57 protein-coding genes (2 of these 57 running past the window's edge) are annotated in these 57,671 nt (G+C 36.7%); 51 read left to right on the forward strand and 6 right to left on the reverse strand.

Going from position 1 to position 57,671, the window contains the following annotated elements; genetic code table 11:
- The 14 genes from srlA to KI338_RS07800 all read left to right on the forward strand — a co-directional run.
- Window positions 1–72, forward strand: the final stretch of a protein-coding gene (srlA, locus tag KI338_RS07735) for a PTS glucitol/sorbitol transporter subunit IIC (RefSeq protein WP_212920428.1). It extends 459 nt beyond the left edge of the window; the window shows 72 of its 531 coding nt (coding positions 460–531); the start codon falls outside the window, past its left edge; its stop codon occupies window positions 70–72.
- A gap of 29 nt (window positions 73–101) precedes the next feature.
- Window positions 102–1,139 carry a PTS glucitol/sorbitol transporter subunit IIB gene (gene srlE, locus KI338_RS07740; protein ID WP_212920429.1) on the forward strand — a complete coding sequence of 346 codons (1,038 nt, stop codon included), beginning with the start codon at window positions 102–104 and terminating at the stop codon, window positions 1,137–1,139.
- A 101-nt stretch (window positions 1,140–1,240) separates the two neighbouring features.
- On the forward strand, window positions 1,241–1,606 hold the full coding sequence (locus KI338_RS07745) for a PTS glucitol/sorbitol transporter subunit IIA (RefSeq protein ID WP_212920430.1): 366 nt from the start codon (window positions 1,241–1,243) through the stop codon (window positions 1,604–1,606).
- 26 nt (window positions 1,607–1,632) lie between these two features.
- A complete protein-coding gene (locus KI338_RS07750; protein ID WP_212920431.1) occupies window positions 1,633–2,922 on the forward strand; it encodes an NAD(P)H-dependent oxidoreductase in 1,290 nt (429 codons plus the stop codon).
- A gap of 134 nt (window positions 2,923–3,056) precedes the next feature.
- Window positions 3,057–4,043, forward strand: coding sequence for a thiamine pyrophosphate-dependent dehydrogenase E1 component subunit alpha (locus KI338_RS07755; RefSeq protein WP_373306333.1), 987 nt, complete (start codon window positions 3,057–3,059; stop codon window positions 4,041–4,043).
- Between the two features lie 12 nt (window positions 4,044–4,055).
- The gene (locus tag KI338_RS07760) at window positions 4,056–5,039 is read left to right on the forward strand and encodes an alpha-ketoacid dehydrogenase subunit beta (RefSeq protein ID WP_212920432.1); all 984 of its coding nucleotides are present in this window, start codon (window positions 4,056–4,058) and stop codon (window positions 5,037–5,039) included.
- A gap of 12 nt (window positions 5,040–5,051) precedes the next feature.
- The gene (locus tag KI338_RS07765; protein WP_212920433.1) at window positions 5,052–6,401 is read left to right on the forward strand and encodes a dihydrolipoamide acetyltransferase family protein; all 1,350 of its coding nucleotides are present in this window, start codon (window positions 5,052–5,054) and stop codon (window positions 6,399–6,401) included.
- Window positions 6,402–6,412: 11 nt separating this feature from the next.
- Window positions 6,413–7,789 carry a dihydrolipoyl dehydrogenase gene (gene lpdA, locus KI338_RS07770; RefSeq protein WP_212920434.1) on the forward strand — a complete coding sequence of 459 codons (1,377 nt, stop codon included), beginning with the start codon at window positions 6,413–6,415 and terminating at the stop codon, window positions 7,787–7,789.
- Window positions 7,790–8,155: 366 nt separating this feature from the next.
- The gene (locus tag KI338_RS07775) at window positions 8,156–8,638 is read left to right on the forward strand and encodes an MgtC/SapB family protein (protein ID WP_244853460.1); all 483 of its coding nucleotides are present in this window, start codon (window positions 8,156–8,158) and stop codon (window positions 8,636–8,638) included.
- Window positions 8,639–8,732: 94 nt separating this feature from the next.
- Window positions 8,733–9,743: an ABC transporter substrate-binding protein gene (locus tag KI338_RS07780; protein WP_212920436.1), complete on the forward strand. Its 1,011-nt coding sequence runs from the start codon at window positions 8,733–8,735 to the stop codon at window positions 9,741–9,743.
- A gap of 90 nt (window positions 9,744–9,833) precedes the next feature.
- Window positions 9,834–11,549 (forward strand): ABC transporter permease, encoded by a 1,716-nt coding sequence (locus tag KI338_RS07785; RefSeq protein ID WP_212920437.1) that lies wholly within the window; start codon window positions 9,834–9,836, stop codon window positions 11,547–11,549.
- Window positions 11,550–11,562: 13 nt separating this feature from the next.
- Window positions 11,563–12,612, forward strand: a complete 1,050-nt coding sequence (locus KI338_RS07790; RefSeq protein ID WP_212920438.1) for an ABC transporter ATP-binding protein — start codon at window positions 11,563–11,565, stop codon at window positions 12,610–12,612.
- 26 nt (window positions 12,613–12,638) lie between these two features.
- Entirely contained in the window at window positions 12,639–13,376 is a 738-nt protein-coding gene (locus tag KI338_RS07795) for an MBL fold metallo-hydrolase (RefSeq protein WP_244853462.1), read from the forward strand.
- Between the two features lie 21 nt (window positions 13,377–13,397).
- Window positions 13,398–14,252, forward strand: coding sequence for a Cof-type HAD-IIB family hydrolase (locus tag KI338_RS07800; protein WP_212920439.1), 855 nt, complete (start codon window positions 13,398–13,400; stop codon window positions 14,250–14,252).
- 160 nt (window positions 14,253–14,412) lie between these two features.
- Here KI338_RS07800 and KI338_RS07805 read toward each other — a convergent pair whose 3' ends face one another.
- Entirely contained in the window at window positions 14,413–16,167 is a 1,755-nt protein-coding gene (locus KI338_RS07805) for a methyl-accepting chemotaxis protein (protein WP_212920440.1), read from the reverse strand.
- A 358-nt stretch (window positions 16,168–16,525) separates the two neighbouring features.
- On the opposite strand from KI338_RS07805, the gene yhfZ reads away from it, so the two are divergent.
- The 9 genes from yhfZ (at window position 16,526) to KI338_RS07850 (ending at window position 25,406) form a co-directional block, all read left to right on the forward strand.
- Window positions 16,526–17,458 (forward strand): GntR family transcriptional regulator YhfZ, encoded by a 933-nt coding sequence (yhfZ, locus tag KI338_RS07810; protein ID WP_244853465.1) that lies wholly within the window; start codon window positions 16,526–16,528, stop codon window positions 17,456–17,458.
- An 80-nt stretch (window positions 17,459–17,538) separates the two neighbouring features.
- Window positions 17,539–18,414 carry a phosphotriesterase family protein gene (locus tag KI338_RS07815; RefSeq protein WP_212920607.1) on the forward strand — a complete coding sequence of 292 codons (876 nt, stop codon included), beginning with the start codon at window positions 17,539–17,541 and terminating at the stop codon, window positions 18,412–18,414.
- A 162-nt stretch (window positions 18,415–18,576) separates the two neighbouring features.
- Window positions 18,577–19,677 carry an aminotransferase class V-fold PLP-dependent enzyme gene (locus KI338_RS07820; RefSeq protein ID WP_212920441.1) on the forward strand — a complete coding sequence of 367 codons (1,101 nt, stop codon included), beginning with the start codon at window positions 18,577–18,579 and terminating at the stop codon, window positions 19,675–19,677.
- Window positions 19,678–19,699: 22 nt separating this feature from the next.
- Window positions 19,700–20,917: a phosphopentomutase gene (locus KI338_RS07825; protein WP_244853467.1), complete on the forward strand. Its 1,218-nt coding sequence runs from the start codon at window positions 19,700–19,702 to the stop codon at window positions 20,915–20,917.
- Between the two features lie 14 nt (window positions 20,918–20,931).
- Complete coding sequence (locus KI338_RS07830) at window positions 20,932–22,083, forward strand: YhfX family PLP-dependent enzyme (RefSeq protein WP_212920442.1); 1,152 nt, start codon at window positions 20,932–20,934, stop codon at window positions 22,081–22,083.
- Between the two features lie 145 nt (window positions 22,084–22,228).
- Window positions 22,229–23,293, forward strand: coding sequence for an amidase family protein (locus KI338_RS07835; protein WP_212920443.1), 1,065 nt, complete (start codon window positions 22,229–22,231; stop codon window positions 23,291–23,293).
- A 59-nt stretch (window positions 23,294–23,352) separates the two neighbouring features.
- A complete protein-coding gene (locus KI338_RS07840; protein ID WP_212920444.1) occupies window positions 23,353–23,718 on the forward strand; it encodes a PRD domain-containing protein in 366 nt (121 codons plus the stop codon).
- A 20-nt stretch (window positions 23,719–23,738) separates the two neighbouring features.
- Window positions 23,739–24,098: a DUF2620 domain-containing protein gene (locus KI338_RS07845; protein WP_212920445.1), complete on the forward strand. Its 360-nt coding sequence runs from the start codon at window positions 23,739–23,741 to the stop codon at window positions 24,096–24,098.
- A gap of 18 nt (window positions 24,099–24,116) precedes the next feature.
- The gene (locus tag KI338_RS07850) at window positions 24,117–25,406 is read left to right on the forward strand and encodes a YhfT family protein (RefSeq protein ID WP_212920446.1); all 1,290 of its coding nucleotides are present in this window, start codon (window positions 24,117–24,119) and stop codon (window positions 25,404–25,406) included.
- A 72-nt stretch (window positions 25,407–25,478) separates the two neighbouring features.
- Here KI338_RS07850 and KI338_RS07855 read toward each other — a convergent pair whose 3' ends face one another.
- Together KI338_RS07855 and KI338_RS07860 are read right to left on the reverse strand one after the other, a co-directional pair.
- Window positions 25,479–27,584 carry a methyl-accepting chemotaxis protein gene (locus tag KI338_RS07855; protein ID WP_212920447.1) on the reverse strand — a complete coding sequence of 702 codons (2,106 nt, stop codon included), beginning with the start codon at window positions 27,582–27,584 and terminating at the stop codon, window positions 25,479–25,481.
- 248 nt (window positions 27,585–27,832) lie between these two features.
- Window positions 27,833–28,201 (reverse strand): hypothetical protein, encoded by a 369-nt coding sequence (locus KI338_RS07860; RefSeq protein ID WP_212920448.1) that lies wholly within the window; start codon window positions 28,199–28,201, stop codon window positions 27,833–27,835.
- A 205-nt stretch (window positions 28,202–28,406) separates the two neighbouring features.
- Here KI338_RS07860 and KI338_RS07865 point away from each other — a divergent pair, with 205 nt between their 5' ends.
- The 4 genes from KI338_RS07865 (at window position 28,407) to KI338_RS07880 (ending at window position 30,949) form a co-directional block, all read left to right on the forward strand.
- Window positions 28,407–29,348 (forward strand): hypothetical protein, encoded by a 942-nt coding sequence (locus tag KI338_RS07865; protein WP_212920449.1) that lies wholly within the window; start codon window positions 28,407–28,409, stop codon window positions 29,346–29,348.
- Window positions 29,349–29,776: 428 nt separating this feature from the next.
- Window positions 29,777–30,040 (forward strand): spore germination protein, encoded by a 264-nt coding sequence (locus tag KI338_RS07870; RefSeq protein ID WP_373306334.1) that lies wholly within the window; start codon window positions 29,777–29,779, stop codon window positions 30,038–30,040.
- Window positions 30,041–30,212: 172 nt separating this feature from the next.
- A complete protein-coding gene (locus KI338_RS07875; RefSeq protein ID WP_212920450.1) occupies window positions 30,213–30,455 on the forward strand; it encodes a spore germination protein in 243 nt (80 codons plus the stop codon).
- A gap of 23 nt (window positions 30,456–30,478) precedes the next feature.
- Window positions 30,479–30,949 carry an Hsp20/alpha crystallin family protein gene (locus KI338_RS07880; protein WP_212920451.1) on the forward strand — a complete coding sequence of 157 codons (471 nt, stop codon included), beginning with the start codon at window positions 30,479–30,481 and terminating at the stop codon, window positions 30,947–30,949.
- A gap of 283 nt (window positions 30,950–31,232) precedes the next feature.
- Here KI338_RS07880 and KI338_RS07885 read toward each other — a convergent pair whose 3' ends face one another.
- Window positions 31,233–31,652 carry a hypothetical protein gene (locus KI338_RS07885; protein ID WP_212920452.1) on the reverse strand — a complete coding sequence of 140 codons (420 nt, stop codon included), beginning with the start codon at window positions 31,650–31,652 and terminating at the stop codon, window positions 31,233–31,235.
- A gap of 680 nt (window positions 31,653–32,332) precedes the next feature.
- Here KI338_RS07885 and KI338_RS07890 point away from each other — a divergent pair.
- The 16 genes from KI338_RS07890 (at window position 32,333) to KI338_RS07965 (ending at window position 47,150) form a co-directional block, all read left to right on the forward strand.
- Window positions 32,333–32,836 carry a PTS sugar transporter subunit IIA gene (locus KI338_RS07890; protein WP_212920453.1) on the forward strand — a complete coding sequence of 168 codons (504 nt, stop codon included), beginning with the start codon at window positions 32,333–32,335 and terminating at the stop codon, window positions 32,834–32,836.
- 42 nt (window positions 32,837–32,878) lie between these two features.
- Window positions 32,879–33,703, forward strand: a complete 825-nt coding sequence (locus KI338_RS07895) for a PRD domain-containing protein (protein ID WP_212920454.1) — start codon at window positions 32,879–32,881, stop codon at window positions 33,701–33,703.
- 13 nt (window positions 33,704–33,716) lie between these two features.
- Window positions 33,717–35,174: an N-acetylglucosamine-specific PTS transporter subunit IIBC gene (nagE, locus tag KI338_RS07900; RefSeq protein WP_212920455.1), complete on the forward strand. Its 1,458-nt coding sequence runs from the start codon at window positions 33,717–33,719 to the stop codon at window positions 35,172–35,174.
- 834 nt (window positions 35,175–36,008) lie between these two features.
- Window positions 36,009–36,233 (forward strand): DUF1659 domain-containing protein, encoded by a 225-nt coding sequence (locus KI338_RS07905; protein ID WP_212920456.1) that lies wholly within the window; start codon window positions 36,009–36,011, stop codon window positions 36,231–36,233.
- Between the two features lie 47 nt (window positions 36,234–36,280).
- Window positions 36,281–36,496, forward strand: a complete 216-nt coding sequence (locus tag KI338_RS07910; protein WP_212920457.1) for a DUF2922 domain-containing protein — start codon at window positions 36,281–36,283, stop codon at window positions 36,494–36,496.
- A gap of 196 nt (window positions 36,497–36,692) precedes the next feature.
- Window positions 36,693–37,463 carry a tyrosine-protein phosphatase gene (locus tag KI338_RS07915; protein ID WP_212920458.1) on the forward strand — a complete coding sequence of 257 codons (771 nt, stop codon included), beginning with the start codon at window positions 36,693–36,695 and terminating at the stop codon, window positions 37,461–37,463.
- Between the two features lie 319 nt (window positions 37,464–37,782).
- A complete protein-coding gene (locus tag KI338_RS07920; RefSeq protein ID WP_212920459.1) occupies window positions 37,783–38,961 on the forward strand; it encodes a glycosyltransferase family 4 protein in 1,179 nt (392 codons plus the stop codon).
- 23 nt (window positions 38,962–38,984) lie between these two features.
- Entirely contained in the window at window positions 38,985–39,995 is a 1,011-nt protein-coding gene (locus tag KI338_RS07925; RefSeq protein WP_212920460.1) for a polysaccharide deacetylase family protein, read from the forward strand.
- A 42-nt stretch (window positions 39,996–40,037) separates the two neighbouring features.
- On the forward strand, window positions 40,038–41,282 hold the full coding sequence (locus tag KI338_RS07930; protein WP_212920461.1) for an O-antigen ligase family protein: 1,245 nt from the start codon (window positions 40,038–40,040) through the stop codon (window positions 41,280–41,282).
- A gap of 51 nt (window positions 41,283–41,333) precedes the next feature.
- Window positions 41,334–42,071 (forward strand): YveK family protein, encoded by a 738-nt coding sequence (locus KI338_RS07935; protein WP_212920462.1) that lies wholly within the window; start codon window positions 41,334–41,336, stop codon window positions 42,069–42,071.
- Window positions 42,061–42,735 carry a CpsD/CapB family tyrosine-protein kinase gene (locus KI338_RS07940; RefSeq protein WP_244853469.1) on the forward strand — a complete coding sequence of 225 codons (675 nt, stop codon included), beginning with the start codon at window positions 42,061–42,063 and terminating at the stop codon, window positions 42,733–42,735. The genes KI338_RS07935 and KI338_RS07940 overlap by 11 nt, the downstream gene beginning before the upstream one ends.
- Window positions 42,736–42,753: 18 nt before the next feature.
- Window positions 42,754–43,599, forward strand: coding sequence for a GNAT family N-acetyltransferase (locus KI338_RS07945; protein ID WP_212920464.1), 846 nt, complete (start codon window positions 42,754–42,756; stop codon window positions 43,597–43,599).
- Between the two features lie 31 nt (window positions 43,600–43,630).
- Window positions 43,631–44,914 (forward strand): oligosaccharide flippase family protein, encoded by a 1,284-nt coding sequence (locus tag KI338_RS07950; protein ID WP_212920465.1) that lies wholly within the window; start codon window positions 43,631–43,633, stop codon window positions 44,912–44,914.
- The gene (locus tag KI338_RS07955; protein ID WP_212920466.1) at window positions 44,911–45,711 is read left to right on the forward strand and encodes a CDP-alcohol phosphatidyltransferase family protein; all 801 of its coding nucleotides are present in this window, start codon (window positions 44,911–44,913) and stop codon (window positions 45,709–45,711) included. The genes KI338_RS07950 and KI338_RS07955 overlap by 4 nt, the downstream gene beginning before the upstream one ends.
- Window positions 45,712–45,739: 28 nt before the next feature.
- Window positions 45,740–46,801 carry a UDP-glucose 4-epimerase GalE gene (gene galE, locus KI338_RS07960; RefSeq protein WP_212920467.1) on the forward strand — a complete coding sequence of 354 codons (1,062 nt, stop codon included), beginning with the start codon at window positions 45,740–45,742 and terminating at the stop codon, window positions 46,799–46,801.
- Window positions 46,791–47,150 (forward strand): helix-turn-helix domain-containing protein, encoded by a 360-nt coding sequence (locus tag KI338_RS07965; protein WP_212920468.1) that lies wholly within the window; start codon window positions 46,791–46,793, stop codon window positions 47,148–47,150. The genes galE and KI338_RS07965 overlap by 11 nt, the downstream gene beginning before the upstream one ends.
- A 252-nt stretch (window positions 47,151–47,402) precedes the next feature.
- Here the strand turns inward: KI338_RS07965 and KI338_RS07970 are convergent, their stop codons facing one another.
- Complete coding sequence (locus tag KI338_RS07970; RefSeq protein ID WP_212920469.1) at window positions 47,403–48,371, reverse strand: sugar phosphate isomerase/epimerase family protein; 969 nt, start codon at window positions 48,369–48,371, stop codon at window positions 47,403–47,405.
- Window positions 48,372–48,544: 173 nt separating this feature from the next.
- Between KI338_RS07970 and KI338_RS07975 the strand changes: the two genes are divergently transcribed.
- The 8 genes from KI338_RS07975 (at window position 48,545) to KI338_RS08010 (ending at window position 57,172) form a co-directional block, all read left to right on the forward strand.
- The gene (locus KI338_RS07975; RefSeq protein ID WP_212920470.1) at window positions 48,545–49,531 is read left to right on the forward strand and encodes a LacI family DNA-binding transcriptional regulator; all 987 of its coding nucleotides are present in this window, start codon (window positions 48,545–48,547) and stop codon (window positions 49,529–49,531) included.
- 34 nt (window positions 49,532–49,565) lie between these two features.
- Window positions 49,566–50,579 (forward strand): Gfo/Idh/MocA family protein, encoded by a 1,014-nt coding sequence (locus tag KI338_RS07980; protein WP_212920471.1) that lies wholly within the window; start codon window positions 49,566–49,568, stop codon window positions 50,577–50,579.
- 71 nt (window positions 50,580–50,650) lie between these two features.
- Window positions 50,651–51,637 (forward strand): Gfo/Idh/MocA family protein, encoded by a 987-nt coding sequence (locus KI338_RS07985; protein WP_212920472.1) that lies wholly within the window; start codon window positions 50,651–50,653, stop codon window positions 51,635–51,637.
- A 60-nt stretch (window positions 51,638–51,697) separates the two neighbouring features.
- A complete protein-coding gene (locus KI338_RS07990; RefSeq protein WP_212920473.1) occupies window positions 51,698–52,672 on the forward strand; it encodes an ABC transporter substrate-binding protein in 975 nt (324 codons plus the stop codon).
- Window positions 52,673–52,871: 199 nt separating this feature from the next.
- Window positions 52,872–54,389, forward strand: coding sequence for a sugar ABC transporter ATP-binding protein (locus KI338_RS07995; protein ID WP_212920474.1), 1,518 nt, complete (start codon window positions 52,872–52,874; stop codon window positions 54,387–54,389).
- Window positions 54,386–55,453: an ABC transporter permease gene (locus tag KI338_RS08000; RefSeq protein WP_212920475.1), complete on the forward strand. Its 1,068-nt coding sequence runs from the start codon at window positions 54,386–54,388 to the stop codon at window positions 55,451–55,453. The genes KI338_RS07995 and KI338_RS08000 overlap by 4 nt, the downstream gene beginning before the upstream one ends.
- A gap of 70 nt (window positions 55,454–55,523) precedes the next feature.
- Window positions 55,524–56,210 carry a hypothetical protein gene (locus KI338_RS08005; RefSeq protein WP_212920476.1) on the forward strand — a complete coding sequence of 229 codons (687 nt, stop codon included), beginning with the start codon at window positions 55,524–55,526 and terminating at the stop codon, window positions 56,208–56,210.
- Window positions 56,207–57,172, forward strand: a complete 966-nt coding sequence (locus tag KI338_RS08010; RefSeq protein ID WP_212920477.1) for a Gfo/Idh/MocA family protein — start codon at window positions 56,207–56,209, stop codon at window positions 57,170–57,172. The genes KI338_RS08005 and KI338_RS08010 overlap by 4 nt, the downstream gene beginning before the upstream one ends.
- 153 nt (window positions 57,173–57,325) lie before the next feature.
- Here KI338_RS08010 and KI338_RS08015 read toward each other — a convergent pair whose 3' ends face one another.
- On the reverse strand, window positions 57,326–57,671 hold the 3' end of the coding sequence (locus KI338_RS08015) for an SIS domain-containing protein (RefSeq protein ID WP_212920478.1). The gene runs 383 nt beyond the window's last position; only the last 346 of its 729 coding nucleotides appear in the window; its start codon lies beyond the right edge, outside the window; the stop codon is at window positions 57,326–57,328.

Consider the following 57,671-nt stretch of genomic DNA (forward strand, 5'->3'; position numbering starts at 1 on the left):
TTATTACGAGGTATTGTTACTGAATTCATTACAGATCGAATGATGAAAAGCAGAGTGAAAAATGCAGCTTAATAGTGGAATTTATCGAAGGAGGTTAAGCTATGAGTGAATTTAAATCTGTTAAGATTGTCAAAGGTTCCTCGGGTTGGGGAGGGCCGTTAATTATAACTCCAAGTGATAAACAAAAATATATTATCTCGGTTACAGGTGGTGGAATCCATAAGGTTGCGCAAGAGATTGCAGACCGCACAGGAGGTATAGCAATTGATGGATTTGAAAAGTCTGTCCCGAAAGAGGAAATTGCCGCAGCAGTAATTAACTGTGGTGGAACTGCTAGAAGTGGTGTGTATCCTCGAATGGGTGTAAAAACAATTAACACATTCAGTAATTCACCTTCAGGACCATTATTAAAGTTTATCAAAGAGGACAATTTTGTTTCTGGTGTAGATGTACAAAATATACAAGATGTAAGTGGAGAGGAAAACATTGCTGCAGCTGTGGATAAGGGTGATACTTCATTAATGGACAAACAGGTTGCACAACAAGTTAAAGCAGAAGCTAAAGCTAAAGTAGCTGCACAAAATGGTAGTGGCAAGAAAGCTAATCCAATTATGAAATTTATTGAGGTTCTAGGAAATAAGGTGGGGAATGTCGTCAGTATCTTTTTCCAATCTGGCCGAGATACAATTGAAACGATAATTAAAAATATTTTACCATTCATGGCTTTTGTAAGTGCATTAATGGGAATCATCACTTTTACTGGTATCGGTGATTTAATTGCTAATTTTGTAGCACCTATGGCTACTAGTTTAATAGGTATGTTAATTCTCTCCTTAGTTGCAGCAATTCCAGTAATTTCACCTTTACTAGCGCCCGGTGCAGTTATTGCACAGGTTGTAGGGGTATTAATAGGTGTAGAAATCGCGAATGGAAATATTCCTCCACAAATGGCATTGCCAGCTTTATTTGCCATTAACCCACAAGTAGGAACAGACTTTGTTCCAGTTGGTCTCACCTTAGGTGAGGCAGATCCGGAAACGATTGAAGTAGGCGTACCTGCTGTACTATTCTCTCGCTTAATAACCGGGCCTGCTGCAGTAATTATTGCGTATTTTGCTAGTTTCGGTTTATATAGTTAACTATTTAGACATCTTTATTGACGGCTAAAAGAAAGCGCTTTATAATTACAAATGTAACAACTTGTTACATTTGTAATTTTCTTTTATAGGAGTGTGGTAAAATGAGTGAGTTTTTACAGTTAAATGTTGTTGAAATAGGGGAAGAAGCACTGTTTATGTTTGAAGAGTCTATGATGATTTTATTTAATGACACTGTACCAGCTGACTTGAAAGGAATTTCTGTTATTCATGATAACAGAAATATTACGGAAGAGATCAAAGCTGGAGATGAGATGGTAATTGGAAATGAAAGCTTTAAGATACTATTTGTTGGAGATAAGGCGAACGAAACATTACAAGAGCTTGGACATGCAACCATTAATTTTAATGGTGAAACTAGTTCCGAATTACCTGGGACCATCTGTACGGAAAAAAAAGCAATCCCAGAGATAACGGGTAATTCTGTTATTTCTTTTCATAGAAGATAATTTTAAACAGCCAAGGGGTGGAGAATATGTTAAATATTAATAGAAAGCTAGCGAAACTGGAAAGTGAAGGATCCTACATTCGAGTTGGTCTAGTAGGTGCTGGACAAATGGGAAGAGGGATGATTTCCCAGATTGAAAGTATGAAAGGTATGCGTGTTGTTATTACAGCTGATTTAGCAATTGAAAATATAACGAATGCATATAAACATGCTGGTGTCGCTGTAACTGAAATTGTTTGCACAAATGATATAAAGGAAGCTTCTGCAGCAGTTCAAGCAAACAAAGTAGTGGCAACAACAGACATGAAATTAGTTACTTCATTACACGAAGTTGATGTTGTTGTTGATGCAACTGGCGTTCCAAATATTGGTGCTGAAATCGCTTGGGATACAATATTAAACAGAAAGCATATCGTTATGCTTAACGTTGAAGCGGATGTGACAGTTGGACCTTTGCTTAAGAAAATGGCTGATGCAAGTGGTGTCGTATATACTGGATCTGCTGGTGATGAGCCTGGTGCCATTATGGAGCTTTATGATTTTGCTGATGCTATGGGCTTTGAAATCGTAGCTCTTGGAAAGGGAAAAAATAATCCATTGAATTTAGAAGCTAACCCAACAACAGCGGAAGCAGAGGCTAAGGCGAAAGGCTCGTCCCCAAAAATGCTTGCGTCTTTCCAGGATGGAACAAAAACAATGGTGGAGATGAATGCTGTTGCGAATGCTACCGGTTTTTTACCTGATCAACCAGGTATGCATGGCTTTGAAGGAACCGTTCAAGATCTTCCGGGAATTTTTCTTGAAAAAGAAAAAGGAGGAAAATTAAACGGAAGAAGGATTGTAGACTTTGTTAACGGTGTGGCGCCAGGTGTTTTTGCAATTATTGCCTCAGATAAACAAGAAGTAAATGCTGAAATGAAATATTTAAAAATGGGTGACGGGCCGAACTATGTTTTATTCCGTCCTTATCATTTAACGAGCTTGGAAACACCTCTATCTATTGCGAAAGCTTATTTTGATAAAGAAGCTACTATTGCACCTTATTTCGGATTGCAGGGCGAAACAGTTACAGTTGCAAAGAAGGACTTAGAAGCTGGGGAACATTTAGATACGATTGGTGGATATACTGTTTACGGGAAATTGCTGAAAGCTACAGAAGCAAAACAGCAAAATGCACTTCCACTTGGACTTGTCGATTCTAATGTTATATTAAAACGACCAATTAAAAAGGGAGAAATCATCACCTATGCTGATATTGAACAAACAAAAGAATCTACTATTTGGAAATTACGATCGATTCAAGATAGGATGTTTTAATAGATAGTAGATTGTACTCAATACGTAACTAAAGAATAATTGATTGCTGTTTTGCGTTTCAGCAAAACATATTTTTATACACATTCTTTTACAAATGTAACAGATTCGAACGGATGAAAAGGGAGTTGGGGTGAATGGATATGCTAAAATTAAACGTTCCAAATTCAATTACAAATGATAAATTAATAGACCTTTATAAACAAATGTGGCAAATCCGTCTATTTGATGAAAAAGTAGATGAGTTTTTTGCAAAAGGAATGATTCATGGTACAACACACTTAGCGGTTGGCCAAGAGGCAAGTGCTGCAGGGGTTTGTGCGCTGCTTACTGTAGAGGATAAAATTACAAGCACACACCGAGGTCATGGACATTGTATCGCAAAAGGCGCAACACCAGATAAAATGATGGCTGAGTTATTCGGTAGAACAACAGGTTATTGTAAAGGAAAAGGTGGATCCATGCATATTGCAGACGTGGAAATGGGGAACCTTGGAGCTAACGGAATAGTGGCTGGAGGAATACCACTTGCAGTAGGGTCTGCCTTGACTGCGAAAATGAAGCGTCTTGATTATGTAACGGTTTGCTTTTTTGGTGATGGAGCAACAAATGAGGGAAGTTTTCATGAGGCAGTGAATCTTGCATCTATTTGGGATTTACCGGTTATATTTGTGTGTGAAAACAACCAGTATGGAATGTCAGGATCAGTTAAAGAGATGACAAGAGTTGAAAATATTGCCGACCGAGCACAAGCATACGGTATTCCTGGAGAAGTCGCAGATGGTAACGACATTATTGCCATGATGAACGTAACGGATAAAGCAATTAAACGCGCCCGAAGTGGAGAAGGTCCAACCTTAATCGAGGCAAAAACATATCGTTGGAAAGGACATTCCAAGAGTGATGCGAAGAAATACCGTACGCGTGACGAAGAACAAGAGTGGCGCAAGAAGGATCCAATTAAACGTTATAAAGAAGTATTAATAGAGGCTGGATTGTTAACAGAAGAAAAGGCAGAAGAAGTTCGTCTTGCTGTAAAAAAAGAAATTGAGGATGCTGTTAAATTTGCTGAAGCTAGTCCACAACCAACATTAAATGATCTTTTAACAGATGTGTATGCGTAGGAGGGGATAATAATGAGGGAGATTACTTATTTAGAAGCTGTACGTGAAGCAATGAGTATAGAAATGCGTAAAAATGAGGACGTATACATTTTAGGGGAAGATATTGGTGTATATGGTGGGGCATTTGGTGTAACCCGCGGAATGATTGAAGAATTTGGTCCGGAGCGCGTGCGCAACACTCCAATTAGTGAAGCTGGTATTGCAGGTGCCGCTGTAGGCTCAGCACTAACTGGAATGCGACCAATTTTGGAAATACAGTTCTCTGACTTTATTACAATCGCACTAGATCAAATGGTTAACCAAGCTGCGAAAATACGTTATATGTATGGTGGAAAAGGAAAAGTACCAATGGTGCTAAGAACACCCAGTGGATCTGGTACAGGAGCTGCCGCCCAGCATTCTCAAAGTCTAGAGGCTTGGGTTGCGCATATCCCTGGATTAAAAGTAGTTCAACCATCAACTGCCTATGATGCTAAAGGGCTGTTAAAGGCAGCAATGGATGATGACAACCCGGTAATTTTTTACGAGCATAAATTACTTTATAAAACGTCATCCGAAGTTCCAGAAGAGGAATACAGTATTCCTTTGGGAAAGGCAGATATTAAACGTGAGGGTTCGGATGTAACCATCGTAGCAACAGCAATAATGGTTCATAAGGCATTAGAAGCAGCTAAAGAGCTAGATAAAGAAGGAATTAGTGTAGAGGTAGTTGATCCACGTACTATCGTACCACTTGATAAAGAAACAATTGTCAATTCGGTTAAGAAAACAGGTAAGCTTATCGTCGTACATGAAGCCGTAAAACGTGGAGGAATTGGTGGGGAAATTGCGAGTGTTGTAGCGGAAAGTGAAGCATTTGATTATCTGGATGCTCCAATTAAACGCTTAGGGGGAGCTGAATCACCAGTGCCTTACAATCCAGAATTGGAAAGAGCACATATTCCACAAGTTCCAGACATTATTACAGCTGTTAAAGAAACACTAAACCGAGCGTAAGGAGGGATCAGCATGGCAAAAGAAGTTTTCATGCCGAAACTTAGTAGTACGATGGCAGTTGGTACATTACTGCAATGGTTTAAAGAAGAAGGTGATCCCGTAGAGGTTGGGGAACCGATTTTTGAGATTATGACGGATAAAATTAATATTGAAGTCGAGGCATATGAAGAAGGAATTTTACTTAAAAAGTATTTTCAGGAGGATGAAGAAATCCCTGTTAATACTGTTATTGCCTATATTGGTACAGAAGGGGAAGAGGTTCCCGCAGAGTCTCCTGGAATAAGTGGTGAGGATATTGAGTCTGATGACAGTGCTACGACAAACGCAAAACATGAAGAGGTAGCAGAAAATACTTCTGAAATTACTGATAACAGTGTAGACAATAATGAAAGGGTTCGTGCAACACCTGCAGCAAGAAGGGTCGCACGGGAAAATGATATTACATTAAATACTATTACCGGAACCGGACCAAATGGACGAATCCATGAACAGGATGTTCTTCAGGCAATCCAAGAAAATACAGTATTAGTCACTCCTTTGGCTGAGAAAATAGCAAAAGAAAATGCCATTGATTTAAGTATGGTATCCGGCAATGGTGTGCACGGTAAAATTGAAAAAGCGGATGTTCTAGAATTTATATCTTCCCAAGAGTTGCCAACAAATGGGGATGCGCCAGTTGAACGTGTGAAACTGAAGGGTCTACGAAAGGCTATTGCTGATAAGATGCTAGAAAGTGTACGTTCGATTCCACATGTAACATTGACAAGTGATGTAGACATGAAAAAAGTAATTGAGCTTCGTAAAGCACTTCTCCCAGTAATTGAAAAGCAAACGGGATACCGTATATCTTATACGGAAATTATTATGAAAACTGTTGCCCATGTACTTGGTAATCATCCAAAAGTAAATGCTGCTTTAATAGATAATGAGATTGTTTACAATCAAGATGTCAATATTGGATTAGCTGTTGCAGTTGAAAATGGGTTAATCGTACCTTCCGTAAAACAAGCAAATAAAAAGGGATTGGCTGAATTAACAAAAGTTAGTAAGGAACTAGGGGCTAAATCACGTGAAAACAGGCTGACGCCTGACGAAATGAGGGGGAGCACGTTTACAATTAGCAATTTAGGAATGTTTGCAATCGATGGCTTTACCCCAATTATTAACCCTCCTGAAACTGCAATTCTTGGGGTGGGCCGAATTGTTGAAAAACCAGTAGTTGTTGATGGACAAATAGAAGTACGCCCAATAATGGTTTTGAGTCTATCATTTGATCATCGCGTAATTGATGGAGCACCTGCAGCCGCATTTTTAACCGAGCTAAAATCGAGTCTAGAGGATCCATACAGTCTTTTGGTTTAGGAGGTTTTTAGATGAAGGAATTTGATGTAGCTATCATTGGTGGTGGTCCAGGTGGTTATGTTGCGGCTATTCGTGCTGCGAAGTCTGGTCTTTCGGTTGCTCTTATCGAAGGTCGAGATCTTGGTGGAACATGCCTTAACAGAGGCTGTATTCCATCAAAAACATTGCTAAAGCATGCTGAAATAATCAACAAAATAAAGGAAGCCAAAAACTACGGAATTACTGTTGGTGGTTTTACTTTTTCGATAGAAGAGATAGTAAAACGAAAAAATCAGGTTATTAGTCAACTTCAAAATGGAATTAAAGGACTGTTAAGGCAAAACAAGATTACATTTTTTCACGGTTATGGAACAGTAACTCGTGATAAAAAGATAATCATCGATTTGAAAAATAATAAAGAAGAAATTCATGCAAATACTATCATCTTAGCAAATGGTTCTCAGACTTTTGTTCCTGAAATTCCTGGTCTTGATACAATCCGCTATCATACAAGTGATACAATCTTTGACATTACGGAAGTACCAAAACGTCTCGTTATTATGGGGGGAGGCGTTATTGGATTAGAAATCGCTTGTGTGTTTAATAGTTTGGGGACTTCTGTAGAAATAGTAGAAATGGCTGAACGGGTTATTCCTTCTGAAGATCCTGATGCAACTACATTTTTGACAAAAGAATTGGTTGAAAAAGGGATTAACGTACACACCTCTACCAAAATTACTGGATTTAAACGAGGGGCAAGTACCATTGTGGAATTAGATAGGGGTGGAGAGAAAGTATCCTTAGAAACGGATAGTGTACTTGTGTCTGTTGGACGTACACCTAATTTAACCGGAATTGAAGATTTAGGCCTAGTACTAAATGATCGATTTGTAAAAGTAGATCAGAATTTACAAACCTCAATAGATGGTATATATGCAATTGGTGATTTAATCGGTGGATTCCAACTAGCACATGCTGCAAGTGCTGAAGGAATACATGTTATTAATCATATTTTAGGGGAGTCAAATAAAAAAGAAAGCGCAATACCACGTTGTATATACACGTTCCCGGAGATTGCTAGTGTTGGACTGACAGAAGACGAGGCCCGAGCGAAAGGCTATAAAGTTCAATCTAAAAAAATAGACTTTGCGGGTAATGGAAAAGCAATTGCTGGTGGCGAGAATAAGGGATTTATGAAATTAATTGCTGATGAGAAATATGGAGAGATTCTCGGTGTAGTTATGGTTGGGGCACATGTTACGGAAATGATTAGTCAAGCAACTTCCTTTATTCATTTAGAAGGAACAGTTGATGAGATTAATTCGATGATCTTCCCACACCCTACCATGTCGGAGTCATTATTTGAAAGTGCAGCTGCTTGGGTAGGAAAAGGAATTCATTATAATTAGAGGCTAGTTTCCTATATGTTTCTTATTCTAAGGATTTAAAGACTAGTAAAGTAGAATATGGCTGGAATAGTAAAAAGCGCTAGCCCACTTAGTTAGCGCTTTTGGGAAATTACTTTTTTGAGACTGATATAGAAATAGTAATTAAGGTAATGAATCGACAAAATTCAACAAAATTTAAAGAATATTACAAATAGCTATTGACAGGAAATTATTTCACCAATAATATAATTACAAAGGTAATTAATTGGAACATTTGTAAAACGACTATGTGTAATTGATTAATATGAAAGCGCTTCACATAAATTGTGGGAGGGACGAATCACATGGTAGGATGGTTGGAACAATAAGTATGGAGGTATGAATCCGATGGATTTCACAATCATTCTGGATTATTTTAATGATAATTTTCAGAACTTTATAAAAATATTGCTAAGTGCTCTTTTAGGATTTTTGGTAGGACTGGATAGAGAGTACAAGAATAAGCCTGCTGGCATTAAAACCTATATGTTTGTATCCGTTGCTTGCACCTTATTAACCATCGTCTCAATTGAAGGGGTTACAAAGTTTAGTAATTTACATGAAGGAGTTCGAATGGATCCACTTAGGCTCGCTGCCCAAATAGTTTCTGGATTAGGTTTTCTAGGGGCAGGAGTCATATTAAAGAATGGATTAAAGGTGCAAGGTCTTACCTCTGCAGCAATGATATTTTTAGTAGGAGGAATAGGGATTGGCATTGGATCTGGTTTTTATGGAATTGTAATCTTTTCAACTTTTATTTCAATGGTATTAGCCAGATTAGGGGATACGATTGAAAGGAAGAAAATCAAAAAAGAGAGGCTAGCAAGTTAATAATTTGTTAATAGGTTTCGCAGGTGCTTAATTTTTTAAAATGGAGCGCAATCAGAATTATAAATTTCAAAAAATTTGGGGAGAGAATAAGTAGATGAAAAGGATAACGATTAAACTTTTAGCGGTATTGTTAATAGGAGTTATGTTGGTAGGATGTAGTGATAAAAATGCTTCTGGAAAGAATAAAGATGTAACAGTTCATCTTTACACCTCTGAGTCACAAGATCAAGTTGGAGAGATGATGAAGGAATTTGAAAAAGAAAATCCTGGGATTAAAGTAGAGATTTTTCGGACAGGCACAGAACAAGTAATTGCAAAAATGGAGGCAGAGCGCCAATCTGGAGGATTAGTAGCTGACATGGTCTGGTTTGCAGATATAGATTATTTTAATTCGCTTTCAGAGGAAGACCTACTGGAAGAGTATAAATCTCCGAATGCAGAAGGATTGGATGAAAGCTTTATTTATAATAATGGAAAGTATTATGAGGTTCGCCAAATATTCAATGTTTTAGCTTATAATACTACCCAGGTTAAAAACGCTCCGACTTCTTGGAATGACTTATATAGCACAGATTATAAGGGTAAAGCGGCTATGGCTAGCCCAAACTACTCAGGTGCTGCATTTCTTACTTTGGCTTCTATAGTTCATAATGATGATTTAGGTTGGGATTATTTTAAGTCTTTAAAAGAGAATGACCTAAAATTTGAACAGGGTAATGGTGCTTTGGCAAGTAAGGTAGCTAGCGGTGAGTACCACGTAGTATCGGTAGTTGATTTTATGGCTAGAAATGCGAAAAATGAGGGCTCACCTGTTGAGGTAGTATGGCCTGAAGAAGGTGCGGTTATAATTCCAACTCCAGTTGGTATTATGAAAGATTCTGAAGTGAAGGATGCTGCGAAAAAGGTTTTAGATTTCCTACTATCAAAACAAGGACAAGAGATGTTTAAAGATCAAGGCTATATTCCAGTTAATCCTGAAGTAGGAGTTCCAGAAAATGCTCCTGATACTGATGAAATTAATATCATGCCTCTAGATTTTGACTTTCTTAAAGAAAACAGAGAAAGCCTAAAGACTGGTTTCTCAGATATATTTGGTGAGCAATAATCACCAAATAATAAAGAAGGAATCGTGGACGAAATAAATAAATTTCGTCCAGATTTCCTTAATCTATTGAGAGAGAGGATAGTATTATTCATGTCACGAATAAATCATTCACCAAAAAGATTAGCGACTACTTCCTTTTTTAATGTAACGAACATAGTATGGTGGATTATTGTCATATTAGTTGGATTTACAGTAATTTATCCATCATTAGTTTTAGTTGTAAAAAGCTTTGTGGCCAACGAGGAATTTTCCTTTGCTAATTATTATGCGATCTTTACCAATCCGGCAATTTTAAAAAGTATGATTAATAGTTTAATAGTCGTTATACCTTCAACTATAATTTCAACAATTATAGCGGTTGTCTTAGCATGGATCGTTGCAAGAACTAATCTACCAGGTAAAGGGATATGGCAAACCTTACTTGTCATACCTTATCTTATACCACCTTTTATTGGAGCGATAGCATGGACTTATTTACTTGGCCCTGTTGGCTTTTTCAATAAATGGCTAATGAACTTATTTAACACGACAGAACCGTTAATAGATATTTATAGTATTGGTGGAATGATTTTTGTAATGTCTATATATGGTTTTGCGATACCGTATATTATTATTCTTCCAACCATGAAAAAAATAAACGCATCGATAGAAGAATCTGCACGCATATCTGGTGCGAGTACTTTTAGAACCCTAAAGGATATTACAATCCCTATATTAGCACCGGCAATTTTAGGTGGAATGCTATTGTTATTTATGTATCAAATGGCCGAGTTTGGTGCACCTGCAGTACTTGGTGCTCCAGATCAGATTAACTTAATGACAACACAGATTTATTATACGATTCTATCATCCGATATGCCGAACCATCTTCAAGTTGCGGCAGCACAATCTATGTTATTAGTTTTGCTAGGGATAATCGGGTTAAACATTTATTCAAGATTCACAAAGTCTAGTAAATATGTCGTTGTAAGTGGTAAAAGTGGATCAGCAGAAGTTACTAAATTAGGGAAATATAAATGGATTGTTCAAGTATTTTTAAGTTTAGTTGTATTGGTAACCTTTGTTGCTCCAATGCTTGCAGTTTTAGTTACAAGTATTTCTAAAGTGTATGGCTTACCAGTAAGTTTATCTAATTTAACACTAAACAATTTTCTAAAGCTTTTCGAGCTTAGTTATATTCAGCGCTCCTTATTTAACAGTTTTGTCTTATCCGTAACTGCCGGGGCGGTAGTTGCTTTTTGTGGACTAATTATTGCTTACATGACAATTAGAGGTAAGGCACTTGGTTCCAGTTTGATTAATTCATTAGTTGCAATACCATATGCTGTACCAGGAACGATAGTGGCACTAGCAATGATTATGACTTTTTCAAAACCAGTACCTATTGTAGGCTGGCAGTTGTATGGAACCTTTATGATTTTGTTAATTGCATATTTAGCTAGATTTATGAATTTAGGGGTTACAACATTGTCAGGAGCGATTGGTCAAATTGATCCTGCTTTAGAAGAGGCAAGTAGAATTTCTGGAGCTTCCAAAGCTAGGTCATTCCGCGACGTTATGTTACCTTTGTTACGGCCAAGCTTATATAGTGCATTTTTCCTTGTCTTAATCCCTGCTCTTGGAGAGATTTCTTTGTCTGCGTTATTATGGTCAGTTGGAAATGAAACCATTGGGGTATCCGTTTTTTCTACGCAAATGGAAGGAAAAGTGCTCCTAACAGCAGCATTGGCAATTCTATTACTGACGTTTACTATACTGTTAAATATAATTGCAAGGGTAGTCTCAAGAGGAAAAGTCGGTATTTAACTGGAGGATGAATATGAGTACATTAATATTGAAAAATATTACAAAAAAATATAATAAGGATGTTGTCGTAAATAACTTTAATGCAGAGATAAATAAAAATGAACTGGTAACTATTGTTGGGCCATCAGGCTGTGGAAAAACAACAACTCTACGGATGATTGCTGGTTTCATAGAACCAACTGAGGGCACAATTTCTGTTGATGGCAATGATTTAGTAAACAAGGATAAAAATGTTTTTATGGAGCCAGAAAAGAGGGAAATAGGAATGGTGTTTCAATCCTATGCAGTATGGCCACATATGAATGTCTTTAAAAATGTTTCTTATCCACTTAAATTAAGAAAAGTAAACAAAGAGGAACTTACAAGAAGGACTAGGGAGGCCCTGCGATTAGTACATTTAGAGAAATACGAAAATAGCTTTGTACATGAATTATCAGGTGGACAACAGCAAAGGGTTGCATTAGCAAGGGCATTAGTAATGGAGCCAAGGTTACTTTTACTTGATGAACCACTTTCTAACTTAGATGCAGCATTGCGAGAGACAATGCGAAGTGAAATTAAAGAAATTCAAAGAAAATTGGAAGTAACAATAATCAATGTTACCCATGATCAAACAGAAGCGATGACAATGTCAGATAAGGTTATCATTATGAATAAAGGTTCTATTATTCAAATCGGTACTCCTGAAGAAATTTATAACAATCCAGCTAATTCCTTTGTAGCCAAATTTATAGGGTCTGCAAATTTGATTAATTGTAAGTTAGTTACGGAGTCTGAATCGACTATGATGGTTGAAGTATTTGGTGAACATCTTGAAATTGAACGAAAAGAGACGCTTAATGAGAATGGAATATTATCAGTAAGGCCACACCATATTACACCTATGGAGAACTCAACGTTAAAAGGAAAAATTATTAGAAAGCTATATCAGGGCGATAGGATTGAATATCACTTACAAGTAGAAGAAGAAGTAATTCGGATGATAACAGATGCAAGTTATAATTATCCAGTAGATGACGTAATTGGCTTCCAAATAACTAAAGGAATCTGGTTAAATGACTAATAGATGAAGTCTGGGAGTTTGATAGAATGATGAAAGTTACTATTTTGGGATATTGGGGTGGCTATCCAAAAGATGGAGGAGCTACATCGGGGTATTTAATTACCACAGAAGAAGGAAATGTTCTGGTAGACTGTGGCAGTGGAGTAATGAGTAAGCTGACAAAAAGTCTAACAGTAGATGATTTATGTGGTGTAGTATTAAGTCATTTACATGATGATCATATGGCAGATATTGGTGTTATCCAATATGCAGCGCTAGGTTCACTAAGAAATGGAAGGATGAAGGATAAACTACCTTTGTATGCATCAAATAGTCCAGAAATATTATGGTCACGGTTACAAAGTGATGCCACTAAAAATACGGTAATAGATGAGAGTAAGAGTATTGAGCTAGCTGGTATAACGATAGACTTTCTAAGTGTTAACCATACTATACCTTGTTTTGCTATGCGGTTTACATACCAGGATAAGGTTATCGTATACTCTGCAGATACTGAATATATAGATAGGTTAGTAGAGTTTTCAAAGGACGCAGATCTATTTATTTGTGAGGCAACGATTTGTGAAGGAAGTGTTCATACAGTTGGCAAAGGACATATGGATGCAAAAGAGGCTGGGCTCATAGCAAAAAAAGCGAACGTAAAAGAATTAGTCTTAACACATTTACCTCATGATGGAAATTTTGACAGGATGAAGGAAATGGCAGCTTCTGTTTTTGATAAAGAAATCCATCTCGCGAATGAGAAGAGTGTGTACAGGTTGTAGAATAACTTAGAGGTGAGCACAATGTATAAACTGCTAGCGTTAGATATGGATGGAACATTATTAAATGGAAAAAAAGTAATTACAGAAGAAGTATCAACACAATTAAAAAAACTAAATGAAAATCAAATAGATGTCACGTTAGCAACAGGAAGGTTTCCGGCATCTGTATGGCTTCACGCTAAGAAGCTAGAATTAAAATGTCCCCTTGTTGCATTAAATGGATCTGTGATACTTGACGCTAAATCCGGAGAAGCGTTAAGGACAACTTCTATTGAAAAGGATGTATTATATAAGATAGCAACCTTCTTTGAAAAAGAAAATGTGTATTTTCACTTTTACGGATATAATATCTTAGTGGTTGAAGAGATTAATGAAATGAACCAAAGATGGGCACTTGGAAATGTTGTCATGAATTCCAATTATGAATTACTATCGAAAAACTACGAAGATCAATTAAAACATTTTAGCTTGAACAAAGTAGGTAAACTATCAGAGTTTGTTGAAAATGACAATCTACCAATCTTCAAGGTTACCGTTATAAATGATGATGTTGAAGTGGTTGACAGGCTCTATAATGAGGTAAAAGAATGGCCAGAGCTTAATATTACTAGAACTGGAAAGCGAAGATTTGATATCAATGCCGCCGGCGTAAGTAAAAAATCTGCCTTAATTGATGTTTGCCAAGATAGAAATATCAGACGTGAAGAAGTAGTTGCAGTTGGCGATTATGATAATGATATCGAGATGATCCAATGGGCCGGATTAGGAGTAGCGATGGGAAATGGTAACAATGCAGTAAAAGATATAGCAGACACAATAACACTTTCAAATGAAGAAGATGGTGTAGCGGAGGTAGTAAAAAAGTACTTTAAATAATAACGGTTGTTTTATTGCTTTTACGAAAATGACTAATTGCATCCGAAACAAACTTAAAAAACTCCTTTAAAGTAAATAAGCTTAAAGGAGTTTTTTTGCTATTTATATAAGAATTGAAAATGGAATGCGGAAATTGTCCTGCGTTTCACGAGTGGATTCCCTACAATTTAAAGTGTCGCACTAATTCATTCAATTCCTCTGCTAATTTTGAAAGTTGCTCAGAACTTTCTGCTACCTCTATCATAATACTGCTTGTCTGTTGGGATGATGCAGAAGTTTGTTCCACGCCAGCAGCAGACTCTTCGGAAATGGATGCAATTTCTTCGATGGAGCTATGCATTTCTTGCGTACTAGCTTCAATATCAGACAAATTCTCTGTTATCTTTGTTATGTTATTTGCCATTTCTGTTACAGATTCACTAATCATATTAAAAGTTCTACCAGTAGAGTCAATTTTGCTTGTTCCTTGTTTAACTTCTTGATAGCCATTCTGCAATGACTCGGCAACAACACTAGATTCATTTTGTATATTCGTTACTATATCCGTTATATCAGTCACTGAAACGGATACCTGTTCTGCAAGTTTCCTTACTTCATCTGCTACTACGGCAAATCCTTTACCATGTTCTCCAGCCCGTGCAGCTTCAATCGCAGCATTCAATGCAAGCAGATTTGTTTGTTCCGCAACATCTTTAATTACTGTTACAAGATTAGAGATTTGTTGGGACTGTTTGTCCAGCCCTTGTACCTTATGAACAGCATCTTGTACAATTTGGTCAATTTTATTCATTTGTAAAGTGGACTCTTTCATTAGTTGTGAGCCTTCATTGGTCATCGTTAAGACTTCTTTAGAACTGTCTTCAACTCGACTACCATTCTCATTTGCTTCTTGTACTTTGATTGCAAATGTACTCATAGATGATGCTAAATCACTTGCACTATTTGCCTGAGTTTCTGTTCCCGATGCTAGCTCTTGCATTGTCACCGCTACTTGCTCAGATCCAGCCTTTACCTCATTAGCTGATTGGGTTAACTCTTCACTATGACTTGTTAAGGTCTCTGAAGACTTAGAAACATTTTCCATTACCTTCTTCAAGCTAGATTGCAATTGATTTGTAGCATTCCCTAATTGACCGATCTCATCTTTAGTTTTAATCTGTAACTCTTCTTGAGTCAGGTCACCACTTGAAAGGACCATCATGTGCTCGGAGACCTTTTTGATAGGTTTGGAAATATTATTGGCAAATAACCAAACAACAATTATACCAACAAGTAATGCAATTCCTTCCACAATCAAAATTACTTTTAATAAATCATTTGCAGGTTTATTGAAATCCATCATGTAGGTTCCCGCTACAACAGTCCAGCCCCAATTTGAATCCTTTTGGGAATAGGAGACTTTTGGTTTAATTTGATTTTCATTTCCAGGTAGAGGCCAGTCAAAATAGGTCAATCCCCCACCGTTTTGTGCTTGTTTTATAATTTCCTGGGTGGACTTGATACCATTCGGATCCTCTGAATCCCAGCTATTTTGACCCTCTAATTTAGGATGAGCAATCTGGTTGCCTTCATCATCCAGAATAAAAATATAGCCATTTTCTCCTAAATCAATATTCGTATTGATTGGCCGAGTCCCATCTGCCTGTTTTTCTCCCAATACTAATATCTTCACACGTTCCTGGGCTTCATCTAATGATAATTTACCCATTTCCACCTCTGCATTCAAGGCTTCTATCATTCCAATAGTCATTTCAACACTGTTTTTTAAGTTTGTTGCGCCAAGATCATTTAAACTGTTTTCACTTTTTTGATAACTAAATATACCTAATACTGCTAATGGTGTTAATAATAGCATTACTGAAACAAGAATCAATTTCGATTTAATAGAATTAAAATTGATTTTCAAGTTCTTCATTTTGCACCTACTTGTCAATTTTTTTATGTATATAGTTGGAAAGGACTCTATCTAAGGCATCGTATATCTGACCAACTAGGTCTATATTACTATAAACCAAGATAATTATACAGAGTTTTACAAAATTTAACAAGATGAAAATGAAACAAGTTCTTCTCTATTTGGTAAAGGGTGAAATCTGTCGAGAGTCAGCGTTCCTTCTTGAAAAATGATGTGAAGGAGTTTATAATACAAATGTACAGTATATTGTATTTTGTTCTTAGTGAGAAGGTTAGGATTCATGTGGTTGCCATTGATTTCCCTTATGTAAACGCTTATAATAAGTGTACAAAAAATAGTATTTTGAGTTGAGGTATCGATGACAATGTGGGAAAAGTTATATTCTAAAAACGGGCTAACAGCTAAAAATATTGCAAAGGAATTGTTAGATGTTGAGATTGGGGAAAAGATTCCAAGAGTAGCCGATTATAGTGAAAAATTATCGATTGGTAGAGGAACAGTTCAAATAGCCCTTGGATTGTTAGAAGAGTTAAAGGCGATTAGATTAGAAGCGCGGGGGCATCTAGGTACGTTTTTAATTGATAAGGATATTGAGCTATTACAAGAAATTGCTGGTATATCGCCATTAATTGGAACGATGCCACTTCCATACTCAAGAAAATATGAAGGGTTAGCAACTGGTATGGTTGAGGCTTTTGAAAATGCTGGTAAAAAGATAAATTTATCGTATATGCGTGGTGGATTAAACCGGATTGAAGCAGTTAGAACAAAGCGCAGTGACTTTGCAATTGTATCGAAATTAACAGCAAATAATAGCCTAGAGAAATATCCCGGTTTACAGGTGATGAAGCGATTAGGGGCGAATAGTTATGTTTCAGCACATAAAGTTTTCCTAGCTGATTCGGAGGAAGACAGTATACGCAATGGCATGAGAATTGGTGTCGATATGGATTCACCTGACCAGAAGGAATTGACCTTCAGTGAGTTTAAGGGGATGGATGTCGAATATGTCTATTTCAATTATATGCAGCTTTTTGACATGCTACAGACTAAGCAAATAGATGCAGCTGTATGGAGTATGGATGATAAGCGGTTGAAGCAAATGTTTACGTTTGTTGACTTTAAATCAGAGGAAGCAAGAAAAACCTCAAAGGACACATCTGAAGCAGTTATTGTTATTGATGGCGCTAGAAAAGAAGAAATAGTAGATAAATGGGGAACTGTTGCAAATGAGGATATCCTCTCCATTCAAAATCAAGTAGAAGAAGGTACGAAAATACCTAGATATTAAAAAAATTCTTTGCCAAGTAATCTAGTAATCTATTAGATTGCTACTTAACGTTTCAACTGAAAAGGAAAAGAGTGAGAGATATGTTACTAGAGGGAATAACGTATATGCATGAGCATACGACAATAGATCTTTCCGAAGTAAAGCGCAATGAGGATTGTCAGCTTGATGTTTATGAAGAGACCGTCAAAGAATATAAGAAATTGTATTCGAAGGGCGTACGTAATATTGTGGATGTAACGAATTTTGGTATGGGTAGAAACATCCCATTTGTTCAAAGGGTTGCTGAGGAGAGTGGCATTAATATTATTCATGCTACTGGATTTTATCAGGAAAAATTTTATCCAATTCAGGTTTTCAGAGAAACGAAGGAAGAACTAGCAGAGCGCATGATTCGTGAAATACAGGAAGGAATTAAGGGGACAGATGTAAAAGCACAAATTATTGGTGAAATTGGTACCAGCCATAATGCGTGGACTGAGGCAGAACGTAAGGTTTTCGAAGCAGTAGTAATTGCTCACAAGGAAACCAATAAGCCAATAACAACGCATACTTCCTTAGGTACATTAGGACATGAGCAAGTTGCCTTTTTCAAGGAAAATGGGGTTGATTTAAATCGAGTAATAATTGGGCATGTTGATTTAACAGGGGATGCTGATTATATCATTCATATGCTTCGAGAAGGAGCCTATGTAGAATTTGATACGATTGGAAAAGAAAATTACATGCCAGATCAAGTTCGTGCCGATATTTTGAAACAAATTCAGGAGCTTGGCTACATCGATAAAGTAGTACTATCTATGGATATTACGAGAAAATCACACCTAGAGTACAAAGGTGGACTAGGTTATTCCTATTTATTAGATACCTTTATTCCGATCCTCGAAAGAACTGGTATTACCGATGAATCAATTGAAAAGCTATTAGTGAGGAACCCAATCACATTTTTTGCAGGTTAACTGGCTGAAAGACCCTTAACGAGAAGAATTTAAAAATAAATCGAGAAATCGCAAGTGGGAAATTGGCAGCAAGTAAACGCTAGATTCGTTTACTAACATTCAGTGGGGAGGAAGGGAAACCCTATTGAATGAGGTTTCACTTTATGAAAGGTAGGTGGCAGCATGGAAACAACACCATTAGAAAGTATTTCTATGGAGCAGGCACAGGCGAAACAATTTGCACTAGTCGATGTCATTACGAGACATTTTCAAGGCAATGAAATTTTGTCACTTGGTGACCTAGGTGTCGTCAAAGGATTAAATAAACCAACCTATACGAAGAAAGTAGAGGAGGTTCTTGCTGAATTTTTTGGTGCGGAAAAAGCAAAATTAGTTCGTGGTGCAGGAACTGGTGCACTACGATTCGGATTTATGAGCATTTTAAAACCGGGTGAAAAAATACTAGTGCATGAAGCACCAATTTATCCAACTAGTAAAACGACAATAGAATCGATGGGGATTGGTGCGGTTTATGCTGATTTCCATAAGAAAGATGCGATTGAAAAGGCAATCGTTGAAAATCCCGACCTAAAAGGCGTGTTAATTCAATATACCCGTCAAAAGATAGATGATCATTACGATATGGGAAAGACCATCGAATACATTAAATCGTTAAACCCTTCCTTACCAATCATTACGGATGACAATTATGCAGCAATGAAGGTCGAAAAAATTGGAGTACAGCATGGAGCAGATTTATCTACATTTTCATTGTTTAAGTTATTAGGTCCTGAGGGTATTGGATTAATCATAGGGAAAGCAGCTCTAGTAGATAAAATCGAGAAATTTAACTACTCGGGAGGAAGCCAGGTCCAAGGCCATGAGGCAATGGAAGCATTACGAGGCTTGATTTATGCACCAGTCATGCTGGCAACGCAAGCACAGGTAAATGATCAATTAGTAAATAGACTAAATCAAGGTGAAGTGCCTGGGGTGAAGAAAGCATTTTTAGCCAATGCACAATCAAAGGTATTATTGGTCGAGCTTGAAGAGCCAATAGCCGAGTGTGTACTGGAGCATGCGATGGAGCTTGGTGCAGCGCCAAACCCGATTGGAGCAGAATCGAAGTATGAATTTGTTCCGATGTTCTACCGAGTCTCGGGAACATTTTTAGCAGCAGATCCGTCCCTTGCAAAGAAAATGATCCGAATTAATCCATTACGAAGTGGTCCCGATACCATTATCCGAATTCTAGCAGACAGCATACATCAAGCAAAGAAATAGTCGAAGCATAGAGGAGAGGGACATGATGAGTAGAAGAGTAATCATATTAATATTAGATAGCTTGGGTGTCGGATATATGGAGGACGCAAAGGACTATCATCCACAGGACATTGGCGCCAATACTTTCTATCATATAGTAGATAAAGTTCCAACCATAAAGATTCCTACCTTCGAAAAGCTGGGAATCAATAAAATTATTAATCATCCAACATTACAAACTATCGACAATCCGAGTGCTAGCTATGGATGTTTAAATTTAATGCATAACGGTGCGGATAGCTTTGAGGGACATAATGAAATCATGGGTACCAAGCCGAAGAAAACCTATATGGCTCCATTTAGTGACAATATTGATGAGGTAAAGGATTCATTAGAGAACAGAGGCTATAACGTTAAAATTCCAAATGAAGATTTACCATATTTACTAGTGAATGACCTAGTCATTGTCGCAGATAATATTGAAACAGATTATGGTCAAATTTATAATGTTAGCGCTCCTTTAGATTATATTCCATTTGATGAGGTTCTTAAAATTGGTCAGGTTGTCCGTGAAACAGTTAAGGTCAATCGGGTCATTGCCCTTGGTGGAGAAAATGTTACACCAGAGCATTTACAGGAATCGGTTGAGAGACGCGAGGATGGTCTAGTTGGTGTAAACTCACCGAAGTCAAATGTATATAAACGGGGATATCAAGTGCGACATTTAGGATTTGGTATAACACCAGATTATCAATTACCAACCTTAGCTAAGAAAGCAGGATTGGAAGTGTCACTTATCGGGAAGATGCAGGATGTCATTTTTTGTGAAGGAGCTCGAAAGTTCCCTGGTGTCGATACGGAACAAGTAATGAAAGATATCATTAGTGAGATGGACCATGTGGAACAAGGTGTAATAGCAGCTACGGTTCAGGAAACAGACCTAGCAGGCCATGCACAAAATCCTGAACGTTATGCAAACCGAATTGAGCTAGTGGATCAGTATTTACCTGCACTGCTTGAAAAGATGACCGATGAAGATTTACTAATTATGAGCGCAGATCATGGCAATGATCCAACAATCGGACATAATCAGCATACAAGAGAAAAAACGTATTTACTTGCTTATCAAAATACGGCTAGGTCAGTAGCCATCGGAGAAAGAGATACACTCTCTGATATTGCTGCGACTGGCGCGGATTATTTAGGACTAGATAGAACGGAAAATGGCACGTCATTTCTTCCTTTACTTGAGAAGAAATAGAAAGGAGAGAGACTATGTTTTTACAGGCAACCATGAAACACAATAGAAAATTGATAGATGCAGCAATTGAACTACACCAAGAAGGACTAATCTCACCAAACACCTATGTGCTAGATGTGGATACCGTTCGAAAAAATGCCGAAGCTTTAGCTAGAGAAGCCAAAAAACAGAATATTGAACTGTTATTTATGACCAAACAAATCGGTCGTAATGAACTCATTTCGAAAGCGATTGTGGAAGCAGGTATTGAGAAAGCAGTAGCAGTCGACCCATGGGAAGCGTTGACATTACATCGACAAGGAATAAAAATTGGCCATGTAGGTCATCTCGTGCAGATTCCGAAGTATATGATCCGTACAATACTAGAAGTTAATCCTGATTATGTTACAGTATTCAGCTATGAAAATGCAAAAAACATAAGTGAAATTGCATTAGAAATTGGCAAGAAGCAAAAAATTTTTCTACGTATAGCGGAGTCAGGTGACTTTCTATATGATGGTCAAAAAGGTGGCTTTACACTAAAGCAGCTATATGAAGACATCGATAAGCTGATCAAGCTATCTGGGGTTGAAATTGCAGGATTAACAAGTTTTCCTTGCTTACTAATTGAGGACAGTCAAGCTAAGACAACTCCAAATGTATTATCAATGCAAAAGGCCAAAACATTTTTAGAGGAAAAAGGGTTTAAGGACCTTGAAATGAATATGCCAAGTGCGACTTCAACTGCCACTATGAAGCTACTAAGGGAAAGTGGTGCAACACAAGGTGAGCCTGGGCATGCATTGACTGGAACTACTCCTCTGCATGTGTCAGGTGAGTTTCCAGAAAAACCTGCAATGGTGTATGTGTCAGAGGTTTCCCATCTATATGAAAAAAAGGCGTATGTATTTGGTGGTGGATTTTATCCAAGGTCACGTATGGAGAGGGCACTGGTTGCCCCGGATAAAAATACTATCAAAAGTGTTGATGTAATTGAAAATGATCCCTCGAATATTGACTATTATGGCACATTAGATACAACAGATGTATCCATTGGTGATACTGTTATTTATGCATTTCGCACGCAAATTTTCGTTACGAATGCTCATCTTGCTGTTGTAGGTAGCCTCGAGACAAGTCCAGAGCTACTAGGAATATATGATTCTACTGGAAATAAGGTTCGTTAAAATTTACAGTGTGGGGACAGGAATCGGCATTCTATTTTAAATAGGATATTGAATTATCATAATGAAAGCGTTATAATTACAATATACAATATTCTGTATAAAGGGATTCCAACGCTTGTATGAACATGATTGGAGATGATACGGGATGTCTATCTCGAATAAGCTTAATCTTGCACAACGTGAATTAGGTAGGTCTGTCATTCAAGTGAATCCTCACCTAGCCGAAGAAGTTAGAGGCAAAAATAGTGAACGCTTGTATTTTGGAATGAAAGATACGATCCAAATACCTGATAAACTGATCCAGGTTTTACGTGCGAATCCAAATTATGCTTGGTTAACCATTGATAAGGCAGCAGATAAGGGAAGGGCATTGGATACGGATTTAATCAATCCACTTACATATCGGGTGATGACCGGCTCATCTAGTGGTGGACCAATAAATATTCTAAAAGGTATAAATGATTTTGCTATTGGAACGGATGGGGGAGGGTCAGTTCTAGCACCAGCGATGAGCTGTCAATTACCTTCCATTATCGGCGCAGGGACTGGTTTATTTGTAAAAAATAAAAAGGTATCAACAGACAACGTGGAATTCACGGGTAGTGTTGGTGTTATTGCCAAGAAAATCTCCATTTTGAGGAATGTGATGGAGACTATGCTTGGGACGACGCTTTCCTCGAATAGAGAAAAGGCACGCATCGCTATCCCCAAGAAGGGGTCCCTTCGTACACCAGATGGTAAAGATATGTTTGACAAAATACAACATTATCTATCAAGTATTGATTGCTCATGGTATGAATTGATCGAAATAAATATGAATGGAATCCAAAATCGTCACGTCGGGATAGAACTCATTCAAACTTGTTTCAAAAAGCATGGTATTGATATGATTCTAACCTGTGAAGGCCCGGTTGACGTATATGGTTACGGGGAAACAATTCCAATGCATTTTGGTGAAGTTGGAAAGAAAATTACTGACAACCATGGGAAATATCTTATCAGGGCAGCCAATATTGCTAAGACAACAGCTATTACCGTTCCAACCGAGACGCTTGCCACTGGGATTGTCGTTATTGCAAAAGAGGGTATCAAGCATTGTCAAGTAGCACTTGATTTCGCAGAGAAGTTAGAGGAGTCTATCAAACTACCAAAGGTATGGAGTAGATATTTTCTTGAAAATGATGAAAAATTTACGAAGTTATCTTTTTAGTGAAATATAGTAAAGCGTATTCATGAGAAAACAAAGTATTTTATAGGGGGAATATACAGGTGAACTTAGAAGAGTATAATCAGCGTTTACAATTACTACTTGAGGAAAACATCATTACAAATGAGGCTCATACTGTCGCGGAGAAGGTCTTTAAGAATTTTATAGCTGTGGTAGGAAAAGAGGAAGTAGATCACGCTGAGATGCTTTTTACCCACTTACCAATGGCCCTTACTCGTATTCAAAATGGAGAAGAAGTTGAGAAGCCGTCAGCATTAATCATGAAGGAGATTGAAGAATCAAGTCATATTTCCTGTGTTAAAGAACAAGTAGCTTTTATTGAATCCTTATGGAATAAACCACTACCACAAGGTGAAAAAGAGTACTTATATATGCATTATGTAACCGTTTTAAATGCAAATTGTTAAAAATAGAAGGAGGAAATACGATGAAGATTGTAATTGGTGGACAGGTAGAGAAAAAGGAAATTGAGCGATTGATTAAGGAGTTTGATCCTTCAATCGAGACAGCTGTAAAGTCTGATTTAGAAGCGGCAATGGCAATGAAAACTGGTCAAGCGGATTATTATTTAGGTGCTTGCCATACTGGTGGTGGAGGTGCGCTTGCAATGGCACTTGCGATGCTAGGTAGAGGCCAATGTGAAACTGTATCAATGCCAGGGAGAAAGCCGAATGAAGAGAATGTTGTGGAGGCAGTGAAGGCTGGGAAAAAAGCTTTTGGTTTTACTGGTGATCATGTTGAAGCAGCAGTTCCAATGATTTTAAATGCAATTAAAAACAATTCATAGGTAAGGGAGGAATAGGTAATGGAAACATTATTTGTTGTACTAATTGGCGCAGTAGCAGCTGTTTTAGCAAATAGAAATATTGCTGTATTTAATGATGGCTTGCGGCCAGTCGTTTCAGAGCATATTGAAGGTAGTTTGAAACGTAGAGAACTAGCTTTAACAGCATTTGCCATGAGTTTTGGCCTTGTAATCGGCTTCGGTATTCCATTCACATTATCAGCAAGTATCATTCTCATTCATAGTATTTTACTAGGTACTGATATTATTGGTCTACTTGTACCGAAAAATAAATGGGGTACACCAGTAGCTGCTGTTGTGGGTGGTGTTTATGGTTGGGGACTAATCGCTGGTCTAGAAGGATTTGTGAAATTATTTGATTATTTACCAGTTAATTTCTTAGAACCACTTGGTGAGGTTGGAACCCCAGTTGTTGTAACTTTTATGGCATTCCCTGCATTAGCAGTTGCATTGCAATTTAGTATTAAAAAAGGTATTTTAACATTTGTTGTAGCTGCAATTGTTAGACAGCTTGCTGTATGGGTAAATACCGAGGGCTTCCTTAAAATAGGAGAAAATACCGTTTCTTTAAACCAAGAAGGAATGGCTCTAATCGTTGGTATGATTTTCTTATTCGCGTATGCAATGAAAGAAAAACCAGAAGGTGCTTCTATCGACTTAGCTTCTTTATTCAGTGAAAAGGTAAGTCGAATTAAGAAAAATGTTGTGTTCTTTATGGTTATTGGTGGATTAATTGCTGGTGCTACTAATCTACTATTAATGGCTGGTGATCCGATTTCACTAAATCTACTTGCTGAAGGCAAGCAGACAGATGCAGGTATTGCTGCAGCAGCAAGAGCTATCGGCTTCATTCCATTAGTAGCGAGTACTGCAATTGCAACAGGTGTTTATAGTCCTGTTGGGTTCACACTAATTTTTGTTGTAGGATTATTTGTCCCAAATGTTTGGTTTGCCGTAATTATTGGTGCATTAGTTATTTTCTTAGAAGTAATGCTATTAAACTATATTGCTAGATTCCTGGATAAGTATCCAGGCGTTCGTAACTCTGGTGAGAATATTCGTAGTGCAATGACTAAGCTACTAGAAGTTGCCTTATTAATTGGTGGTGCAAATGCAGCAAATACAATTGCACCTGGTTTCGGATTCTTCTTCATCGCAGGTTTCTACCTACTAAATGAAATCGCAGGACGTCCAATTGTTCGTATGGCAGTCGGCCCTGTCGGAGCAATCGCTGTAGGAATCATAGCCAATATTCTTGTATTATTAGGAATTATGGATATCCCTCAGTAAGGGTAAAACAGGAACAGGTCCCTTTTCCACCTGCAGACAATGCAGTGAAGGAAGGGACCTGTTCTTATTTTGCTAGTATTTAAATTTCTGTATGCTGTTTTCCATTTCTTTGGATAGTGTTGCTAGGTGTTCACTTGCTCTTGATATTTCTTCCATGGAAGCGGATTGCTGTTCCATGGAAGCGGAGGCTTCCTCTGTTGCAGCAGCGTTTTCCTCAGAGCTAGCTGAGAGATTCTCGATAACCCCGATAATTTCGGTTTTCTTTTCTCCCATTTCTTCACCAAGCTTCGTAATATTTTGAATAACGGCTTTCATGCTATCTAGTGAAGTCGATATTTCCTCAAACTTATCATTTGTAGTCTTAACACTATTAGCCTGTGATTGAACGATATCTCCAACCTGTTCAATCGTATCAACAGCAAGCTCTGTTTCTTGTGTTAATCTCTGAATAATGGTTTCAATCTCTTGGGTAAATTTGTTTGATTCCTCGGCTAGTTTTCTAATTTCATCGGCAACAACAGCAAAGCCTTTACCAGCTTCTCCTGCACGCGCTGCCTCAATACTAGCATTTAGTGCAAGTAAATTTGTCTGCTCTGCAATACTCTTAATCATTTGGCTTGCTGTGGCAATTTTTTCAGCACTTTGGTTCGTATTATCAATAACATCTTTAATTTCTCCAGTAGATTGATAAGCCGAATTTGTCTTTTCATTCAGGTCTTGTAATATGTCTAGTGCGTCATTCTTAATTCTATCTACATCCCCTGCAGATACATTCAATTCCTGGATGTATTCAAGATCTTTCGTTATCAAATCACCGAGCTCATTAATATTAATCGCACCTTGCTCTGTGTCACGTGCCTGTACACCTGTACTATTGGAGATTTCTTCAATTGTATGACTTACTTCCTGTGCAGCTGCAACTGATTGCTCACTCGTCTCCATTAATTCATGTGAGAAGGCTGCAACTTCTTTAGAAGAATTCGATACATTTTTAATAAGATGTACTAAATTCGTTTGCATATTATTCATATCTTTAATAATATCGCCTATCTCATCACCTAAACGTAGGTAACGCTCAGGGATTTCCTTTGTAAAGTCACCTTGTCCCAATAATTGGATATGTTCCGAAGCAAATTTAATAGGCTTCGAAATTTTGTTGGAGACAACATACGACACAAGGAAAGAAATTATTGTAATGATGATAATGGAGACAATAACCATAGCAAGAATTTCATTTGAACTTTTTGCCAGTTCATTTTTATCGACTAAAACGATATAACGTAATCCAACCTGTGAATTAGAAGAGTCCACTATCTTTATATTGTAAGCCTTTCCATTTAATTTGGCGTCAAATGGCTTATCTGGTAATTTAGTGGGGTCTTCTAATTGTTTAATCCCTAATTCAGATATACTAGCGGATTTTTCCAGGTTTTCATCTTTAGGATTAGCAATAATATTACCGTTTTTATCAGCTAAAATAATATAGCCTGAGTCACCAATTTTTAGCTTTTTAATCATTTCTGTTAAGTTGGTTAAATCCACGTCCACACTTAGTACGCCACGAACGTTATTACTTGTATCTTTTACTGCTTTAGCGGCAAAGATGACAAGGTCACCACTAGATGTTGTATATGCATCGGAAAAATTAACTTTGTCCTGATTTTCTAGTGCTAGCGTATACCAGGAGCGTTCTCTTGAATCGTACCCTTCATCCCGGTCACTGCCTGGATATTGAGTGAAACCACCATTGGCTTCAACACCAAGGCTTGCAGCAATAACTGATTCATGACTAGTTACAAATGACTCGAAGGTTCGAAAAATATCTGCCTCATACGGATCTCCTTCAAGCGGCTTCATAGGAATTTTTCCATTGACACCGGTTTTATCTATAAAAGTTGTAATACGCTCATCTGCTTCACGCAAATTCGAGAACGTACTCAACATATTTACATTCGATTCAATATCTGAAAAGAAGTTGGACAGACTCAAATCAACCTGATTTATTTGTTGTTCCATGGAACGGTTGAAGTCGAGTTTTGTTTGTGAGTTTACTTTAAATGCTACAATAACTCCACTTATCAACAATGAGATGATAGTAATAGATAATATTGCGACCTTTAATTTTGTATTAATTGTATTTAATCTAAATTTCCTTTTTTGATTTTTCTTTGTTGCCAAATCTATTCTCCTTTTAATCCAAATTAGTAATTTAGTAGAAAAGCAACCTATAAAAAATCAACTATCCCCCCTTGATCTAGACTCCTATGTATAACCAGTGCTGTATCCACTCATTTTCAATAGGGCTTTAGTACTATAGGAACATTATACTGAAATTTTTGAGATTTGGGTAGGGGGCTTGTAGCTTCTGAAGATCTCGATTAAGCCGAGACTTTCTAGAAGTTGGTAAACCCTCCAAAAACCAGTATTTACATTTTCTCTATAACACCCATGCTTTCTAATAGAATCTTTGCATCGCTATTTAAATAATCTAATACATCGTGACGTAAAAGTAACTTCGGGTTATTTTTAATTGCCAATTTGACACCACTAAGATTAAACTTTTTTGCTGATATATTAATGGCATTAATTGCTGCCATCTCTATTCTAGATAAAGGCTGAAGTCCCGATTCAAACCGTTCCGAAACAAAAGACAGTATTTCTCTAGCATTTGTGTTGAGTCGGTGTTTTTGATTCTTTAATAACTCGTAATTGTTCTCTACATAACGCCTAGCAGTTCCGAAGTCAAGTTCCTCTGTTGATTGGTTAATTTTATTGATGATTTCTTCTAGTTGCATACGAATACATTCCTTTTTCGAGATAATTTTTGCTTATGGAGTATTTTATTATAAATATAGATGTTTTTCGAGTTATTAACTTAGAGAAGGATTGCTGAGATTTAATTTACTCGAAATAATGAATTTAAGTAAACGAGACAGAATAAGATACCGATAATAATAGAGATGTTAAAAAGGTTGAGAGAATACAAATGGAGGAAACTAAATGAAAATTAAATTACCTATTATTCTAGTAGGCATTGTTCTTTTACTTACTGCTTGTTCAAGTGATGATAGTGAGAAAAAAGCAGACATAGAAAAGGAAGAGAAAACTATTTCTAAGACCGTTAATAAAGAAGAGGAAAGTACGAAGGAACAAGAACCTACTCTTGATGAATCATGGTTTGGTGATTGGGTATTTTTAAGTGATGATATAAATGGTAGTATTCAAATTCAAAAAGAAACAGATAACCAGGTCTCTGTATATATAGAAGGATCAAGTATAAGTACTGTTAATAATAGCTCTTATGGTAATGCTATAGAGGGAAGTGGAACGATTGAAGATAATAAAATTGCTTTTAAAAGGAATATAGATGGTACATGTACAGGAACCTTGGAAAAAAATGATAATATGATCACACTAACAACAGACAGTGAAGCCTGTAATACTCCCCAGATCTATTTGGATGGGGAATATATAAAGGCAGATTCCATTGAACAAGAACCATTAATTACCGAGGAAAATGGTGAGTTTTTCGTTTACGGAGTAACACTAGGTGATTCGCCGTCTTTTGTGAAGCATATGCTTGGTAATCCAACATTTGAAGGACCAAGTGAAGATGGATTTTACCCATGGGTGCTAGAGTATGATAAACCAACTGCAACCATCTCAATATTTGAGGGTCTAATGAATAGTATTATAGTCGGAAATATTAGTCTTGATGAATTCACTAATGGCATACCTGGTGAATTTACTGGAAAGTTTTACAAGACTGAAGATGATACTACTTTATATTTATACAATCCAGAAAATGAACATTTATTAATCTATCGTGCTGAATCAGAAGATTTGTCAACAGGAAGCATCTTATTCCAGCACGCGGACGGCAACTTCCATGTAGGGGTTGAAAATGGATGGATAATAGAAACGGACAGTAGTTGGGAATAATAGGTCTGAATCAGAAGAAATTATAGGAGGCGTTGTGAAGTGGTACCACTTCACAATGTCTTTTTTGATGCTAACTGCTCAAGCTAACTTAATTGGTATAGGAGGGTAATTCGTATAAGGAAAAATCAATTTTTCGTTTTTCGTGATTGGCTAATCCTCTGTGGAAGAAATAGCAAAATTGGCATTAACACTGCCGTCATCGCAGAAGAACTACAGAAACTGGTAAATGGGTTTCAGCTTAGCAAGGGCGGCGAGGTACTCCTCGAAATAACTTGATTTCGGTTGAAAAAATAATAATTAAGACCTTGCTACATGTGGTCAAGGTCTATTTATTACCAAATGGACGGAAGTACTCAGTCCCGACATCCCACAAGAACTTATACCTAGATTCTTGCATATAGTACTTCAAAGACTTCTTGAGGATGAATATGATGCATATTACAATCAACTTATACAATTTCAAGGTTAATAATATTTCTGGTAATGGCTCTATCACTATTGGTGAAGCAATTCATAATAGTCATACGTCCAAAATTAAATCCCAGGGGGCAAACTCATCCTATGGAGATGCATCCAACAATGAAGCAATGATGGAAAATATTTATATTGATCCAGATGTAAATGATATGACAGATATCGGAAATGCCGATTCAGCAAATATAGGGTTACCAACACTGGAATTAGGTCAATAGAAAGGAATAGAGTTGTTTGGTCGTTCCTGTAAATATGCGGATAGGATGTAATCTCGCAAAGTTATAAGAAGTAATTTCAGTCATTATCTCATGATCCAGAAGCATGTAGTAGCTCCAAAAGACATAATGAATGCGAGATTCATTAAAGAATTAAGATAAAAGGAGAATTCGAATGCCATATCAGATAAACATTATAGGTATTAAGGTTAACGGGATGACACAAAATGGAAATCTTGATATTGGTCCAACTGTTCATAATAGTCATACCTCAAATACGAAAATGTTTGGGGCTAATTTTTCTTTGGGAGATTTGTCTGCAAATGGCTCACAGCTAAATACATTTATTATTGATCCTGATGTTAGTGATCAAGATCAAATTGCAAACCCTTCTCTACCAATGGTTGGGCAGGTTTAGTCCAGTTTTAATGGGGTGATGTCATGGATATTGAGAAAGTTAAAAAGTGGGTAGACTTTACTCAAGATTTTCAAAAAAGCAGCTTATGGCCTAATAAGAATGAGAACTATTCACCCGAAAAGTTTTTCAAAGGAAATGAAAAAAAGGACCGTCCTGTAGTTTTACAGAAAGAAAAAGACTTCCCTAAAGTCGATGTATATCGAGACGACACTTATGTTTACATGCTGATTGAAGTTCCTGGAATCGACCCAAAGGCATTGCAAATTTCCCTACAATCCAAGCATCAATTAATTATAAAAGGAAATGTTCAGCAGCCATTCATTTCACCAGAAACTGCTGTTAGAAAAGAACGGTTTTATGGTAGCTTTGAACGGATAATCCAACTCCCCGAACCAACCGAACCGCAGCTAATCCAACTAAGCTCATACCAAGGTGTAATACAAGTTATATATCCCCGCTCGAACGAGATAACTCCACTACATTTTAGTTGGTGAATAAGGTGCTACTTCGATAGGGAGATTTACCTTTCAATAGATTTAGATAAAGAACTGATGTAAGCATAGTAGGTAAAATTATTGGGATAACTTTACCTACTATTTTTCTGTTGTATCGTTAAAAAATTCGACGATCTCTGTTAGCAAGGAGTGCATGAAAACAAAAGCTAACAAAGAATTTTTTAGTGTTTAAATTGAATAGGCGTAGTCAAATCTAGTGAAAACCTTTTACAAAACCAATGACCTATTGCTTACTAATTCCTTAAATTATAGACTTTTATCATTAATTATTTATTTCTTTGTAAACAATTACTTTTAAAGCTGTTATTTCTTCTTCAGTAAAATTGTTTTCGATTTTTTGTAAGAGTTCTTCTTTGTTAATTTGCCCTTCCTGAACTTGTGATTGAATATCCTGTAGCTCTTTTATACCTAGTTTTTTAACCATTAATCTAGTAGCTTCTTCTTTAGTAGTAAAAGGCAAGTCAGCTTCATCTACTGATTTGGCATCATTTAAAAAAGCTTTTAATTCAGGATTACTTTCAATGGTTTGTTTTATTTTTTCCATTTCTCCACTATTTAGAAATTCGGTAGATAATATTTCCACGAGTTTTTCCGATGCTATCTTCGTTCCAAAGAAGTAAATCCCATATCCAAGACCGACTAAAGCTATAATTACAATTAATAAATATTTAAGTAACCTCATTATATCTCCACCCCTTTATATAAATATACAATAATTACTAATTTAGAAATAATATTAATAAAAATTACCTGAAAGGAAATTATGAGATTTTAGCAATTGAAATGCAGAAAATTTAAGCGATAATTCGGGTGTTTTTTCACTAAACTTAAATACGTTAATGATTAACTCAACAGAAATCAAGTAAAATTGGTATCGTGAAACAGTTGTAGAAAATGGATTGGAATTCGAACCGGTTATCACTATTATAACGATATAAGAGAAGGTTAGATAGTACATTATTTTCCTTTATAGCTATAGGTTAAAAGGATTATACTATTAGTAGGGTTGAACTATGGAAATGGTGTTTTCATGATTTTTTGATGTTACTTGAATTTGACGCTAGGAAAACTAAAAGGTATCCAGAACTTTAAAATGGCATCACTTGCAATAGACCTTTGATATTTTTTTAGAAAAATGTTATTCTACATTTAGAAGTTAAATAGGATCACATGTTACTGATACGATCAGGCATGGTGGTAACTGTTGGGATAGGTTTTGCCTATCTTTGTTACCTCATGCCTTTTTTTGTTGTGTAATCAACATACCATCAACCGTGACAATCTCATTCTTTTGGTTAAATGAGTTGCTTATGAGAATACTAATGAACATCTAAGTTATACAGAAATAGGGAGGAAAAATTTATGTTTAAGAACCTTTTTAAATCTAAGGAAAAGCATACAACAAATGGGATGGAGGTTTTTGCTCCAATTACGGGTAAATTTGTTTCAATTGAAGAGGTGCCTGATCCTGTGTTTAGCCAAAAAATGATGGGAGAAGGCGGAGCTATTATTCCTTCTAATGGACAAGTTGTTGCACCTATTAGCGGTGAAATTATTCAAGTGGCACCGACAAAGCATGCAATTGGTATTTTAGCTGAGGATGGCTCGGAATTATTATTACATATCGGGTTAGAGACGGTTGCAATGAGTGGGGAAGGATTTACTGTTCACGTCAACCAGGGTGATAAAGTGCAAGTTGGACAGCCCTTATTGGATTTTGATTTAGCATCGGTTAAAGAGAAGGCAAAGGATAGTATATCACCAATTGTATTTACTAATAGTGGTGATACTGGTAAGACTTATGAGCCAGTACATGTATCCGAATGTCAAGCAGGGGAAACAGTAATTTTTCAAGTAAAGAAATAGGATATTGACTATCTATGCCTTTTTAATAAGGAGGTGAGGAATGTGAAGATAAAGAAAGTCCTAAATAATAATGCTGTTATAGTCGTGGATGAGGGACAAGAAAAGATTGCTATTGGTGCAGGTGTTGCTTATAGCAAAGGGAAGAATGACTTAGTGAATATCACTAAAATAGAGAAGCTTTTTATTTTAAAAGAAAATGAAAAGCTACAGCGATTATTAGAAAGAATTCCTGAGGAGCATTTTATCCTTGCAGAGGAAATTATTTCCCATGCAGAAAAGGAGCTGGAAGGAAAGCTGAATGACCATATTTATTTAGCATTAAGTGATCATATTTCCTATGCCATAGACCGTCACCAACAGGGAATTGTAGTGAAGAATAAGCTGTTTGATGAAATTAAAGTCTTGTATCCAAAGGAATTTTCCATAGGTTTGTGGGCGATCGACTATATAAAGGACAAAATTAGGGTCGAGCTTCCTATTGATGAAGCGGCATTTATTGCACTTCACATCCACACCATGAAAATGCGAGGAGGTGATTTACGTACAACGGTTCGGCAAACGTCTATTTTAAAGGATATGGTGGACATGATTCAGGACTATTTAGGTATTGCTATTAACGAACACCATTTATCCTATGAAAGACTCATTACGCATCTTCGCTTTGCTTTAGTGCGATCAGAACGCCGAGAAAGAAATACGATGGATGAAGAACTGCTTATCATGATTAAAAAGAAGTTCGAGGACTCGTTTCGTTGTGCTAAAAGGGTTGGTGAAGAATTATCCTCTGTTCACGGTATTCATTTACCAGAGGAGGAGTTAGGTTATATTGCCCTTCATATTGAAAGGATAAAAAATATTAATAATTAGGAGGAAAAAGACCATGATGAAATATTTACAAAGACTTGGTCGCTCATTAATGTTACCGGTTGCAGTATTACCTGCAGCAGCGGTTTTAATGGGGATTGGGTACTGGATTGACCCAGATTGGGGTACCGGTAGTGCTTTTGCTGCATTTTTAATAAAAGCCGGTAGCTCCATCATTGATAATATTCCAATTCTTTTTGCAGTAGGTGTAGCACTTGGAATGGCTAAAACCCGTGATGGTTCTGCTGCATTAAGTGGTTTGGTTGGTTTTCTAGTTGTAACAACATTACTATCACCCGATTCGGTCGCTATGTTAAAAGGAATTGATGTTGAAGCGGTTGACCCTGCATTTGAAAATATTAAAAACGCATTTATAGGTATTCTTTCGGGATTAGTTGCAGCAAATATGTTCAACCGATTTAGTGAGGTGCAATTACCAGATGCCTTGGCATTCTTTAGTGGAAAACGACTAGTTCCTATTATGACATCAGCAGTAATGCTAGTAGTTTCTGGTATTTTATTCTTTGTTTGGCCAATTGTATATGGATGGCTTGTTGCGTTTGCAGAAGCAATTGTTGGTTTAGGTGCTGGTGGTGCAGGTTTATACGGATTCTTTAACCGTTTATTAATTCCAACAGGATTACACCATGCCTTAAACTCAGTATTCTGGTTTGATGTTGCTGGAATCGCGGATATTAATAACTTCTGGTCTGGAAATGGTACGAAAGGTATTACCGGTATGTACCAGGCTGGATTCTTCCCAATTATGATGTTTGGTTTACCTGCAGCAGCACTTGCGATGTATCATACTGCTAAAACAAAGCGTAAAAAGCAAGCAGCTTCCTTATTAATGGCAGCTGGATTTGCTTCTTTCTTAACTGGGGTAACAGAACCACTTGAGTTCTCCTTTATGTTCCTTGCGCCAGCACTTTATGTTGTACATGCTGTACTTACAGGTCTTTCACTATTTATTGCAGCTGCATTCCATTGGACTGCTGGATTTACCTTTAGTGCAGGATTAATCGACTTTTCATTAAGCTCAGCCTTACCATTAGCAAACCAGCCTTATATGCTATTACTTCAAGGTCTTGGATTTGCGGTAGTGTATTATGTGTTATTCCGTTTCTTAATTACGAAATTCAATTTAAAGACTCCTGGTCGTGAAGACGATGAAATGATTGAATCGGAAGAGGACGAAGTAGCTACATCTAAAGGCGATAGTAAAAAAGATCGTTTTGCTACAATGGCAGCGCAAATTTACGCAGGTTTAGGTGGGGATGAGAACGTTACTTCCTTAGATAACTGTACAACGCGCCTACGTTTGGAAGTAAAAGATATGGATAAGGTTGACCAAGCGAAAATCAAAGCAACCGGTGTACCCGGAATTAATGTTATAGATAAACATAATATCCAAGTTGTTGTTGGAACTAATGTTCAATTTGTTGCTGATGAAATGGAGAAGTTACGTAAATAAATTGGGTAGCAGGATAGGAGAAAAAATCTCTTGTCCTGTTTTTTTGTTAGTAGGATATGGGTGACTTCCAAAGAGGACTTGCAGATGTTTTTATGATTATCTATGAATAGCTGCTGATGGTTAAAGTTTATTGAGATAGAGAGTGGAACTAATCCAATAGATGAATAGAGGTCTCTATACATCATTTTGAAGAGAAATTTGAAACGAAATAACGAATATCGATTCTCTATGCATCATTATGGGGAGGAATTTAAAATGAAAAGATGCGTAGCGGATCTCTATGTATCATTTTGAAGAAAGATTTGAAACGAAATGACGAATAGCGGGTGTCTATGCATCATTTTGGAGAGAAATTTGAAATGAAAAGATGCATAGCGGTTCTCTATGTATCATTTTGAAGAAAGATTTGAAACGAAATGACGAATAGCAGGTGTCTATGCATCATTTTGGAGCGAAATTTGAAACGAAAAGAAGCATAGCGGATCTCTATGTATCATTTTGGAGAAATATTTGTAACGAAATGACGAATAGCAGGTGTCTATGCATTATTTTGGAGCGAATTTTGAAACGAAAAGAAGCATAGCGAATCTCTATGTATCATTTTGAAGAAAAATTTGAAGCGAAATGACGAATAGCAGTTCTCTATGCATCATTTAGAAAGTAAATCTGTATCAAAATGAAGAATTACGAATTTCTTCGGGCATTACTTAGCAAAAAAAATGATGTTCATTGTAACGTTTCAGCTTAACAAAGAAAGAACACTACACGCTTTTCTTCCCTTCGCCACCTTAGTCGTCATTCTTTCGAATATAGGGATGAAAGGAGGTGTTAAGAATGGCAGTAGCTGATTTAATGAATACGCAGCTGCGCTTAGTACTTTTTGATGGGAATGATCCATCCTCTGGTGAACCTATTTATAAAGTAAAGAGCTTCAATGGTGTGAAGACAAGTGCAACTGCAGATCAATTATATGCAATTGCTAATGCTTTTGCTGGATTACAGCAACGCCCATTAAATATCATCGAGCGTAAGGATAGCTCAGATATTCGCCAGGCTTAGAAGGGTGTTGAAGCTGTAAAAGTAAGAAGTAGAAAGGAGGGAGAGTTATGAAAAGACTAGAACTAAAGTTTGAGAATGAAGAAGGAAAGATTGTTACGTATTCCTTGGAAGAACCAATTGAGCCAGTGGATCCGGTTGCGGTAACAAGTGCAATGGATGTTATTCTCGAACAAAACGCTTTTTCAACTAGTGGTGGTGATTTAGTCGCGAAAAAGGGTGCACGTCTAGTAGAGAATAATGTTCAGGATATCGAAATCATTTAAGACGAAAGGGGGTTATCATGGGTACTATCCTAGTGGTGCCCCCTTTACAGATGCAGATATAGTTTAAAGAGATTGATTTTATTATCGAAAAACTTGATATAGTTTGAAATTTCGTGTCATATTAATAGATAATAGTAAAAAGAACTGCTGGTGCTAGACCCTCCTTTACTAACTATGGAATAAGGAAGTGAGAGAATTGATTGATATTCACACACATATTCTTCCTGGTATTGATGATGGTGCCAAGACCATGGAAGACAGTCTTGCAATGGCACGTGCAGCGGTTGAGCAAGGAATCCACACAGTTTTTGCAACGCCACATCATCAAAACGGGTATTATATGAATAAAAAACAAGATATCGTAAACAAGGTAAAGCAATTCAGGAATTGTTTACAGGATCTTAATATTCCACTTACTATACTAGTTGGGCAGGAAACGAGAATACACGCTGATTTTATGGCAGAGCTAAATGAAGATATCATAGCACCCCTACAAGATACATCGTATATTTTAGTTGAATTTCCTTCTTTTGAAGTTCCTCGTTATGCTGATAAACTATTATTTGATATACAAGTTGCCGGTTTCATGCCTATTATTGTTCATCCTGAACGAAATCAACAAATAGCTGAGCATCCGTCCATTCTTTATGATTTTGTCAAAAAAGGTGCCCTTACACAGATTACTGCTGCAAGTCTGACAGGTAGATTTGGAAAGAAGACGCAACAGTTATCCTATCAGCTCATTGAGCATCATTTAACACATTTTATTGCCTCAGATGCACATAATACTTCCTCGAGAAGATTTATTTTGCAGGAAGCATTTCAACTCGTAAGGAAGGAATTTGGATGGGATGTCTATTATACATTCATGGAAAATCCACAGCTGTTACTTGAAAATCAATATGTTCATCGCGTAGAGCCAATTCTTGTTAAAAAGAAAAATAGTATTTTTAAAATTTTTCCTTAATCGATTGTAAAAAATTACTTGTCACCAATCCTTTTATCGTTTATGATGTTATTATGTTCTTTAAAATGAACATTATTCGCGAGTTATTTTAATATTTTACTTTCTAAATATTTTTTTTAAACATAACGTTCTATATAGTGAACAACAAAAAGGAGTACACACTGGTCATGTCTACAAAACCGTTATCAAAGTAGGCACTCGGTCATTCTGTGGGTTGAAATAGACCTTAGATGCAAGTCGTCGATGGAGTGATGTGAGGGAGGGTTAGATGCCCTTATACTATCCATACAAATCAATAGAAGGGGGGAGGAAGTAAGAGTTGAAGTGTTTAGTCGTTACGAATACAGATCGTATCATTAAGGTTTTTTTTATTCCACATATCAGACTACTACAGAATATGGGATTTGAGGTATCTGTCGCTACTGCCGTAACTGACGTAAAAAGTTTGGAAAAAGCATTACCAGGGGTTACATTTCACCATATACCCTTCCAGAGAAACCTCAATCCTTTTGATAATGCAAAAGTCTATTTCTCTTTAAGAAAGCTGCTAAAGCAAATGGAATATGATCTTATTCACGTGCATACACCAATTGCTTCTTTTTTAGTTAGACTAGCTGCACAAAAGGGGCAACCAGTAATCTATACGGCACATGGGTTTCATTTTCACGATAATGGTTCTCGGATAAGTAATTGGCTTTATTTAGCTATTGAGCGTGTAATGGAGAGAAAAACAACAAAGCTAATCGTTATCAACGAGGAAGACTATTTGCAGGCTAAAGAGATATTTCCACTGGACAAAATTCACTTTATAAACGGCGTAGGTATCGACTCATCAGTATTTAATCCGGAAAAGTATACCAACTCTATGAAAAGTAGCATAAAAGAAAGGCTCCACATAGATGGACATAAAAAGGTGATTACTCATTTGGCAGAGTTTAATTCTAATAAACGTCAGATTGATATTGTTTTGGCTGCAGAACAATTAAAGGAATATAATCAGGAGTTTATATTTCTACTACTTGGGGATGGACCATTAAAGGATGAGATACAAAATCAAATCCAGAGTAGAAATCTAGAACCGTATATTCGTTGTTTAGGATATCGAACAGATATAGAAGATATTTTGAGTATTACAGATATTGGCTTACTAGTTTCGATTCGGGAAGGCCTGCCGAAATCTGTCATGGAAATGATGGCAATGGAAATTCCGTTAATTGTAACGGATATTCGTGGAAATAGGGATCTTGTCCAAAATGAAAATGGTTTTATCATCCCAATACAAAGTCCGATTGATCTGATGACTTCGTGTCTAACCTTGATTCAAGATGAAAATTTACGACAAACTATGGGGAGGGCAGGTAGAAAAAAGATCCTTGAGAGGTTTGATTTGCGCATCATTTTAGAGGAGTTGCAGACAGTTTATGAAGCATCCCGATATCCAATGGCAAGGGGAGTAGTATATGAGAGGCAAAGTGATCATCTCAAGCAACTTCCTTAATGTAAAAATTTGGTGGTGATGATGTGAATACTAAAGGCATATTAGTAATATCCTTGGATTTTGAATTAAATTGGGGGGGTCATGACTGTTTACCATTAGAAAGATATCAGGATAATTTACTTGGTGCAAGAAAGGTAATACCTATGCTACTAGAAAGATTTAATAAAAATGAGATACATGCAACATGGGCAATTGTTGGATTCTTATTTTATTCGAATAAGCGAGCTTTATTAAAGGATATTCCCAAGAGTCTACCAAACTATGATAATGAGAAGATTTCTTCCTATTTACATTTAAAGAGTATCGGTGAAAATGAATTCGTTGATCCGGTCCATTTTGGCTCCTCTTTAGTTGGGCTCATTAGTGAACATGAAAATCAGGAAATTGCAACACATACTTTCAGTCATTATTATTGCTTAGAAAAAGGTCAAACCATTCAAGATTTTGAAGCGGATTTAATGCAAGCAATACATGTAGCAAAGAGAAAAAATAAAACGATTAAATCCTTTGTTTTCCCCCGAAATCAAGTGAATTCCGCCTATTTAACGATATGTGAAAAACATCAAATAACTGCGTATAGAGGCTGTGAAAGGCATTGGTTATATCGGGCAATGCCAGGTGAGGACGGGGGATTGAAGCGAGCTATTAGACTTCTTGACAGTTACATGAATATTACTGGGGACCATACTTATTCTTTTACCGAGTTAACACAAGAATCGAAACTCATAAATGTTCCATCTAGTCGATTCCTTAGACCATATTCCAAACGATTTCGTTCTCTTGAAGGATTAAAATTAAAAAGAATAAAGGATAGCATGACAAAGGCAGCCATAGAGGGTGGCCTGTATCATCTTTGGTGGCATCCGCATAATTTTGGTGTACACATAGAGGAAAATATGCAAATGTTAGACACCATTCTGGACCATTTTCTCATGCTAAAGAAGCAATATGGCATGGAGAGCTTAACGATGGAAGAGGTCAGTGAGAAAGTAAGAAGTAAATTGAAGCGTTTATCAGAATTAAGGCTGTTTTAAGGTGAACCTATTGGAAAATAATTTAAAACGTGGTGTTACCAAATGCATTTGTTAATACGGAGAATTGATCTATTCTTAATCGGGCTCCTAATTTGTTGTATACCGTTTATGTTTCATTTGAATTTAATCATTGAATGGAATGTGTCTTATGGTGATATGCTGATGGTTGCCATTCTCATTTGGTTAATCGCAAATAAAGAAAATAACGCGATTATAGCGATTGTTATAAGAAAATATTACCTCATTATCTTGTACAGTCTACTGCTTATTTATTGCTGTATCTTAAGCATGGTGAATTACTTTACGAATATATTCGTTGATATTCCCTATGGTATATCCTCAGTAGTAAAGTTAACCATTAACTTTTTGTACATAATTGTTTTCTTGATTTTTTTGGAAAAATATAAAGAAGCATTGCTACAACATATTCTTCGCTGGTGGAAATATACTGCAATCGCGATTTCTATTATTTGTATTGGAAGTGTTATTTTATATCGAATGGGTATTGAAAACGGGCTAACCTTAGATGGACGTGCACAGGCAACATTAAATGATCCAAATTTAGCAGCCTTATACTTAATTGTTTCTTTTTCTATTATCGCTCTTTCCTCCATCTATTTACAAAAAAGAACGGTGATTAATTCTTCCATGGTTATTGTGTTAGTAGCTTTATTCTCAACAGCATCACGTGGTGGAACTTTGAGTATTATGCTTGGTCTAAGCTTTGTTTTGTATCTATGCTTCATAGCAGGGAGAATAAAGGAATTAATTTTGTTTATCTGTGTTATTGGCATATTTTCTTCTGTAATGTATTGGGTCCATTCCACATCTGATGTTATTAGCTTTGCGATAGAGAGAGTGTCAAATATAGGATCCAATGGAGATGGAACGTCTTACCGAATTTTTTTATGGAAGTCTGCACTTGAAATGTGGGCAAAAAATCCTTTTCTTGGGGTAGGAATTGGTCAATATATTTCCTATTCACCTGAGATTTTTGGATATTCCTTAACGAACATCCCACATAATACCTATCTTTCTTTCTTATCGGAAACGGGGATAATCGGGTTTAGTGCTTTTATTTGGTTCCCGGTATATCTCATTACAAAATTAATAGTGGGGCTCATTAGCTATGGAGAAAAGAAGTATTTCTATTTACTGATAGGATTAATTGCAGTAGCCATTCAGGCATTATCAATCAATATTGAAAATATCCGTTTTATCTGGTTATTTATAGCAATTTCCTATGTAGTCGTAGACAAATCATATATACCATATACAAACCAGTAGACAAACTATCATGTCAGCTGACCCTATTGTAGAGAAAATGGAGGTGAAATTGTGAAAGATACCCTTACTATTCAAGATATTGCTCAACTACTAAAAAAACGCATCGTACTAATCGCAGCTCTAACCATTGGTTTTATCGTGATTGCTGCAATTATCAGCTTCTATCTCCTGACACCTACATACAAGTCATCCTCACAATTTATCGTCAATCAACAACAAAGTGATTCGATTCCATTTAGTGTAAATGAGATCCAGAAAAACTTAGAGTTGATCAATACATATACCGAAATTATGAAGAGCCCATTTATTCTGGAGAAGGTTATTACCGAATTAAATCTAAGTCTTACCCCAACAGAACTAGGGAAAAAAATTGAAGTCATTAGTAATGAAAACTCTCAAGTAGTGAGTGTTTCTGCTTTGGCTGACACCCCTGAGGAAGCGGCCGAGCTTGCTAATGTGATTGTTACTCAGTTCAAGAATACAATTCCTTCTATAATGAATATCGAAAATGTATTTGTCTTATCAGAGGCAAACCCAGTCTTATCACAGGACCCTGTGTTTCCTAGGCCATTTATTAATATGATTATCGCAGGAATAATAGGAGCAGCAACGAGTGTTGGATTAGTATTCCTTCTAGAATTTTTAAATACAAAGGTAAAGCTAGAAAGCGATATCGAGGTACTAGGAATAACCGTACTAGGAGTCATTTCGAAAATGGCCAGAACAACGCAAAGAAATAGAGAAGCACATAATGATTTTGCTAAGGAGGAGAGGAGCCTTGAGGCGTAAAAATTTGAAAGCTGCTAGAGGTAGTCTAATGACAATAGAAAATAAAAACAAACAGGGTCTAGAACAATTTCGTAGCTTAAGATCAAATATTTATTTTTCCTCTATTGATAAAGAATTACGAACTATTGCTGTATCGTCGCCTAGCTCTGGTGACGGAAAGACGATGACTGCATCTAATCTTGCTGTTGTTATTAGTCAGGAAGGAAAAAAGGTCTTATTAGTAGATGCTGATTTGCGAAAGCCAAGTGTTCATCATGTATTTTGGCTAGAAAATAGATATGGACTTAGTAATTATTTAATTGGCCAAAAAACTCTACATACTATCATACACTGTGCGTATCCCAATCTAGACATTATTACCAGCGGTATTGTACCCCCTAACCCATCAGAATTATTAGGGTCTATTCAAATGAGTGAGTTTATACAAGCAGTTAAAGAGAAATATGATGTCGTTATTTTCGATACACCACCAGTACTAATTGTGACGGATCCTACATTAGTAGCTAGTAAATGTGATGGATTGCTACTAGTTGTCCGGGCAAAGAAAAATGATATGAAGGAAGTAAAAAGGGTGCAGGAGCAACTAACCTTTGCTGGAGCAAATATAATTGGAGCGGTTTTGAATGGAAAAAAACAACCAAAGGGCTCTTATTATTATCAATAGAAAAGGAGTTAGTTAAACATGGTAGAGGTTCATTATAAGCGCGGATTCATTCACATGATGGATCTATATGGTTCTACTAATATTGAACACAAAAGGGAAGTAGACATTATTATTGCACAAGAGGTGTTGTTTCCGAACAGAGAGAGTGTGAAACATGTATCTCCAAAAGGCTTTTTACATAGCTTTGGTAAAACATTAGTAATTAATTTGAATCGAACAGAAGATGAGATTTTTTCGGATATACATAAAAATACTAGATATAAGATTAATCGTGCTGAGAAAAGAGATTCTATTAACTATCATGAATTAACGGCTCCGACAGATGAACAAATTTGGGAGTTTAAACAATTTTTCGATCAATTTGCAGCGCAAAAGAAATTACCAAAGGCAAACTATGGAAGATTAAAAAGTCTAAGAGATAAAGAAGCGCTTATTATTTCATATGCCACAGACGAAGATGCCACGGTTCTTTGCTATCATGCGTATGTAAAAGTAACAGGCTATTGCTCCCTTTTATATTCCGCATCTGCCAGATTTCATAATGGGGAGATTCGTAATAAGATTGGTAGAGCGAATCGATATCTTCACTGGCAGGACATGAGAAGCTTTAAAAGAATGGGTCTAATATGGTTTGACTTTGGGGGATTGTTTGTTCATGCAAGTACAGATGGGGAAAATCATATAAATCGATTCAAAAAGGAATTTGGTGGAGAAGAAGTGGATGTTGATAAAAGGATTTATCCTCAGTCCATGATTGGGAGACTAGTAGTCTTCGTATTTTGGTTAAAAATGAGGAAACGATCTGAATTTTTGAGGGCGAGAAGATTAGAGAACAACCGGACATATGTTACGAAGAAAACGTAAATCCTATTTTAAAGTGATTGAGGGGAACAATGTGGTATTAAAAAAACTATCATTGAAAAAGAATATTGCCTGGACGTTAGCCGGCAGTATTATATACTCAGTTACACAATGGCTTCTATTAATTGTAATCGCTAAGTTAGGTACTCCAGAAATGGTCGGGCAATATGCCCTTGGGTTAGCAATAACTGCTCCTGTTGTTATGCTTACTGACATGAAGCTTAGACTTTCCCTTGTTACAGACGCTAAAACTAGCTTTCAATTTGAGCATTATTTAGGCACGAGAATTTTTTCTACTATCATTTCCCTCATTATTTTTATACTGATTGTTCTCCTTTTTGGATATGACTTTCATACCTCTATGATAATTATTTTAATTGGTTTGGCAAAATTACCAGAAGCAGTAAGTGATATATTTCATGGTTTATTACAAAAACATGAACGGATGGATTTTTGCACCATTTCAAATATTATTAAAGGGGTTTTAACGGTTATCGTATTTGCAATCATTTTATATAGTACTCAGGATCTAATTTTAGCTATTATTGGTCAACTATTAGTTTGGACACTGATACTACTTTTCTATGATGGGCGAATTGCAAAACAATATACAGCTATTAAAATTAGCTTTCATTTGCCTAAGATAAAAGAGTTAACGAAATTAACTATACCATTAGGGTTTATGGGGCTATTAACCTCTTTTAATACGAATATTCCAAGTTACTTCATTGAACATTTTTTAGGTAAAGAAGAGCTAGGGTATTTTGTTGCTCTTTATTATATTTTGTTAGCAGGAAACCGAGTAGCAAATTCACTCAAACAACCAGCAGCTCCTAGACTTGCGGTCTTATATCAGGAAGAAGACAAAAGTGGTTATAAGAAGCTGCTTATTATATTAATTGGCTTAGGGCTTCTTATGGGATTAGGTGTGCTTCTTATTGCTTATGTATTTGGGGATATATTGTTAACCCTTATTTATACTCCTTCGTATGCAGCTTATACTGGGCTATTTATAGCTCTTATGATTGCAGGGATATTTAATTACCCGTCAACGTTCCTGAGTACAGCAATTATTGCAACAAGACATTTTAAATCTCAGCCATATCTAGCGGCTCTATGGGTCTTCGTTAGTGTGATTGGTTGTATTATTTTCATCCCGCTATTTGGCGTAATTGGTGCTACACTGGCTGTGATATTGTCATCGTTTATTGAAGCTTTTAGCTTACTTATCGTCTTAATCAGTATTGTTAAGAAAGATAAACCCGAATTAGGAAATAAAAGAAAGGAGTCCACGTTACTTGAGGAGGTGTCATATTGAAATATAAGGACGTTATACGGCACATGAAAAAGGATGAAGCGAATAATTATTATACGGTTTTAAAAAGAAAATCCGGTGCTATGTTAACCTGGGTAATTTTAAAGCTCTTCCCATCGATTTCCGCTAATTTTGTTACTTTGAGTATGCTGCCATTAAATCTACTAGCTGCTGGCATGCTTTATTATGCAATTGTTTCCTTTAACCTATTGTTTCTATTTATTTCGTTATTGATTTCATTTTTTACGCTTTCCCTTGATTCTGTGGATGGAAATATAGCAAGAATCAAGAAAACTGCTTCAATAAAGGGGGTCTTTTTTGATAGATTAGTTCATAATATTTGCCACCCTTTATATTTCTTTATTATTGGTTTTGCATTTTACGAAACAAGTAATCAAATTGCCTACTTAATCATTTTTCTCATTGTTGGCTTATTAAGTGAGCTATCACCATTCGATATTTCACAGAAGGATGTAGAGGCGTTATTTATTAGGCAGGCTGTTTATCATAACACGATTACCTATAATTATGAATCACATAAAAATAGGGATTATAAAAAACAGCATACGACCAACCACTTTAAATCAACCGTAAGAAAGTGGATAACTACTATACTTATGAATGATTTTTTCTATCTCATGATCCTATTGGATATGTTGATATTTGATAAACAATATTATTTCACCGTGTTCTTGGCGTTCGTTGATATTATCGGTATGATCTATGTCCGAGCAAATATAAACCGTTGGGAAAATAATCTTAGTGAAGTACTTGAGCGATTAACCGTGTATAAAAATTAATTGTACATAAGGGATGGGTGGTGATCATTTGGCTGTTCTTGTTACGGGTGGTGCTGGTTATATAGGAAGTCATCTATGTATTGAATTACTTGAATCAGGCTATGACATAATTGTTTTGGACAATTTTTCTACGAGTAGCCCTGAAGCATTAAAACGTGTTCAGAAAATTATTGGAAGAACATTACGTGTCTACAATGTTGATCTAAATAATAAAATGAATTTAATGCGGATATTTTCTAAGGAGTCTATTGATTCGGTTATTCATCTTGCAGGATTTAAATCCGTTGGCGAATCGACGTCATCCCCGTTAAAATACTATGCCAATAATATAACAGGTACGATTAATTTATGTGAAGTCATGGAGATTTTTAATGTTAAGAAGCTAGTATTTAGTTCCTCTGCTACGGTTTACGCACCAACTAATAATCATATGCCAATATCTGAGAACCATCCACTTGGAGCAATTAATCCGTATGGTCATACAAAGCAAATAATTGAAGATATGCTTCGAGGATTATATCATTCTTCCCCTATGTGGAGTGTTAGTATTTTACGATACTTTAATCCAGTAGGTGCACATGATAGTGGGTTAATTGGAGAAGATCCAAAAGGTGTACCGACGAATCTTCTTCCATATATAGCGGAAGTTGCAGTCGGTAATATTTCGACTCTATTTGTGTATGGAAATGATTATCCAACAAAGGACGGAACTGGGATTAGAGATTATATCCATGTAGGGGATCTAGCAAAAGGGCATAAAGAAGTGCTTAAGCGTACAATGGATACTACTGGCTTTGAAACATTTAATCTTGGTACGGGTAAAGGTTATAGTGTCATGGAGATGATTCAAGCATTTGAGCGAGTATCTGGAAAAAGAATTAATTATCAAATAAAGCCTCGCAGAAAGGGAGATATCGCTTTTTGTGTTGCAGATGTTTCCAAGGCAAAGAATCAACTCGGTTGGGCGGCTGAGAAAGATATAAATACAATGTGTGAGGATACCTGGAGGTGGCAAAAGGCAAATCCGAGTGGGTATAAGCATAGGAATAACCTGTCTTTTGAAAAAGAGGTAATTATCAATGATCGGTGAAAATCTGAAAAGGGTAAGAATGGAAAGAGGACTCAGTTTATCGGAACTAGCAGAAAAGGCAAATATCTCCAAGTCCTACCTAAGCAATATGGAGCGACACTTAAATGAAAACCCGTCTATACATGTAATCATTAAAATAGCAGAAGCACTAGACGTAACCATCCCAACGTTAGTCGAAAAATCACCAAAAAGCAACATAATCGAAACTGAATGGATCGAATTTATCGAGGAAATAAGAAAACTAGGAATACAAAAAGAAAAAATCCAACAACTCCTCCCAATAATTGAGTTCATCAAATGGCAACAAGAAAAAGGTATTGGAGAGAAAGTAGAGGAAATCAAGCAGTGAATAACCGAAGTAACATCTCACTAAAGATGACAAGATGCATTTTATTTCCTCGGAAATATTCGACAAAAATAGCCTCCATTCAAATAACTACTTTTTAACATTATCTACTTTAATACTTGTTTATGTATAGGAATCTTTTATAAAGTCATTCATTGGAAAATAGAAATATTGTAAAGGAAAAACCATTTCAGCTTACAATATACTGAAATGGTTTTTCAATAGAATGTTATAGCATTCGGGAATAGATAAGACCTATGCCCACCACATTTCATCAATGGAGTCTTTTACCATGATTGGTTTTAGCGTTTGAATCGCTTTCGTGAATCCCTCGTTTATGGACATAAGGCCATCTTCGTGTTCGATGCTTACAACATAGTCATATCCGTATAGCCTAAGTGTGCTTATTATGTCTGCCCACACCTTTGATTCGTGTCCAAATCCTACTGTCCGGAAGTACCAAGCCCGATTTTGCATATTAGAATAGGGAGTCATGTCGGTTAACCCGTTTCTGTTAAGGTTCGATTGATCGACTATAGTATCTTTTGCATGAAAATGATGAATAGCATTTTCTTTCCCAAGTATTTTAATAGCTTCTACTGGATCAATTCCTTGCCACCACATATGGCTTGGGTCCAAATTTGCACCAATAGCTGGACCACATGCATCACGTAATTGTAATAATGTGGCAGGGGTATGTACAGAAAACCCTCCATGAAGCTCTAAACCAATCTTTACATTATACTTCTCGGCAAAATTTGCTTTATCTGTCCAATACGGAATAATTTTTTCCTTCCATTGCCACTTTAAGATTTCTTGGTACTCGTTTGGCCATGGGGAGACTGGCCAATTAGGATATAGTGCATTTTCGTGATCACCAGGACATCCCGAAAATGTATTTACAACCGGAACACCGAGCTGACTAGCTAATTTAACGGTCTTTTCGAATAACTGATCTGCTTCCTGAGCAATTTTTTTCTGTGGATGAAGTGGATTGGAATGACAACTTAGTGCACTAATCATTAAACCGCGCCTGTCAATGTTATCCATGAATTCTTTCTGTTTTTGCCCATTGTCTAATAATTCATCAACATCGCAATGAGTATTTCCTGAATATCCTCCTGTACCCAACTCTATTGCTTCAATTCCGCTTGCTGCTACATGATCAAGCATTTCTTCAAGCTTCTTGTCTGAAAATAAGACTGTAAAAACTCCTAATTTCATCCTAAACCCTCCTTAAATGTAAACCATTACATTTATTATACATATTTTTTTTAAAAATAATATATGAATTTACTGTATTCTAAATTTATTCATAATTTATCATTGACAAATAATTCGTTAAAATCTACAATCAAATTGTAATCGATTACATATTTGAAAAGGTAGGAATCTTCATGGCGAATATACAACAAATTGCTAAAAGGGCGGGTGTTTCGATTGCTACGGTTTCCAGGGTGTTAAATAATGCCACTTCCGTAAGCCCGAAAACAAGAAGTAAGGTTGAAGACGCTATAAAAGAACTAAATTATGAACCGAGTATGCTAGGTCGTAATTTAAGAAATTCGGAAAGTCGTCTTTTATTAGTACTTTTACCTAATATTTCCAATCCCTTTTACACTGAAATTATTAATGGGATTCAGGATACTGCGATAGCAAGTGGTTATCATATCCTACTTTGTGAAACGGACTCTAAGCCTGAACGAGAAAATATTTACTTTAATATGGTGAAGAATAAGCTTGCAGATGGTGTTATCTCGATGGATCCGACTGTCAATATGCAAAAATTGAATGAGCTTGCCGAACATTATCCAGTTATTCTATGTAGTGAATATGAGGAGAACGGGGAAATACCATACATAACTGTAGATAGTGAGTTGGCTGCATACCAAGCAGTGAAGCATTTAATAAAACTTGGAAATGAAAAGGTTGCACTCATTACCTCCGATGAAAAATTTCTTTATGCAAGACTACGCCGTACAGGGTATGAGAGGGCATTAAAGGAATATAACTTACCGATTCGCGAGGAGTGGATTTACCATACAAAGGGACTCGATTTCCATTATGGTGTACATGCGATGAGAATGTTATTACAGAACGAGGATAGACCAACAGCGGTTTTCGCTATTTCAGATACATTAGCAATAGGTGCACTGAAAACGATCAATATGGAATTAAAGGATTCAGAGCCAATTGCAGTTGTCGGGTTTGATAATATAAGTTTTTCTAGTATGACCAATCCAACGCTTACTACGATTTCGCAACCAATGTACATGATGGGATGTCAGGCAACGGAAATGCTCCTCTCTAGAATTAAGGGTGAGAATGTAGAAAATATAGTATTGGAACATGAATTGATCATTCGGGAGTCAACGATGGAATAGGTAAGATTATCAAGTGATTAGGAGGTCTGAGCAAATGGGGATTCATGTAGGCATTATCGGTTGTGGTTCGATAACTAAATACCGCCATGCTCCAGAATATAAAGCAAATCCACATGTTGATGAAATTGTTTTTTTCGATAGAAATAAAGGTAGAGCTAAGCAGCTTGCTGAAGAATTTGGTGGGAGCGTCGCTAATACACTGGAGGATTTGCTAAATGATCCTTCCATTGTAGCTGTAAGTGATTGCTCGTCAAATGAAATGCATCATTTTTATACACCAAAAGCGTTATTAAATGGAAAACACGTTCTTTGTGAAAAGCCTCTTGCAATAAGCGTAGAGCACGCGATGAAAATAGTGGAAGCGGAGCGTCAATCAGGTAAGATTTTAATGGTTGATCATAACCAACGGTTTACAAAAGCACATCAAAAGGCAAGAGAAATGATTAAAAATAAAGAATTAGGTGAAGTTCTGACTTTTAGAACTACCTTTGGACATAAAGGTCCAGAGAGCTGGAGTGTATCAAAATCCAATTCTACATGGTTCTTCAAAAAAGAACGTTCATACAGTGGCGTTATTGGTGATTTAGGAATTCATAAGATAGATTTAATCCATTGGTTACTCGAGGATGAAATAGAAGATGTCCACGCATTTCATGGAGCTCTCGATAAAGTAAACGAGCATGGTAACCCAATTGAAGTTCCAGATAATGCAGTCGCAATACTTCGAACGAAGAAAGGGTACTTAGGGACGGCTTCATTTTCCTGGACTTATTATGGAGCTGAAGATAATTCAACAACGATCTATTGTCAAAAGGGAATTATTAAACTTTACCACCGACATGATGCGCAGCTTATTATTGAAATGAAAGATGGAACGAAAATCAACTATGAGCTCGAACATATGCAAACCAATGATAACCAAATGAAGACAGGTGTCATCGATGCCTTTATTGACTGTATTATTCATGGGAAAACTGCACCAGTAACCAGTAAGGAGGCTATTACTTCCTTGCAGGTAGTAGAAAAAATCTTGGCTCAACAAGGTTAAATTTAAATGTAATGGTTTACATTTAAATTTATCAATGAAAACTCAATCAAAAACGAATTGGGGATGATATCATGCAGCGAGTAGGGCTTGTAGGAATGGGGTTTATTGGAAAAGCCCATTTAGAGGCATATCAAAAAATCTCTAATGCTGAAGTAGTTGCCATTTGCACTCGAAATGGAGAAGGAGATGAGGAGCATTTCCCTGAGTATACCTTTATTGCTGATTATGAAACCTTCCTTATGCGTGATGATATAGATATTGTTGATATCTGTCTACCTACATATTTACATGAGGAATATATCATTAAAGCGGCAAGAGCCAAAAAACATATTATTTGTGAAAAACCACTTTCCTTGTCGGTAAGATCTGTGATGAGAATTTATGATGAGGTGAACAAGTGTGGAGTGAGGCTCTTTATCGGGCATGTACTTCGTTTTTGGCCGGAATACCAACTGATAAAACAATATAGTGAGACAGATATGCTAAGGAACATTGACATTGTGCATGCAAGGCGGTTAGGGCAATTGCCTAATTGGAGCACCTGGTTTCAACATCCCCAAAAAAGTGGTGGAGCATTATTTGATCTTCATTTACATGATATTGATTTTGTTTATTATCTTTTGGGAGAGGTTGAGCATGTGTATGCGGCAGGCTCTCAGAATGAATACGGAGCTTGGAATCATATAATGACAACGCTTACTTTTAAAAGCGGAGTCAAAGCGTTTGTGGAAGCATCCCAAAGAATGCCAGTGGGATATCCATTTACAATGGCATTTAGAGCACAAACTCCAAATAATACACTGGAATTCCAATTGACTGCTGGAGAGAACATTGAGGGTATTAATAGTCGTCAATTTGTTTTATATGAGAATGAGGAGATGACCGAAGTAAAGGTCGAGGAGGCGGATGCCTTCCAAAATGAATTAGCGTATTTTGTAGATTGTGTGGAGAGTAATAGGGAGAATAGGATTATTCCATTAAAGGATGTTCAGTATGTGATTAGACTATTAGAAGCTATTAATCTATCACTCGAGACCGGGCATGAAGTGTATATTTAATCACAATTGGTTTCATTATTTTTTACTATATCAATTCAAAAAATTAAGGGGGTTTTCGTAATGAAAAAGTATTTGAAGGTTTTAGTTCTGCTAGTACTCTTAATAGCTCCTGTACTTGCAGCATGTGGTTCTGATGATGCATCTAGTAGTGAAAAGAAGTCAGAAAAGTCTGGTGACAAGTACAAGGTTGGTATTTTAGCACCGGCTGTAACACATGGTTGGGTTGCTGCTGTTGCCTATCATGCAGAGGCACGTGCGAAAGAATTATCCAAGGAGATTGACTATCAAATTTATACAAGCAGTAATGCATCAGAGATGACATCTCAATTAGATGACTTAATTACTTGGGGGGCAGATGCGATTGTTGCATTCCCACAATGGGAAGGGATGGAAGTTCCAATCCAACGTGCTTTAGAGGAAGGAATCAAGGTGGTTAACTTTGACATTGTTATTGATGTACCTGATGTATATCGTGTCGCTGGTGACAACTATGATATGGGTGTTCAAGGTGCTAAGTATATCGTGGACAAGATTGGAAAGGAAGGCGAAGTTGTTATTCTAGAAGTGCCTTCATCTGGTTCCGTCTCAGAATTACGTAAGAATGGCTTCCTTGATACGGTAAAGGAGATTGCCCCTGATTTAAAACTTCACACGTATGCAACTCAATTTACAAGAGAAGATGGTTTGAAGGATTTTGCTGATATTTTAACAAGCTTAGATCACATCGATGCAGTTTATTCCTTGGATGATGAAACTTCAATTGGTGTCTTACAAGCAATTAGTGAAGCTGGAAGAACTGACATAAAGGTAGTAACTGGTGGTGGGGGTATGCAAGAGTATTTCAATATGATGCCAGAAAACGAGGATATTTGGATTCAATCAGCACTATATAGCCCAGCAATGGTAAAGGATGCTGTAGATACAGCTGTTAAGATACTAAATGGTGAGTCCGTGGAAAAGGAAATCATCATCCCAACTACTGTAGTTGACAGGGATAATTATAAGGAATTCTTAGATGCTGAATCGCCATACTAATTCACAAGTAGAGATGCTTTGGTTAATGGGAATGGATTACTTTTTAAGAAAAGTAGCTTAAGATATTTTAAATCAGCAAATCCCAAGTTTTCTAATTCGATTGCACCAAAAGGAGGGGTTATGGCTTAGCTGTAGCCTCTCTTTTTAAACATAGGAACTGCTACAATGTTCGCTTTAAAATTAGTCTGGAAGTGATTACATGAAAATAGAAATGAATACGATTAGAAAATCCTTTGGCAGCAATGATGTTTTAAAGGATGTCACTTTCTCTGTACAGGGTGGGGAAATCTGTGCATTGCTTGGCGAAAATGGAGCTGGAAAATCCACACTTATGAACATATTAGGTGGAGTTGTTCGGATGGATTCTGGATCTATTTTAATTGATGATAAGGAGGTTCAATTTGAAACTCCTGTTGATTCCTTAGAAGCAGGAATTGCATTTATTCATCAAGAGTTAAACTTAATTAATGATCTACCTGTCTATGAAAATATGTTTCTAGGTCGGGAGATTAAAAGAAAAAGAGGAATTCTTGATTTAGAGCAAATGTATGATAAAACCGTCGAGATATTTGAACGGATGAATGTAAAGCTAGACCCGAATACAATGGTTCGTGATCTGGATGCTTCCTACAAACAGATAGTAGAAATCTGTAGAGCGATGATGATGAATGCCTCTATCATTATTATGGATGAACCTACAACATCATTAACGGAAACAGAAATTGAACGAGTATTTGCGATGATGAGAACCTTACAAGAGAATAATGTTGGAATTATTTTTATTTCGCATAAGTTAAACGAAGTAAAGGAAATCTGTAATCGATATATCGTCTTAAGAGATGGAATTTTAGTTTCAACTGGAAATGTAAGTGATGTGACAAATAAGGATTTAGCAAGCTATATGGTAGGGTTTGATGTAAGAACGGAATCCTTAAGAAGAAACAACATACAAGAAAAGGATAAGGAAGTTCTACGAGTTGAAAGATTAACGGACAATTGTCACTTTAAGGATATTCATTTTTCCATTCATGCTGGAGAGATTGTTGGGATAACGGGACTTCTCGGAGATGGTCGTAGTGAACTGTTTCAAGCAATATTTGGTGCAAATAGCTATGAATCTGGAAAGATTTTTTTAGAAGGAAAAGAAGTAACGATTAAGGACACGTACCATGCTATTCAAGAAGGAATTGCCTATCTTCCTAGAAATCGAAAAGAAAATGCCATTATCAAGGATATGAATATAATCGAAAATGCTTCAATAGTAACTTGGCCGATGTTTTCTAACCGTGGCATTATCAATACAACAAGACATGAACAGCTATTTAATGAGCAACAGGAAGCTTTACGGATTAAAATGGACAAAATGACGGACAACATTACGAGTCTATCAGGTGGAAATCAACAGAAGGTTGTCCTATCGAAATGGCTAGCAGCAAACCCTAAGGTGCTTATACTAGATAACCCAACCCAGGGTGTTGATGTCGGGGCGAAGGAAGATATTTACGATATCATTTTGAAATTAGCAGAAGAAAATATTGCAATTATTGTATTATCCAGTGAAGCACAGGAGATCATTCGCGTATGTGATCGGGCACTTGTCATGTACCATGGAGTTATTAAAGGTGAGGTTCGTGATGAGATGATGAATGAACAGATAATAATGAGCTTAGCAACTGGTGGGGAGCTTGGGGAAGAGAAGGGAGTGTACCAGCAATGATTCCAAATAAGAAAGAAAACTATGATGATATAAACCCTTTGAAAAAGAGTTTCACGAAGTGGTTTAAAAACAAGTGGTCAAATGACCCGTTATTTAGTATTCTGATTGCACTTATTATTATGGTAGTATTACAGACATTAACCTTAGGTTTTGATTTTAATTCCTTTGGTGAGTGGTTCCAAGCATGGACCAGTAACTGGATTAATATTTTACGTAACAATGCTGGCGTTGGAATTGTAGCTTTAGGAATGACATTTGTCATTATGACCGGTGGAATCGATTTATCAGTTGGTTCAACATTAGTAGTCACTGGTGCATTTGCAATGTACCTATTGGATACAGGCACACAAGGTATTTTGGGTATGGTAGGAATTACTGGTGCCCCAGCTATCCTACTAACGATTGTTTTGGTGTTAGCATTTGGATATGCATTGGGTGCATTAATTGGTATTTCAATTACGAAAGGTATGGTACCACCGTTTATAGCAACTTTAGGTGCAATGATGATTTTTAGAAGTGTTACACAGCATTTTACACAAGGCTATAATACGACAGTGCCTATAGAATTTTTGCAAATTTCTAGTTTTAAAATAGGTAATCTTATGATTATGCCTATCATTTATTGGGCAATAATTGCGGCAATCCTCTATTATGTATCCAAGCGTACTACCTTTGGAAGACAGATTATTGCGGTTGGATCGAACGAAAGAGCGGCAAAGCTTTCTGGTGTTAATGTCAATAAGGTTAAGCTTCGTGTATATGCATTAATGGGATTACTAGTGTCAATTGCGGCTATTATTCAGGTATCACGTATTGGTTCCATGGATTTTTCTAATGCTGGAAGAGGGATGGAAATGGATGCAATCGCCGCTGCTGTTGTTGGTGGAACGAATATGCTTGGTGGCCGAGGGTATATTCTTGGTACAGTGTATGGGATGCTCATTATTGCGGTAATGAATAATTTATTAAACTTGTTCGGTGTACCACCTTTCCTTCGTGAAGCATTTAAAGGAGTTATAGTAATTGTAGCTGTGCTATTACAAAGAAAAGAGAAAACTGCGTAATTTTAATGGGGTGGGGAATAATTTCTAGCCCCATTATTCTATTAATTTGGTGGATAGTGAGGGAGTTCGAATGAAGAATGTCGTTTTTGCAAAATGGAATCGAATTGCTGCTAGCTCAAAAACAGCCGGAGTAGTTGATTCTCTTTCTCTGGATGGGAAGGAGATAGTGGTTCTTGATGTAGATAAGCTTTCATTAAGTGGCTTAGAAAAATATGATGTGTATGTCCCTGCTACGGTGATAGATACTATTCAGGGAAATAATGTCAAAGCTTATCATGAACTTCTGCAATACCCCTTTTTCCAACGGACAAAGGAGACTATCTTGGAAGAAGGTACTCCAAAGGGAGTTTTTCGGTTACGTAGAATGGTAGATAGTGTGAAGAATAATGCTGTTATCTTAAGTGATCTTTGTGTGCTAGCTTCTATGTTCGGAGAAACAGAGAAAGTGGTTATAAGGCACAGTCGATTGGGAGTAGTGCCTGCACATGTTATTGTATTAATTCGTTATGTTTGTGGAACAATGGCACAGATTGATTATACGTTTTCTGATAAAGAATTTGTTGAGCTTGAATGGAGTGGCATTAGGAAAATAATAGAATTTCATAGTGAAGAAGTGAATCCAGTGAAGCCAAGTTTATATCATCCAATAACGTTACAGTATGATATAAAGTCTATTTTGGAGAGTTCAAAACGGTTAGATTTGGTATGGGAAGAGTTCCAGAGATATCGGTCATTAGTAGGAGGGGATGAGTCGTGAAGATTGGAATAATGAGCTTTGCACATATGCATGCATATAGCTATGCAGATTGTTTATTGAAGCTAGAGGAAGTAGAACTTGTTGGTATTTTTGATGATGACGTTTCTCGTGGAAAGGAGGCAGCAATCAAATACGAGACAATCCATTTTGGGGACCAAAAGGAATTTCTTGCGGAGGAAATGGATGCAGTCATTATTTGTAGTGAGAATATACGACATAAAGAAATGGTTATAAATGCTGCTAGGGCAGGTAAACATATTTTGTGTGAAAAACCAATTGCAACTACTATTGAGGATGCTCAAGCGATGATTGATGTTTGTGCTGATTGTGGAGTGACCTTACAAATTGCTTTTCCAGTGCGTTTTAGTCCCGCCATTCAACAAGTAAAACAGTTAATTGACAACGGTGAACTTGGAGAAATCGTTGCTTTTCGTTCAACAAATCGCGGGCAATATCCAGGTGGTTGGTTTGTAGATAAGGAACAAAGTGGTGGTGGGGCTATTCTTGATCATACTGTACATATGGTTGATATTATGCGCTGGTACCTCGGTATGGAGGTTGTTAAGGTCGACGCGATTCTGGATTCTTTTTTTCAAAATGGAGATATAGACGATGCAGGGTTACTTACATTAGAATTTGAAAATGGGGTCATTGCCTCCCATGATGTTAGCTGGTCTCGGCTTCCAGAATATCCAACCTGGGGAGATGCTACAATTGAAGTTATAGGGACAAAACAAACAGTGAAAGCAGATGGCTTTGGTGAGTATTTTCGGCTGTTTTCAAATGAAAGGAAATCTTTGACTCATGTCCTATACGGAAGTGATATAGACTTTGAATTAATAAAAGACTTCGTCAATTGCATTAAACAAGGAAATTCCCCTACCATAACAGGTCATGACGGATTAAAAGCGTTAGAAGTCGCTCTAACCGCATATGAAAATGCCTGCAATTTTTCGAGATAGAATTAACTTTTCGCAATGGATATAGCTCTTTGACTAAATGCATAATAAGGGCTATACATAGAAAAAACCGCATGATTTCATGCGGTTTCATCTTGGTTACTCTGTTTCGTCGAGAAAATGTAATAGCTGGGAATAATTGATACCCAATTTCTTTTACAGTTTAACTCGGTCACTATATTTCTTTATTAGTTCTTCATTATGCTGGTCTGCGCCTTCGATGTTGCCACTTAGAAAAACAGGTGGGGTAAATCCGGAGCTTCCCATTATGCCAACAGCTTCAGCCAGAATTGCATTTAAAATAGTTGCACCAATTACAGTTGAGCTTGGAGCAAATTTGACTTCTACTTTGTCATGAGATAAGAGCGCATCTCCGACTGGTGCATGATTGTTAATGACTAAATCTACTGCGTCGAAAAGATGTTCACCACTCGTATGTCTGGATGGTTGACTGCTAGAATACTCGATGGAAGTAATTCCAATGATGTAGGCACCTTTTTCT

Origin of the sequence: Ornithinibacillus bavariensis (genome assembly GCF_018333235.1) — a bacterium.
Taxonomy (GTDB): Bacteria; Bacillota; Bacilli; order Bacillales; family Amphibacillaceae; genus Ornithinibacillus; species Ornithinibacillus bavariensis.

Coding starts and splice junctions, on each gene's coding strand:
- srlE (WP_212920429.1), top strand. CDS start 102: ATGAGTGAATTTAAATCTGTTAAGATTGTCAAAGGTTCCTCGGGTTGG.
- KI338_RS07745 (WP_212920430.1), top strand. CDS start 1,241: ATGAGTGAGTTTTTACAGTTAAATGTTGTTGAAATAGGGGAAGAAGCA.
- KI338_RS07750 (WP_212920431.1), top strand. CDS start 1,633: ATGTTAAATATTAATAGAAAGCTAGCGAAACTGGAAAGTGAAGGATCC.
- KI338_RS07755 (WP_373306333.1), top strand. CDS start 3,057: ATGGATATGCTAAAATTAAACGTTCCAAATTCAATTACAAATGATAAA.
- KI338_RS07760 (WP_212920432.1), top strand. CDS start 4,056: ATGAGGGAGATTACTTATTTAGAAGCTGTACGTGAAGCAATGAGTATA.
- KI338_RS07765 (WP_212920433.1), top strand. CDS start 5,052: ATGGCAAAAGAAGTTTTCATGCCGAAACTTAGTAGTACGATGGCAGTT.
- lpdA (WP_212920434.1), top strand. CDS start 6,413: ATGAAGGAATTTGATGTAGCTATCATTGGTGGTGGTCCAGGTGGTTAT.
- KI338_RS07775 (WP_244853460.1), top strand. CDS start 8,156: ATGGATTTCACAATCATTCTGGATTATTTTAATGATAATTTTCAGAAC.
- KI338_RS07780 (WP_212920436.1), top strand. CDS start 8,733: ATGAAAAGGATAACGATTAAACTTTTAGCGGTATTGTTAATAGGAGTT.
- KI338_RS07785 (WP_212920437.1), top strand. CDS start 9,834: ATGTCACGAATAAATCATTCACCAAAAAGATTAGCGACTACTTCCTTT.
- KI338_RS07790 (WP_212920438.1), top strand. CDS start 11,563: ATGAGTACATTAATATTGAAAAATATTACAAAAAAATATAATAAGGAT.
- KI338_RS07795 (WP_244853462.1), top strand. CDS start 12,639: ATGATGAAAGTTACTATTTTGGGATATTGGGGTGGCTATCCAAAAGAT.
- KI338_RS07800 (WP_212920439.1), top strand. CDS start 13,398: ATGTATAAACTGCTAGCGTTAGATATGGATGGAACATTATTAAATGGA.
- KI338_RS07805 (WP_212920440.1), bottom strand. CDS start 16,167: ATGAAGAACTTGAAAATCAATTTTAATTCTATTAAATCGAAATTGATT.
- yhfZ (WP_244853465.1), top strand. CDS start 16,526: ATGACAATGTGGGAAAAGTTATATTCTAAAAACGGGCTAACAGCTAAA.
- KI338_RS07815 (WP_212920607.1), top strand. CDS start 17,539: ATGTTACTAGAGGGAATAACGTATATGCATGAGCATACGACAATAGAT.
- KI338_RS07820 (WP_212920441.1), top strand. CDS start 18,577: ATGGAAACAACACCATTAGAAAGTATTTCTATGGAGCAGGCACAGGCG.
- KI338_RS07825 (WP_244853467.1), top strand. CDS start 19,700: ATGATGAGTAGAAGAGTAATCATATTAATATTAGATAGCTTGGGTGTC.
- KI338_RS07830 (WP_212920442.1), top strand. CDS start 20,932: ATGTTTTTACAGGCAACCATGAAACACAATAGAAAATTGATAGATGCA.
- KI338_RS07835 (WP_212920443.1), top strand. CDS start 22,229: ATGTCTATCTCGAATAAGCTTAATCTTGCACAACGTGAATTAGGTAGG.
- KI338_RS07845 (WP_212920445.1), top strand. CDS start 23,739: ATGAAGATTGTAATTGGTGGACAGGTAGAGAAAAAGGAAATTGAGCGA.
- KI338_RS07850 (WP_212920446.1), top strand. CDS start 24,117: ATGGAAACATTATTTGTTGTACTAATTGGCGCAGTAGCAGCTGTTTTA.
- KI338_RS07860 (WP_212920448.1), bottom strand. CDS start 28,201: ATGCAACTAGAAGAAATCATCAATAAAATTAACCAATCAACAGAGGAA.
- KI338_RS07865 (WP_212920449.1), top strand. CDS start 28,407: ATGAAAATTAAATTACCTATTATTCTAGTAGGCATTGTTCTTTTACTT.
- KI338_RS07870 (WP_373306334.1), top strand. CDS start 29,777: ATGATGCATATTACAATCAACTTATACAATTTCAAGGTTAATAATATT.
- KI338_RS07875 (WP_212920450.1), top strand. CDS start 30,213: ATGCCATATCAGATAAACATTATAGGTATTAAGGTTAACGGGATGACA.
- KI338_RS07880 (WP_212920451.1), top strand. CDS start 30,479: ATGGATATTGAGAAAGTTAAAAAGTGGGTAGACTTTACTCAAGATTTT.
- KI338_RS07885 (WP_212920452.1), bottom strand. CDS start 31,652: ATGAGGTTACTTAAATATTTATTAATTGTAATTATAGCTTTAGTCGGT.
- KI338_RS07890 (WP_212920453.1), top strand. CDS start 32,333: ATGTTTAAGAACCTTTTTAAATCTAAGGAAAAGCATACAACAAATGGG.
- nagE (WP_212920455.1), top strand. CDS start 33,717: ATGATGAAATATTTACAAAGACTTGGTCGCTCATTAATGTTACCGGTT.
- KI338_RS07905 (WP_212920456.1), top strand. CDS start 36,009: ATGGCAGTAGCTGATTTAATGAATACGCAGCTGCGCTTAGTACTTTTT.
- KI338_RS07910 (WP_212920457.1), top strand. CDS start 36,281: ATGAAAAGACTAGAACTAAAGTTTGAGAATGAAGAAGGAAAGATTGTT.
- KI338_RS07930 (WP_212920461.1), top strand. CDS start 40,038: ATGCATTTGTTAATACGGAGAATTGATCTATTCTTAATCGGGCTCCTA.
- KI338_RS07945 (WP_212920464.1), top strand. CDS start 42,754: ATGGTAGAGGTTCATTATAAGCGCGGATTCATTCACATGATGGATCTA.
- KI338_RS07965 (WP_212920468.1), top strand. CDS start 46,791: ATGATCGGTGAAAATCTGAAAAGGGTAAGAATGGAAAGAGGACTCAGT.
- KI338_RS07970 (WP_212920469.1), bottom strand. CDS start 48,371: ATGAAATTAGGAGTTTTTACAGTCTTATTTTCAGACAAGAAGCTTGAA.
- KI338_RS07975 (WP_212920470.1), top strand. CDS start 48,545: ATGGCGAATATACAACAAATTGCTAAAAGGGCGGGTGTTTCGATTGCT.
- KI338_RS07980 (WP_212920471.1), top strand. CDS start 49,566: ATGGGGATTCATGTAGGCATTATCGGTTGTGGTTCGATAACTAAATAC.
- KI338_RS07985 (WP_212920472.1), top strand. CDS start 50,651: ATGCAGCGAGTAGGGCTTGTAGGAATGGGGTTTATTGGAAAAGCCCAT.
- KI338_RS07990 (WP_212920473.1), top strand. CDS start 51,698: ATGAAAAAGTATTTGAAGGTTTTAGTTCTGCTAGTACTCTTAATAGCT.
- KI338_RS07995 (WP_212920474.1), top strand. CDS start 52,872: ATGAAAATAGAAATGAATACGATTAGAAAATCCTTTGGCAGCAATGAT.
- KI338_RS08000 (WP_212920475.1), top strand. CDS start 54,386: ATGATTCCAAATAAGAAAGAAAACTATGATGATATAAACCCTTTGAAA.
- KI338_RS08005 (WP_212920476.1), top strand. CDS start 55,524: ATGAAGAATGTCGTTTTTGCAAAATGGAATCGAATTGCTGCTAGCTCA.